This window comes from Streptomyces sp. NPDC050423, assembly GCF_040655445.1.
In the GTDB taxonomy this organism is placed as follows: Bacteria; Actinomycetota; Actinomycetes; order Streptomycetales; family Streptomycetaceae; genus Streptomyces.
In genome coordinates this window covers 1-57671 of the sequence record NZ_JBFAJY010000044.1, presented here as the reverse complement: position 1 = coordinate 57671, position 57671 = coordinate 1, and the positions used below count along the sequence as shown (strand labels likewise).

Sequence of the window (57671 nt, the reverse complement as noted above, 5' to 3'; positions counted from 1 at the left end):
GGGATCACATGGCGGGGGACGTCGGGCCCTTGTCGTCGTTGGTCGTGTCGGTGATGCCCGTCGGGCCCTTGTCGTCGTTCGGGGTGGCGACGATGACGGTGGGGCCCTTGTCGTCGGCGAGTACGCGGGTGCCGATCACCGTCGGGCCCTTGTCGTCATTGGGGGTGACGATGACCGTGGGGCCCTTGTCGTCGGCGAGTACGTGGGTGCCGATCACCGTCGGGCCCTTGTCGTCGGCCACAACCTGCTGAGTGCTCCGGGGGCTGTGCGACTGACCCGCCTCGACCGTGACGCCGAAACCGAAGGCCAGCGTCGCCGCGATGATTCCGAAGAGCCCAGCAAGCTTGTGTCCCATGGTCCCGCCCCTAAGTAGTGTTTGTGGGTTTTGCGGTGTTCCGCTTCCCGACACCACTGATGTTGCTGACCGGCGTTCCCGGTCCGTTCCTGCCCCGGTACCGCCGCTGGGAACTGCCGCGGGAACGGACCGGAATCGCCTGCCCAAAGGGCTTCTGGAACCCGGCTAGTCCACGTGGAGCTGGCAGGCGGTGACGCGGGGGCCGACGGGCGTGAGCACCACGCGGGTACGGGCGGTTCCCGACTCGTGGCCGGCCAGGTCGAGGAGCGATCTCACGAGGGAGCGGAGTACGGCACGCTCCGTCTCGTCCAGGACGGCCGCCCCGGCGTCGTCCCCGGGCGGCCACTCCACGATCCCGGCCACCGTGTGCATGCCGTCCTGGGTTCTGGTCTCGACGCTGAGCTGGGGGCCCTCCAAGGACTCCGGTGCGGCGTACGGGCGGGAGTGAACGCCGGACGCGACATGCTCGGCCCACCGCTCCACGGTGGACAGGTCCTCGAAGGCCTGGCGCAGCTCCGTCCCGTCGGGAGAACGATCCCTGGGGTCCTTCACTTGAGTACTCCTTACTGCAGACAACTACGCAACGACCCTTGCCGTCCCGGCTCCCGGTTCCCTCCCGATCCGTTCCCGCTTCGTTCCCGTTCCCTCATTCGCTAAGGGAACGCAGCGGTAATCGGTGGCCGCATGATGACCCCGTTCGATTCAGACAGGGATCCGTGGTGATCCGCAGGTGATGCGACATCCGGGAGATTGAGGCGTGGTAACCAAACCATTCGACGGCGGCGGCACGATGTGCCGGAAGCCGGTACACAACGGACCCGAATCCTGATGGGCGCCCGGACATCAAACGATATTCCCGGCCGTTTCTCGGGAATGGGCCCCTTTCTCCTTGTCTGGTCGGGTCAGGCGGTATCCCTGGCAGGCAGCGCGGCGGTCCGGTTCGCCTTCATCGTCGAGGTGTGGTCGTCCGGTCAGCGAGCAACTGCCGTCACCATCCTCTCGCTGTGCGCCATGCTGCCGCAGGCCGTATTCAGCCCCATTGCGGGCGCAATCGTCGACCGGATATCCAAGCGCGCCGCGCTTCAGATAGCCGATGCCGGCGGGCTCCTCGTCGTGGGTTCGCTGGCCCTGTCCCACTACCTCGGCGCGTTCCAGGCCTGGCAGGTCTATCCGGCCGCCGTGCTGCTCGGTGTCTGTGCCGCCTTCCAGTTCCCGGCCCTGTCGTCGGCCGTTCCCCTGCTGGTCCGCAAGGACCAACTCGACCGTACCAACGGCCTGTTGGCGGGCGCGAAGAGCGCCGCCGGAATCGGCGGCCCGGCGCTGGGCGGTCTCCTGCTCGCGCTCTTCGGGATCGGCCCGACCCTCCTGGTCGACGTGGCGAGTTACGCGTTCGCCCTCGTCGGCGTTCGGATCGTGCGCTTCACCGGCGACCGGGTGACGCGGAAGCCCGGCGCACCTCGGCGGCGGATCATGGCCGACTCCGTCGAGGGGCTGCGCTATCTGTTCCGGGTGCCCAGCCTGCGCGACCTGATCATCAACTTCTGCGTCGTCAACCTGGTCATGGTCTTCGGCTTCGCCCTCATCTCGCCGATGGTGCTGCTCCGGGCCGGGAACGGCGCACTCGCCGCCGTCAACACCTCGGTCGGGGTCGGCGGGGTGGCCGGCGCCCTGCTGATGGCGGCCTGGGGCGGTCCCGCGAACCGGGGCCGGGGCATGATGCTCGGCGTGGTCGGCATGTGTCTCTCCGGCCTGGTGGTGATGGGTCTGATGGGCGGTGTGACCGGCTGGTGCCTGGCCATCCTGGTCGGCGCGCTGCTCATGACCCTGGTCAACGCCTCGATGCAGACGATCGTGCAGACCAAGGTCCCCCATGAATGGCAGGGCCGGGTCTTCGGCGCGGTGATGTTCCTGTCGCAGATCTCCGTGCCCGTGGCCATGGCGGTCTCCGGACCGCTCGCCGACCACGTCTTCGAACCGCAGGCCGCTCAGGGCTCCGGCCTCTTCACCGTGCTCGGGCCCCTCGTCGGCGACTCTCCGGGCAGCGGTATGGCGGCCATGTTGTTCCTGGCCGGCATCGGCGGGACCGCGGTGGCCGTCTGGGGGCTCGCCAGTCGTTCGATCAGGGACATCGACACGCTGCTGCCCGATCTCGACGCGCCGCGGGAGCCGGTCGGACAGAGCGACCACCAGGGAGGTGACCGCGATGAGGTGCACGCATGAGCTGTTCGAGGAGCAGGTGGCACTGGCGCCGGGCGCGACCGCGCTGATCGACGGCGACGAACGGATCGACTACGCCGAACTCGACGTACGGGCGGACCGGCTGGCCGCTCTGCTGGTCGCGCGGGGCATCCGGGCCGGTGACACGGTCGGGGTGTACCTGGAGCGATCCGCCGCGCTCGTCGTGTCGGTGCTCGGCATCCTCAAGGCGGGGGCCGGCTATGTGCTGCTCGACCCCGGCTTCCCCGCCGGACGGCTGCGCGCGATGGCCGAGGACGCGGGAACGGCCGTGGTCGTGTCGGCCCGGGGCACGGCGCCCGAGGGGCTCGGCACGGCGCAGGTGCACATCGAGGACGCCCCGGGGGCGCGGCCGCTGCCGCGCGGCACCGTCCCGGTCCGGCCGGACGACATCGCGTGCGTGATGTTCACCTCCGGATCGACCGGGCGGCCGAAGGGCATCGCCGCGTCGCACCACGCGCTCACCTCCACCCTCACCGGACAGGACTTCGCGTCCTTCGGCCCCGGCTCGGTCTGGCTCCAGTGCGCGCCGCTGTCCTGGGACGCGTTCGCCCTGGAACTGTGGGGGCCGCTCATGAACGGCGGGACCTGCGTCCTGCACCCGGGGCGGCGGCCCGAACCCTTCCTGATGGCACGGCTCGTCGCCGAGCACGGCGTCACCTCCATGTACCTGTCCGCCTCGCTCTTCAACGTCGTCGTCGACGAGTACCCGCAGGTACTGGACGGGCTGCGGGAACTCGTGGTGGGCGGCGAGGCGCTGTCCGCGCCGCATGCGGCCCGTGCCCTGGAACACCGCCCGGACCTGCGGCTGAGCAACGGGTACGGCCCCGTCGAGTGCATGGTCTTCCTGACCGTCCACCCGGTGGCCCTCGCCGGACTCGGCGACGGCCCGGTGCCGATCGGCAGGCCGCTGGCGGGCAAGCGGCTTTTCGTGCTCGACGAGGAGCTGCGTCCGGTCCCGGACGGCGGGACCGGTGAGATCTACGCCGCCGGGGCGGGCCTCGCCCGTGAGTACCGGGGGCGGCCAGCGCTGACCGCCGAACGCTTCGTCGCCGCCCCGTCCGGCGAGCGCGTCTACCGCACCGGTGATCTGGGGCGGCGACGCGCGGACGGAGTCCTCGAATACCTGGGGCGGGCCGACAGCCAGGTGAAGATCCGGGGCTTCAGGGTGGAGCCGGGTGAGGTCGAGAGCGTACTGGCCAGGCATCCCGGCATCGACCGGGCGGCGGTCCTCGCCCATGAACACCCGGCGGGCGACCGCCAGCTGACCGCGTACGTCGTGCCGCGCGGTGGCCGACAGGGCTTCCGGGAAGCGGAGTTGCGCGCGTACGCCGCCGGCGTGCTGGCCGACTACCTGGTGCCGGCGGTCTTCGTACCGCTGGACGCGCTGCCGCTGACCCCCAGCGGGAAGCTGGACCGGGCCGCCCTGCCGGAGCCCGGAGCCGCGGCGGCCCCGGCCGGCCGGGCGGCGGCGAGCGGGACCGTGGCCGCGCTGTGCGGCCTCTTCGCCCGGGTGCTCCGCGCGGAGGCGGTCGGCCCGGACGACGACTTCTTCTCGCTCGGCGGCCACTCCCTGCTCGCCGCACGGCTGCTGGGCCGGATCCGTACCGTGCTCGGCGCCGAGATCGACATCCGCGGGCTGTTCGAGGCGCCCACCCCGGCGCTGCTCGCCCCGTTCGTCGACACCGCTCCCCCGGCGCCGCCCGTCGCCGCTTCCGCGCCCGGCACCGCCTCCGGTGTGCTTCCGGTCTCGCACGCGCAGCACCGGCTGTGGTTCCTGGACCGGACGGGGGCGGGCGCCGCGTACAACCTGCCGATGCTGGTACGCCTGCGGGGCGCGGTCGACGCGGCCGCGCTGGGTGACGCCCTGGCCGAGGTCGCCGACCGGCACGAAGTGCTCCGGACCGTCTTCGAGGAGGCGGACGGCGCCCCCGTGCGGCGGGTGCTGAGCGGGGCGGCCGCCCGGCCGCCCCTGCGTCACCTGCGCGTCGCCGGGGACTCGGTGGACCGGGAGATCGCGCGGGAGGCCCGCCACCGCTTCGACCTGCGGACCGAACTCCCTCTGCGCGCCACCCTGTTCACCACCCGGGAGCGGCCGGAGGAGCACGCACTCCTGGTGCTGGTCCATCACATCGCCGGTGACGGGTGGTCCCTGCGGCCGCTCTTCCGCGACCTGTCCCGCGCCTACGCGGCACGGGCCGGGGGCGCGGACACCGGACTCCCGCCGCTCGCCGTCCCGTACGCCGAGCACGCCCGTCAGCAGCTCGACCGGCTCGGCTCGCCGTCCGATCCGCACGCGCTCGCCGCCCGTCAGCTCACGTACTGGCGCAAGGAGCTGGACGGGCTGCCGGCCGGTGGTCCGCTGCTGCCCCGTCGCACCGGGCGGCCCGCCGTACCCGGACCGGCCGCCGGGACCGTGGTGTGCCGGCTGGACGCGGCAGCCCACGCCCGGGTCGTCGGGTCGGCTCGCGCCCGGGGCGCCACCCTCTTCATGGCGCTGCACGCCGCGCTGGCCACGGTGCTGGTGCGGGCCGGTGCGGACGAGGACCTGGCGGTCGGCGCACCGGTGGCGGGCCGGGCCGGGGACGGCAGCGTCGAGGACGTCGTCGGGTTCTTCGTCAACATGCTGGTGCTGCGCACCGATCTGTCCGGCGACCCCACGGCGGCGGAGCTGCTCGCCCGGGTGCGGGAGACGGACCTGGCCGCGTTCGGCCACCAGGACGTGCCGTTCGAGGACGTGGTCGGGGCCCTCAACCCACCGCGCTCCCTGGGCCGTCAGCCGTTCACCGACGTGGTGCTGGCGCTCCAGAACAACGCACGGGCCGAGGTCACCCTGCCCGGTGCCGAACACGGCGTCGAGGTCGTGCGCACCGGCGCGGCCCGGTTCGAACTCCTGGTGGACGTCACGGACTCCACCACGGCGGACGGTGCACCGGACGGGCTGGCCATGACCTTCGAGTACCGCGCCGACGCACTGGAGGCGGACTTCGTCCAGTGGCTCGCACGCGCCCTCCCCGAGGCCCTGGAGGCGGCCGCGGCCGCTCCCGACGCGCCACTGTCGCGGCTGGGGCTCGGCGCGCCGCCCCGGCGGGCCGGCCGGGGCGACCTGATCACCGCGCCGACCCGGCGACGGGACACCGCCGAACGCCCGATGACCGCGCTGGAGCGGGAGACCGCCGCCGTGTGGTGCGAGGTCCTCGGCGTGCCGAGCGCCGGCCCGCACGACGACTTCTTCGCCCTCGGCGGCAACTCCCTGCGCGCGGTACGTGTCGTCGCCCGGCTCGGCGCCGGCCGGCCGGTGACCGTGGCCCAGCTGTTCGCCGCACCCACGGTCGCCGCCTTCGCGGCCGAGCTGGAACGGGCGTCCGCCCTGCCCGGACCGGTCGCCCCCGCCCCGATCCCGCGCCGCCCCCGGGTGCCCCGGCGCCCCGAGACACAGAACCAGACCCAGACCCAGCCCAGCAGGAAGCAGGAGGAGCGGCAGTGGACCTCAGTGTGATGTTCTTCGGTGCGGACAGCACCACCGCCGGCGAGGCCCGGCACACCGAGACGTACGAGGACATCCTCGCCGTGGCCCGTACGGCCGACCGGCTCGGGTTCCACGCCGTCTGGACCCCCGAGCGCCACTTCCAGCAGGTGGGGCAGGTCTTCCCCAGCCCTCCGGTGCTCAGCGCGGCACTCGCCGTCGCCACCGAACGGATCGGGATCCGTGCGGGCAGCGTCGTCCTGCCGCTCCACCACCCGCTGCGGGTGGCGGAGGACTGGGCCGTCGTGGACAACCTCTCGCACGGGCGGGTCGGCCTCTCCGTCGCCACCGGCTGGCACTCCAAGGACTTCACGCTGGCCCCCGAGCAGTACGCGGACCGGCGGCGGACCGCCCTGGAGACCATCCCGCGGCTGCGTGCGCTGTGGGCGGGCGAGGCCGCCGAGTACCCCGACGGCACCGGCACCCCGGTCTCCGTGACACCCCAGCCCCGGCCCGTGCAGGACACCCTGCCGCTGTGGGTCACCACGTCCGGCAACCCGGAGACCTGGGAGGCGGCCGGCGGGCTGCGCGCCGGAGTGCTCGGCGCGACGGTCGGGCAGAGCCGGGAGGAGCTGGCCGAGAAGATCGCCCGCTACCGCGCCGCCTGCGCCGCGGCCCCCGACCAGCGGGGCACCGACGCACACGGCCGGGTCACGCTCATGGCCCACACCTACGTCGGCGCCGACGACGCGGAGGTCCGCCGGATGGCGGGCGCCCCGCTCAAGACCTATCTGGCCTCGTACGTCCGCCAGACGGCGGCCAACCGGTCCGCGGACCCCACGACCGCACAGCTCACCGAGGAACAGACCGCGATGATGGCCGACTTCGCCTTCGAACGCTATCTGAGCTGGGGCAGTCTGCTCGGCTCTCCCGGCCACTGCGCCAAGATGCTCGCCGATCTGGCCGAGCTGGGCGTCGACGAGGTCGCCTGTTTCATCGACTTCGGTATCGGACGGGACGACGTACTGGCCGGGCTGCACCGGCTGGCCGAACTGAAAGAGAACCTGTGATGAGCGCCCCCACCGTCTCGCGCCCCGTTCCGGGCGCGGCGTCCCCGTCCATGGCCGACCGGTTCGGCGCGCTCGGCCGCGAGCAGCGGGTCCGGCTGATGCGCCGTCTCCTGGAGGCGGGGCGGGCCCGCGAGATACCCGCCGTCATACCGCCGCGCGACCCGGCCCGCCGGGTGCCGCTCAGCCCCGCGCAGCACGACCTGTGGGTGTACGACTCGCTGTATCCCGGCACCCCGGCGCTCAATCTGTGCGCCGCCTACCACTTCGAACGGCCCGTCGACCCGGCGCATCTGGAGGCGGCGCTGACGCTGATCCAGCGTCACCACGACATCCTGCGGACCCGGATCGTGACGGATCCGTCGGGCGAGCTGCATGTCGAGTTCCCCGACGACGGGGCCTTCGGCCTGGAGCACGAGGACCTGCGGGGCACCGGCGGGACGATCGGCGAGGCCTTCGAGGCCTTCCGCAACCGCCCCTTCGACCTGGGCCGGGACAAGCTGATCCGGGCCCGGTTCGTCCGGGTCGACGAACGGTGTTCCACCCTGATGCTGAGCCTGCACCACACCATCAGCGACTGGTGGTCGTTCGATGTGCTGCAGAACGAGTTCGCCCAGGCGTACGGCGCCCTGCGCGACGGCCTGGAACCGCCCCTCACCCGGCCCGAGGTCCAGTACGCCGACTTCTCGTCCTGGCAGAGCGAACTGGTGGAGGCCGGGGTCTTCGGGAGCCGGCTGGACTTCTGGCGCCGCTATCTCGCCGACCCGCCCGGTCCGCTGACCGTGCCGGGCGCCGGCACCGGCACCACCACCGGGGGCGACGGCATCGCGAACGTCCCCTTCCACATCGACGCGGCGACCACCGCCGCCGTCCGGGCCCTGGCCCGGGAGCGCGGCGCCTCCGTCTACGTCGTCCTCATGGCCGCCTTCGCCGTCCTGGCGCACCGGGTCAGCGGCGCCGACGACCTGGTGATCGGTACCCCGATCGCCAACCGTGCGGCCAAGGGCCTCGACCAGGTCATCGGGTACGTCATGAACGCCGTGCCGACCCGCTGGCAGGTGCGCCCGGACCGGTCGTTCGCGGATGTGCTCGCCGGGTTCGCCGTCGACTTCCCGGATCTGATGGCCAACGCGGACGTGCCCGTCGGCCGGATCGTGTCGGCGGCCGCGCCCGAGCGCAGCGCGGGCCGGGCCCCGCTCTACCAGTGGGTGTTCATGCACCTGACGCAGCAGCCCAGCGTCACGGTGATGAAGGAGTTCGCTGAGCCCGAGCGCATCCACACCGGCGGCGAGCACGACCTCGTCGGTGTGGTGAAGGACAGCGGCGACGGCATGGAGGGCAGCTTCGGTCTGCGTACCGACGTCTTCAGCCCGGCGACGGTGGCCCGCTGGACGCAGTGCTACGTCGAGCTGCTGCGGCAGATCACCGCCGATCCCACAGCGCTCGTCGGGGACATAGACCTGGTGCCCGCGGCCATGCGCGGTGAACTGCTGGCTCATTCCGCCGGGGCCGCCGCCCCCGCTCCCGTCTCACTGCCCGCTCTGGTGACCCGGCAGGCGGCCCGCACGCCGGACGCCCCGGCCGTCGAGTCCGCGGGGCGCACCCTGAGCTATGCCCAGCTGGACGAGCGGGTCGCCCGGCTGGCCGGCCGGCTGGTGCGCCTCGGTGCCGGCCCAGGGCGGATCGTGGCGCTCGCCCTCGCCCGCGGCAGCGACTGGCCGGTGGCGGCGCTGGCCGTCCAGCGCGCCGGCGCCGCGTATCTGCCGCTCGACCCCGCCCACCCGGCCGGGCGCATCCGCCGGGTCATCGCCGAGGCCGCGCCCGTGCTCCTGATCACCGAACCGGGCGCCGCGCCCCTGGGGACGGACCTGCCGACGCTGGTCCTCGACGAGGACGCCTGGGCCGGAGCGCCGCTGCCGCCCGGTGGCCCGGAGCCCCACGACGTCGCCCACGTCATCCACACGTCCGGCACCACCGGCACTCCCAAGGGCGTGCTGGTCACCCATGCCGGGGTGGCCGGGCTCACCAGGAGCCTGGTGGACGGCGTCGCGCTGGACGCCGGCAGCCGGGTGCTCCAGCTCGGGCCGCCCTCCTTCGACATCTCCGTCGGCGAACTGTGCCTGGCCTTCGGCTCGGGCGGGACCCTGGTGCTGCCGCCCCCCGGGCCGCTCGTGGGCGCGGACCTCGGGAGGGTGCTGGAGGAGCGGCGGATCTCCTGCGCGTTCGTCCCGCCGTCCGTGCTCGCGACGGTGCCGGCCGGTCCGCACCCGCGGCTGCGCGCGCTCGTCGTCGGCGCGGAGGCCTGCCCGCCGGACCTGGTGGCCCGCTGGGCCGTCGGGGGACGGCGGTTCCACAACGTCTACGGGCCCACCGAATCCACCGTCGTCTCGACCGGCTCCGGGCCGCTGTCCGCCGACGGAACGGTGCCGCCCATCGGTACACCGGTGGCGGGCACCACGGCCTACGTCCTGGACGAGCGGCTGCGGCCGGTTCCGGCCGGGACGGGCGGCGAGCTCTATCTGGCGGGCGACGCGCTCGCCCGCGGCTACCTGGGGCGGGCCGCGCTCACCGCCGAACGGTTCGTCGCCGACCCCTGCGGTCCGCCCGGCAGCCGCATGTACCGCACCGGCGACCTCGTCCACCGGGACGACAGCGGCATCACGTACTACCTCGGGCGCGGCGACGAGCAGGTGAAGCTGCGCGGGCTGCGGATCGAGCCGGGCGAGATCGCCGCCGCCCTGGTGGAACACCCCGCCGTGGAGCGGGCGGTGGCCGTCGTACGGCACGACCGGGGCACCGCGCAGCTCGTCGCGTACGTGGTGCCCGCGCCGGGCGCGGAGAGCGACGAGGACGCGCTGCTCCTGCACGCCGCCGAGCGCCTGCCCGCGGCGATGGTCCCGGCGGCCGTGGTCACTCTGGACGCGCTGCCGCTCTCGTCCCACGGAAAGCTCGACCGGGACGCCCTGCCGGCGCCGGCGAGACGGACCGGGGACACCGTCCGGCTCCCGGGGTCGGCGCGCGAGGAGGTCCTGTGCGGGCTCTTCGCCGAGCTGCTGGATCTCGAACAGGCCGGTGCCGACGACGACTTCTTCCGTCTCGGCGGTGACAGCATCATGGCGATCCAGTTCGCCGCGCGGGCGCGGGCCGCCGGCCTGGTGCTCTCGCCGCACGACGTGTTCACCGTGCGCACCCCCGCCCGGCTGGCCGTGCTGGCGCGGACGCCCGACGCCGACGCCCCGGCGGAGGCGGACACCGGAACCGGGCGGCTGCCCCTCACCCCGGTGATGCACTGGTGGCGCGAACAGGCCGTGGACACCTCGGCGTTCACCCAGTCCATGCTGTTCCCGCTGGCGCCCGGCACCGGGCTCGACGCGATCGAGGAGGCCGTCGCCGCCCTGACCGAGCGGCACGCCGCGCTGCGGATGCGGCTGGTGTGCGACGGCGCTGCCGGCTGGGAGCTGGAGGTGCCCGCCGAGAGCGCTCCGGCCGGGGCGCGAGCCGTCCGGCTGGCCGTCGCGGCGGACACCGATCTGCACTCCCGGGCGACGGAGCTGGCACGCACCGCCACCCTGCGGCCCGAGGACGGCGAGATGGTCCGGGCGGTGTGGCTGGACCCCGGGTCCGGCCGGCCCGGCGCCGTGGTCCTGACCGTGCACCACCTGGCCGTCGACGGGTTCTCCTGGCGGGTGCTCGGCCAGGAACTCGCCGCGGCGCTCGACCGGCGCCCCGGGGACGGGGCGGCCCCCGCGAGGACCGCGTCGTTCACCCGGTGGTCCCGGCTGCTGTCCCGGGAGGCCGCCCTGCGCACCGGTGAACTCCCGTGGTGGGAGAGGCAGCTGGCGGACAGCGCGGCACGGCTCACCGGCGACCGGGAGCCGGGCGGACGCCGCGAGACGTTCACCTTCGAGCTGGGCCCCGAGCTCTCCCGGAGTGTGCTCCTCACCCTGCCGGCCGACTTCAACTGCCGTCCCGACGCGGTGATGCTGACCGCGCTGACCGCGGCGGCCGTCCAGCGGCGGGGAACCGGATCCGCCCTGCTGGTCCATCTGGAGGGCCATGGGCGGGAGGCAATATCCACCCAGGTCGACGTGTCGGGCACCGTCGGCTGGTTCACCACGCAGTACCCGGTCCGGCTGGACATCGGTGCCGCCTCGATGGAGCCCGGCGGCCGGCCGGGAGAGGCCCTGAAATGCGTCAAGGAGCAGTTGCGGGCGGTGCCTTCCGGCGGGCTCGGCTGGGGACTGCTCCGCCATCTCCACCCGGAGACCGGCCCGGCACTCGCCGCACTGCCCGCACCCGATGTCCGCTTCAACTATCTGGGCCGGTTCACCGCGACCGACGCGGCGGGCGGCCGGCTGCTCGACCTCGGGCCGGACGCCGTGCCGCTCGCGCACACCCTGGAGGTGGACGTGCTGGCCCGCGAGGAGAACGGCGAGCTCCTGGTGGAGGCGAGCTTCTCGTACCCGTCCGGAGTGTTCACGCACGACGAGGCACGCGCACTGGCCGGGGCCTGGTCCGAGGCGCTCGGCGTCCTCGCGGACCACTGCGGGCCGGACCGCGGAGCCGTCCACACCCCGTCCGACTTCCCGCTCGTCGACCTCACCGGGGACCAGCTCGAACTGCTCGCGCAGGACATGGACTTCGGTGACCTCGACGGCCTCGACACCGCGCACGACGAAGAAGAAGGGGAACGACGATGAACGCGCGCATCGCGGACGTACTGCCGCTCTCCCCGCTCCAGGAGGGCCTGCTCTTCCACGCCGCCCGGGAGACCGCGGGACCCGACCCCTATCTGGTGCAGGCCCGGTTCCGGGTCGGCCCGGGAACCGCCGAGGAGACGGTACGGGCCTCGTTCACCGCACTCCTGGACCGCCATCCCAACCTGCGCTCCTGCTTCCGGCACGAGCGCCTGGACCGGCCGGTCCAGGTCGTACCCAAAGCGGTCACGGTGCCGTGGGCCGGCGTGGACCTGACGGGCCTCGCCCCGGACGAGGTGCGCGTACGGACCGAGGAGGCGCTGCGCGCGGACGCGGCACTCCGCTTCGACCTGGCCCGCCCGCCGTTGGTGCGTGCCACGTTCCTGCGCAGCGACACCGGCGCCGAACTGGTCGTGTCCTTCCACCACATCCTCCTGGACGGCTGGTCGATGCCCGTCGTCGAACGGGACCTCGCGGCCCTCGTGGCTGGGCGGCCGCTGCCGCCCGCCGCGCCCTACCGGGACTATCTGGTGTGGCTGGGCGGCCAGGACCGGAACAAGGCCGAGGCCGCGTGGTGCGAGGCGCTGGAGGGCCTGGAACGGCCCGCGCTGCTGGCCCCCACCGGGCCGGACACGGCACCCGACCGCTCCCGGGTGTGGCTGACCACGGACCTCACCGCAATGCTGGTGCGGCGGGCCGCCGCCGCGGGCGTCACCCTCAACACCCTGGTGCAGGTCTCCTGGGCCCTGGTGCTGGCGAGACTGACCGGCTCCCGCGACCTGGTCTTCGGCGCGGTCGTCTCGGGGCGCCCGCACGACCTGCCCGGCGTCGAGTCGATGGTGGGCCTGTTCATCAACACCCTGCCGGTACGGGTCCGGCTGCGGGACGGCGAGCGGGTGGACGAGCTGCTGCGCAGGATCCAGGACGAGCAGTCCCGGCTGCTGGCCCACCACCACGCCCGCGCCGCCGAGGTGCAGCGCGCCGTGGGGGTCGGTGACCTCTTCGATTCGATCATCGCCTTCGAGAACTTCCCGCGGACCGACGGGAGCGAGGCCGCCCCCGGCGCGGTACACCTGGCGAAGGTGACGGACGCGACGCACTACCCGGTCACGATCGCGGCGGTCGCCGAGGACCGGCTGCTGCTGTCGGTGAGCTGCCGCCGGGGCATCTCGGCGGCAGCGGTCACCGGGCGCCTGGCCCATGTGCTGGAGCAGCTGGCCCGTTCGCCTCGGACACCCGTGGACGACATCGACGCGCTGCCCCTCGCGGAGCGGCACGAGCTGCTGGCCCTGGCCGACGGCCCGTCCAGGGCGCCCGCCGCGCCCGCCACCGTGACCGGGCGGTTCGCCGCCCAGGCGGCCCGTACCCCGGACGCACCGGCCGTCGACGCGGACGGCGAGATCCTCAGCTACGCCCGGCTCGACGCCGCGTCCGACCGGCTGGCGGGCCGGCTCGTCCGGGCCGGTGTGGCGCCGGGGCGGACCGTGGGCCTCCTGCTGCCCCGCTCCGCGTCCATGGTCGTCGCCCAGCTCGCCGTCCTCAAGGCCGGCGCCTGCTGGCTCCCCCTCGACCCGGCGCATCCGCCGGAGCGGCTGGCCCGGCTGCTGGCCGCGGCGGCTCCCGCCCTCGTTCTCACCGCGCGGGCCGACTCCACCGGGACCCGGCTGCCCGCCGGTACCGCGGTACTGGACGTCACCGAGGAGTCCGGCCCGGAGCCCTTCGACGGGGTCGCCGCCCATCCCGGGGCCGCCGCCTGCGTGATCTACACCTCGGGCTCCACCGGAGAGCCCAAGGGAGTGGTCGTCCCGCAGCGGGCGATCACCGAACTCGCCGCCGACGGCCGCTTCGCGGGCGGCGCCCACCACCGGGTGCTGCTGCACAACCCGTACACGTTCGACGCCTCGACGTACGAGGTGTGGGTCCCGCTCCTGAACGGCGGGACCGTGGTCGTCGCCCCCGCCGAGGCGATCACGCCCGACCTGCTCAAGCGGGTGGTCCCCGACCGGGGGGTCACCGCGCTCATGCTCACCCCCGAACTGCTGCGCACCGTCGCGGAGATCGCGCCCGACGCGCTCCGCGGACTCCGCGAGGTGTGGTCCGGCGGCGACGTCCTCGCACCCGGCACCGTGCGCCGCCTCCATGAGCACTGCCCGGGAACCGTGGTCGTCAACGGGTACGGGCCCACCGAGACGACGGTGTTCGCCACCGCGCACACCGCCACCGAGGAGTCGGCGGGTCACCCGGGCGGCGTCCCCATCGGGCGCCCCCTGGACAACACCCGCGCCCATGTCCTGGACGACCGGCTGCGCCCCGTGCCGGCGGGCGCCACCGGTGAGCTGTACATCGGCGGCGCCGGGCTGGCCCAGGGCTACCTCGGGCGGCCGGTGTCCACCTCGGAGCGGTTCGTCGCCGATCCCTACGGGCCGCCGGGCAGCCGTATGTACCGCACCGGGGACCTGGTCCGCCGACTGCCCGACGGGGCCCTGGAGTTCGCGGGCCGGGCCGACGACCAGGTGAAGGTGCGCGGCTTCCGCGTGGAGCCCGCCGAGGTCGAGACCGTGCTGACCGGCTGCCCCGGCGTCGCGCGGGCCGTGGCCGGCGCCCGGCCGGACGCGGCGGGCGGCAAGCTGCTGGCCGCCTGGCTGGTGCCGGTGAAGGGCGCGCACGACGGTTCCGGTGCGCGCCCGGACGAGGCGGAGCGGTGGCAGCGCACCCTCGACCGGGCGCGGGCGCACGCCGCGGAGCAGCTGCCCGCGCACCTGGTGCCGTCCCTGTGGGCCCGTATCGAGGAGGTGCCGCTCACCCGCCACGGGAAGGTCGACCGGGCCGCGCTCCCCGACCCCGGGCCCACCGGGGAACCTGCGGCCCACCGCACTGCGCGCACCCCGCGCGAGCGCGAACTGTGCGCCCTGTTCGGCACGGTGCTGGGCGTCCCGGCGGTCGGGCCCGACACCGACTTCTTCCTGGCGGGCGGGCATTCGCTGACCGCGCTGCGCCTGAAGTCGAAGATCGAGACGGTGCTCGGCGTCCGGATCCCGCTCTCGGCCCTGTTCGACGCGCCCACCCCGGCCGCTCTCGCCGCCCGGCTCGACGCGCCGGTGTCCGGGAAGGGCCCGGCTCCGCGGATCGCGCTGCGCCCCGGCCGTAACCAACCCGCCTCCGCGTCCACGACAGCGACAGCCCGTCCGCAGCACAACAGCCTGGCGCCCGTGCTCACTCTGCGGGCCGGCGAGGGCCTCACTCCCCTCATCTGCGTCCACCCGGGGCTCGGCCTCGGCTGGTCGTACGTGAACCTGCTGCCGCACCTCGATCCGGCCCGCCCCGTACACACCCTCCAGAGTCCGGCGCTGCTCACCGGCGTGGACCGGCTCCCGCCGTCCATGGGCGAGATGGCGGAGCTGTATCTGCCGCGCATCCGTGAACTCCAGCCGCGGGGCCCCTATCTGCTCCTCGGCCGGTCCTTCGGCGGGGCCCTCGCCCACGAGCTGGCGGTGCGGCTGCGCCGGGCCGGCGATGAGGTGCGGATGCTCGCCGTGGTGGACGCCATGCCGATGCCGGACGAGATCCTCGGCACTCCGCTGGACCCCGCCGCCGTCGAGGACGAGATGCTGCGCATCCTGCTCCACTCCCACGCGCCCGGCGCATCGGTACCGGACGGGCCGCTGGACCGCGCCACGGTGTTCTCCACCAGCCACGAGGGCGCCTTCGACGGCCTCTCCGAGGCCCGTCTGCACGCCCTGGTCGACATCGGCGCGCACCACAGCGCGCTCGTGCGGACGTGGCGGCCGTCCGACTACGGCGGCGGGATCACGCTCTTCTCCGCGACCCACGACAGCTGGCCGACCACGGCCGAGAAGACCGGTGCCTGGCGTCGCGTGGCCGCCTCGCTCGACGTCCACGAACTGGACTGCGGCCACAGCGACGTACTGAATCCGGGCCCGGCGGCCGAGATCGCCGCGGTCCTCGAATCCGCCCTCCGAAGGGACTGAATCCCATGACCGTCGACACCGTCGATCTCATCGACCTCTACGCCGGGGAGGGCGGCGGGAACGAGGAGTACGAGTTCCCCGCCTCCGACGCCCAGAGCCGCCTGCTGGTCCTCGACCAGCTGAATCCGGGCACCGCCCAGTACAACGTGCCGGTCGCCTTCGCCGTGCACGGCCCCTTCGACACCATCGCGTTCGGCCGGGCGCTGGACACGCTCGTCGCCCGCCACGAGGCGCTGCGGACGGTCTTCAGGACCGCCGACGACGGCACCCCGGCGCAGCGCGTCTCGGCCGTCGGGCGGGTGCGGCCCGCGATCCACCGGGACGTGCCCGCGGACCGCGCGGACGCCCTGATCCGCGCCGAGGCCGCCCGCCCCTTCGACACCGCCCGGGGGCCGCTGCTGCGCTGCGCCGTGTACGCGGTGGACGACGGCAGCCACCGGGTGCTCCTCGTCGCCCATCACCTGGTCTGTGACGGCTGGTCGCTCGGCCTGATGCTGGAGGAGCTGTCCGAGGGATACCGGCACGAGACCCGGGGCTCGGCGTACCGGCCGGCCGAACTCCCGCTCCAGTTCCCCGACTACGCGGCCTGGCAGCGGGAGCGCACCGCCGACGGCGCGTTCGAGGCGTCCGTCGCGCACTGGGTGGAGCGGCTGCGCGGCGCGCCCGCCGCCGTGGAACTGCCGCTGGACCGCCCGCGCCCGCCGGTCCGCACGGCCTCGGGAGGCACTGAGCGCTTCCTGCTCGGCGCCGATGTCAGGGCACGGCTCGCCGAAGTGGCCGCGGTCCAGGGCGCCACCCCGTTCATGACGATGTTCGCGGCGTACACCGCGTTCCTCTCCCGTCTCTCGGGCGGCGAGGACCTGGTCGTCGGCTACCCGGCTTCGGGGCGCGAGCGGCCCGAACTCCAGGAGATGGTCGGGATGCTGACCAACACCCTGGCGCTGCGCGTGGACGTGTCCGGCGATCCGTCGCTCGACGAGCTCACCCGCCGCGTCCGGGCCTCCCTGCTGGCGGCCCAGCCGTATCAGGACGCACCGTTCGAGGCGGTGGTCGATACCCTCGCCCCGGTCCGTGAGACCAGCCACGACCCGGTGGTGCAGGTGGCGCTCAGCTACGAGGACGAGGCCGCGCCCGGTCTGCGGCTGACCGGTGCCGCGACCGAGCGGCTCGCCCTGACACTGGACACCGCCAAGTTCGACTTCCACCTGTTCGTGGAGCGGTGGGACGAGCTGCTGGCCGCCCAGTTCATCTACCGCAGCGACCTGTTCGACGCCGCGACGGTCCGCCGCTGGACGGAGAACTTCCGCACCCTGCTGGCCGGGCTCCTCGCGGACCCGTCCGCCCCGCTGTCCGCCGTGGAGTGGGTGGGGGCCGACGAGCGCCGCCGGACCCTCGACGGCGCCGACCGCCTCGCCGAGGCCGCGCCGCTGGACCGCCTGGTGCCGGACCTGATCGCCGACCGGGCGGCCGAACACCCCGACGCCACGGCCCTGGTCTGCGGCGAACTCCGCCTGAGCTACGCCGAACTGCTCGGCCGGGCGGACGCACTGGCCGCCCGGCTGCGCGCGGCCGGGGTGCGGCCCGGCTTCCGGGTCGGCCTGCTCCTGCCCCGCTCGGCCGACCAGGGCATCGCAGCCCTCGCCGTCCTGCGCGCGGGCGGCGCCTACGTACCGCTGGACCACGCACACCCGGAGGCCAGGCTCCGCCACATGCTGGAGAGTTCGGGCACGGGCCTCCTGCTGACCGCCCGGGACACCTCGGAGAAGGGGGCGTGCCTGGAGGTGCCGTGCATCCGGGTCGACCGCCCGGCCGTCACGGACCCCGTCCTGCCCGCGCCCGCCCCGGCCGCCGCGCCGATGCCCGGGGATCTCGCCTACGTCCTGTTCACCTCGGGCTCCACCGGCGTCCCCAAGGGCGTCGCCGTCGAGCACCGGGCGCTGGTCAACCTCACCCGGGCGGTCCGGCACTCCTTTCCGGTGAACGCCGACGACCGGGTGCTGCAGTTCGTCTCGTTCGGCTTCGACGTCGCCGTCTCCGACCTGTTCTTCCCCTGGGTGGCCGGAGCCGAGCTGCACATCCCGCGCGAGGACGAGCGGATCGGCGAAGCGCTGCTGGAGCGGCTGCGGGACTCCCGCATCACCTATGTGTTCCTGCCGCCGTCCGCCGCGATGCTGCTGCCCGACCTCGCCGGAAAGCTGCCGGACCTGCGGACCGTCGCGGTCGGCGGCGAGGCGTGCCCCGCCGAGCTGGTAGGACGGCTCAGCGCGCCCGGCCGCCGGATCGTGAACGCGTACGGACCCAGCGAGGTGACCGTCTACGCGACCACCGGGGACCTCACCCCCGGTGAGCCCGTGGCGCTCGGCGGCACCGTGCCCGGGGCCCGGGTCTACGTACTCGACGAGCGCCTCCGGCCGGTCCCCGCGGGGGTCGCCGGTGAGATCTACGTGGCCGGTGCCTCACTGGGGCGGGGCTACATCGGCCGGCCGGGCCTGACCGCAGAACGGTTCGTCGCCGACCCGCACGGCGCGCCCGGCGCCCGGATGTACCGCACCGGCGACCTCGGCCGGATCGACGCGCACGGCCTCATCCACTACCTCGGGCGCACCGACCTCCAGGTCAAGCTGCGCGGCGTGCGCATCGAACTGGGTGAGATCGAGACCCTGCTGGCCGGTGCGCCGGGGGTCGCGCTGGCGGCGGCCACCGTACGCGGCACGGGCACCGAGCAGCGGCTCGTGGCGTACGTGGTCGGCCGGGACGGGGAAGCGGCCCCGGACGCGGAGCTGCGCGCCCATCTCGCCCGGCGGCTGCCCGGGTCGATGGTGCCCGAGGTGTTCGTGCGGCTGGACGAGATGCCGGTCAGCAGCAACGGCAAGCTCGACCGGGCCCGGCTCCCGGAACCCGTCACCGTGCGGTGCCGGCCGGACGGCTCGGCCACCGTCGCGGGCACCGCGACCGAGCAGCTGGTGGCCGGTCTGTGGGCCCGTGTCCTCAACCTCGAACTGGTCGCCGTCACCGATCACTTCTTCGATCTGGGCGGCAATTCGATCCGGCTGCTCAGCGTCCTGTCCGCCCTGCGCGAGCTGGGGACGTACGGAGATCTCAGCCTCGTCGACCTGTTCCGTCACCCCACCGTCACCGCCCTCGCCGCCCACCTCGACCGGTCGGCCCCCGGGCCCGCCGCCGGGGCCCCCGCCACCGGCCCCACCGCCGGGACGGCCGCCGCCCGCGGCGGTGACCGGCACGCACGACGCACCGCCGCCGCCCGACGCCTCAGCTACCGGAAAGGCTCCACACGATGACCGAGAACGCAAGCGCCGCCGAGCCCCTCGCAGCCGACTCCGCGATCGCGGTCGTCGGAATGAGCGGCCGCTTCCCCGGCGCCCCCGACCTGGACACCTACTGGCGCAACCTGCTCGGCGGGCTCTGCTCGGTGACCGATTTCACCGAGGAGGAGCTGATCGCCGACGGCGCCGACCCGCGGGAGGTCCGGGGCCGCGACTACATACCGGCCAAGGGCCATCTCGCGGACGCGGACCGCTTCGACGCGGAGCTGTTCGGCTTCAACCGCACCGAGGCGGCGGCCCTCGACCCCCAGCACCGGCTGCTCCTGGAGACGGCCTGGTCCGCGCTGGAGGACGCGGGCCGCAACCCGCTGGGCGGGTCCGCGCGCACCGGCGTGTACGTCGGCGGCGGCTCCACCGAGCACATGCTCGCGGCGCAGACCGACCCGAAGCTCGCCGCGTCCATCGGGGCACTCCAGGTGCGCATCCTCACCGACCGCGAGTTCCTGGCCCCGTGGGTCTCCTACCGGCTGGGCCTGGAGGGGCCGAGCCTGACGGTGCAGACGGCCTGCTCGACCTCGCTGACGGCGGTTCACCTCGCGGTGCAGTCGCTGCTGCTCGGCGAGTGCGACACCGCGCTGGCCGGCGGTGTCGCCGTGGACACGGTGCACAAGCGGGGCTACGTCCACCACCAGGGCGGCATCTTCTCCCCGGACGGGCGCTGCCGGCCCTTCGACGAGCGGGCCGGCGGCACCGTGCCCGGCAACGGGGTGGGTGTGGTCGTGCTGCGCCGGCTGTCCGACGCGCTCGCCGACAACGACCCGGTCAGGGCGGTCATCCGGGGCAGTGCCGTCACCAACGACGGCGCCACCAAGGTCGGGTTCACCGCGCCCGGCGTCGACCAGCAGACCGCCGCGATCGTGGAGGCCTGGGCAGCGGGCGGTCTCGACCCGGCCGACGCCCAGTATCTGGAGGCGCACGGCACGGCCACCGCGCTCGGTGACCGCATCGAGGCGGCTGCGGCGACCGCCGCGTTCAAGGGCGCGCTCGGCACCGGGCGGATCGGGATCGGCTCGGTGAAGTCGAACATCGGTCACCTGGACGCGGCGGCGGGCGTGGCCGCGCTGATCAAGTCGGTGCTCATGCTGGAGCACGCCACGCTGGTGCCGAACGCCGACGCCGGCCGCCCGCACCCCGAACTCGGCTTCGACGACTCGCCGTTCCACCTGATCGAGCGGGCGGCGTCCTGGCCGGAGCCCGAACTCGGTCCCCGGCGGGCCGGGGTGAGTTCGGTCGGCATCGGCGGCACGAACGTGCACGTGGCCCTGGAGCAGGCTCCCCCGCGCGACGGTGCCGGGGCGCCGGACGGCCCGGAGGTGCTGCTGCTGTCCGCCCGCACCCGGGAGGATCTCGACGCGCTGGCCGGCCGGCTGGCCGCGGCGCTGCGGGCGCCGGACACCCCGTCCCTCGCCGACGCCGCGTACACCCTGCGCGTGGGCCGTGCCCCGATGGCCGTGCGCGGCTACGTGCGGGCCGGGGACCGTGCGGAGGCGGCGGAACTGCTGGCCGGACTGGGGTCCGGCGGTGCGGTGAGCCCCGGTGGGCCCGACCCGCTGGGCGAGGCCTGGCTGGCGGGCGAGTCCGTGCCGCCGGCGGACGGTGGCCGGCGGACCGCTCTGCCGTCCTATCCCTTCGCCGGGACGGGCCACGGCGCGTACCGCCTCTTCCCGGTCGCGCCGGGCGGGGAGCAGCCGGAGCAGGAGGGCCGCTCGGCGGACCTGGAGCAGGACATCCGCGCGCTGCTCGCCGAGGCCCTGGGGCTGACGGACGCCGACGACCCGGAGATGACGTACTTCGCGGCCGGCGGCGACTCCCTGACCGCCGTCCACCTGGTCGGCTGCCTGCGGGACGACTTCGACCTCGACGTCCCCATCACGCTGTTCCTGGAACAGCTGACGCTGCACGAGATGGCCCGGCAGATCATCGCGGTCCGGGACGGTGACGATTGCCTCGACGCCCTGCTCGCGGAGTTCGAGGCGGAGTGAGTGACCGCGTACTGCACAACAGGGCTTGGGCCCCGACCCGGAAGGGGTCGGGGCCCAAGCCCTGTTGTGCAGTACGCGGTGTGCGGTGTCAGCCGGTGGCACGGACCGCCCGGCCGGGCACGTTCGCGGCGACGAGTTCCGCCACCCGGCCCAGGTGGTCACCGAGGAAGAAGTGACCGCCGGACAGCACGTACCGCTCGAAGGGGCCCTCGGTCTCCTGCTCCCAGGCCTGCACGGCTTCGACGGAGACCCGGGGGTCCCTGTCACCGGTCAGCGCGACGACCGGGCAGCGCAGCGGCGGCCCGGGGACATGGGTGCGGGCGAAGAGCATGGCGTAGTCGGCGCGCAGCGGTGGCAGTGCGAGCTGGAGGATGTCGGGATCGGTCAGCAGCTCCTCGTCCGTACCGGACAGCAGCCGCATCTCCCCGATCAGGTCCTCGTCGCTCGCGGGGGCGGGCAGCCTCGCCCGTCGCGGCAGTGACGGGGCTTCGCTCCCCGAGACGAACAGCGCCGCGGGCGCCCGCCCTTCGGCCGCGAGCCGCCGCGCGGTCTCGAACGCCAGGAGAGCGCCCATGCTGTGGCCGAACAGCATGAGCGGCCGGCCTCCGCCCGCGGGGAGCGAGGCCAGCACCGCGTCCACGACATCGCCGAACCGTTCGGCGAACGGTTCGGCGATGCGGTCGTGCCTCCCGGGGTACTGCACGACCAGTGTCTCCGCCGTCCCCGCGACCGCGGTCGACAGCGGATAGTAGCCACTGGCCGAACCACCCGCGTGCGGGAAGCACAGCAGTTGGGCTCCGGCGTCGGGGGCCGGGCGGAAACACCGTATCCAGTTGTTCACGACATCCCTTCTCTCGTGCTCGGTCCGGTCGGTGACCGGCCCCGTGAACGATCCCCGCTCATGGAGCGGCGGCGATCCAGTCCTCCAATTGTTCACGGGTGGTGGCCGGGTCCGCGACAAGAACGGCGAGTTCGTTGTCGCGGGGTTCCAGCGTCGTGAGGGCGGGGCAGCGGTGGCAGGCCTCGACGCCGGCCTGGTTCCACCACTTGCAGTGCGGGCGGAGGTGGCACCGCGGCACGGCGACCGGTCCGGTCTCGGCCGGTACGGTCTTGATGCGTTCGATCAGCCCGCAGGCCTCACCGACCCGGTTCGCGCAGTCCGACACGCAGTGCGAGGCGAACCGGAGCACCCGGTTGGGGGAGATCCCCTCCGGGATCGCGCCGAGAACATCGGCGGCGGGTACGGGTTCGGCCAGGTAGACGACCTGGTCGCGATCCCCGGACCGAACGCCGAGGACAACGGACTCCGGGCGGCTCGCATCGCCGCTCGGACACCATCTGAGAGGACTCTCCTGCCCGTCCTGGGCAAGGTCCGCAGTGCTGTCCACGGTGCTCACCTCCTATTCGTCAGCAGGAACGCGTGGAAGCCGAGGTGAGCACCAGACCGCCGATGACCCCGCCGTTCACGGCGCCGTTCTCCTGTTCGGCGGCCACCGCCTGAGCGATGCTCTTGGCGAGCTGCTCCTGGCTGGTGATCCGGTCCGGACGCTCGGCGGCGTTGGCGGTACCGCTCACCGTGACGAGACCGGCGACGAGAGCTGCTGCAGCGGCTGCGGTACGAATGCTGTTGTTCATCCCTGTCCTCCAAGAAGTCGGTTATCTCTTACAGGAGTTGACGGTAGGTTCCGTGTCCGGCCGCGATCGGCAGTTACGGCGGCATCTTCGGCGGCCGGAAGGATTTCGACCTGTCAGGGTGTCGCCATGATTCCTCCTTCCGGCACACCGGCCGATGCCCTGGCGACCGCGACCGAGCGGTTCCCTGTCCAGTTCGCCCGTACCCGGCGCTTCTCGCTCGGGGTGCCCCGGCACTTCACCGTCTCGCCGGACGGGGAGCGGGTCCTGTTCGTGCGCGGCACGTCGGGTACCGACCCGGTGAGCAGGCTGTGGCTGTACGAGAACGGCGCGGAGCGGATGCTCGCCGACCCCCTCGCGCCCGGCCTCACGGACGAGGGCGCGGGCGAGATGCCGCCGGCGGAGCGGGCGCGGCGGGAACGGGCCCGGGAGACCTCCTCGGGCGTGGTCTCCTACGCGACGGACGGGGCGGCACGGCTGGTGGCCTTCGCCCTTCGGGGCACGCTCTGGGTGGTGCGCACCGATGGCGGGGCGCCGCGCCGGATCGCCACGGCGGGACCGGTCGTGGACCCGCGCCCCTCGCCCGACGGTTCCCTGATCGCGTACGTGTCCGGCGGCGCGCTGCACACCGTGCGGGCGGACGGGACGGCCGGCCGCGTGCTCGCCGGACCGGACGGCGAGCAGGTGACGTACGGGCTGTCCGACTATGTGTCGCAGGAGTCGATCGGGCGCTCGCGCGGCTACTGGTGGTCGCCGGACGGCGATGCCCTGCTGGTGGCCCGGGTGGACACCGCCGGGGTCCGGCGCCGGTACATCAGTGATCCGGCGGACCCGGAGCGGCCGCCGCGCGTGGTGCCGTACCCGGCCGCCGGTACCCCGAACGCGAAGGTGTCACTGCATCTGGTCCGGGTGTCCGGGGAACGGACCGATGTGCGGCTGCCCGAGGCCGCCGGCGAGGACCACCCGGAAGGCGCCTGGACGGACCGGGCCTTCGAGTACGTCGTGTCGGCGGGCTGGGACGACCGGGGTCCGCTGGTCTCCGTGCAGACGCGTGACCAGCGGTCCGTCCACGTCCTGGAGGTGGACGAGCGCTCGGGCGCGACCCGGACGGTGAGCCGGGCCCACGACCCCGCCTGGGTGGCGCTGCGGCCGGGCACCCCGCTGCGTCTCGCCTCGGGCGCGCTCACCGTCACCGCCCGTCCGGGCGGCGACACCCAGGGACTGGCCATCGGCGGCACCCCGACTCCGCCGGGCCTGGAGGTCCGCGAGGTGGTCGGTGCGGCGGGCGGACGGGTGTACTTCACCGCGGGCGAGGAGCCGACCGAGACGCACGTCTGGTCGTGCGCGACCGACACGCCCGACGAGGGATTCGTACGGGTCAGCGGCGCACCCGGGGTGCACACGGCGTCGGTCGGCGGGCCGACGGTTGTGCTCGAGAGCCGGACTCCGGACGGCCACGGCGTGACGGTGCTGCGGGCCGGCGTTCAGGTGGGCCGGATCGCGGTCCTGGCGGAGGAACCGCTCGTCACCCCGCGGCCGCTGGCCCTGAGTCTCGGCGAGCGGGAACTGCGAAGCAGGCTCTACCTGCCGTCGTGGCACCGGCCGGGCGACGGCCGGCTGCCGGTGCTGCTCAGCCCCTACGCGGGTCACGGCATGCAGGTCGTCCTGAAGGTGCGTACCTGGTGGGTCGCGGTCGCCCAGTGGTTCGCCGAGCAGGGCTTCGCGGTCCTGGTGACCGACGGGCGGGGCACGCCGGGGCGCGGCGAGGCCTGGGAGAAGTCGGTGCGCGGCGACCGTCTCACCGTGGTGCTGGAGGACCAGATCGACGCGTTGCGCGCGGCGGCCGCGCGCCACCCGGAGCTGGACCTGACGCGGGTGGCGATGCGTGGCTGGTCGTTCAGCGGCTATCTGGCGGCGGCCGCCGTGCTGCGTCATCCGGAGGTCTTCCACGCCGCGGTCGCGGGTGCGGCGTCGGTCGACCGGCGGCTCTACGACACCCATTGGGAGGAACGGTTCCTGGGCCACCCGGATGTGTTCGCGCGGGACTACACCCGCAATTCCCTCCTGGACGAGGCCGGGGCCCTGACCCGGCCGCTCATGCTGGTGCACGGTCTTGCCGATGACAATGTGGCCGTGGGTCACACGCTGCGGTTCTCCGCAGCGCTGCTGGCCGCCGGCCGGCCGCATACGGTGCTGCCGCTGTCGGGCGCCGGCCATCTGGTCAGCCGGGAGGAGACGGCGAGCAACCTGTTGCTGCTGGAGCGGGATTTCCTGAGGAAGTCCCTGGGGCTTTGAACACGGGGTGCAGGCTGCGCGTGCCCCTGGACGAAGCCTCGGAGCCGAGTACACCGTGGAAGGGAAAGCCAGCATGAGCACATCGCAGGACCACGAGGGCCGTCCCGGACGCCGGACCGTCGTCACAGCGGCCGGCGCCGTCTCCGTGGCTGCCGTACTCACCGCGTGCGGCGGCTCGAAGGAGGCTGCCGGTTCCGGTGCCGTCGAGCCGTCCGGTGAGAGCGGGGCCGGCGGCGGAGGTGCCGTCCTCGCGAAGACCGCGGACATCCCGGAGGGCGGCGGCAAGATCTTCAAGGAGCAGGGGGTCGTGGTGACGCAGCCCGCGGCCGGAGAGTTCAAGGCGTTCTCGTCGAAGTGCACCCACATGGGCTGCGCGGTGTCGAGCGTCGCGGGCGGCACCATCAACTGCCCCTGCCACGGCAGCAAGTTCGACGTGGCGACGGGGAGTGTGAAGGCAGGCCCCGCCACCGAGCCGCTGCCGGCCGCCCCGATCGAGGTCCAGGGCGACGAGATCAGCCTCGCGTCGTAGGGCCGCGGCCCAGCCAGCAGCCGAGCACGTCGTCCGTGGTGGCGACGGTGGCGACCAGGGCGAGGGTGTTGCGGATCATCGCGGGGGTGTAGTCGGCGGGCACCCCCGCGATGGCGTCGGACGGCACCACCGCCGTGTAGCCGAGGTTCACGGCGTCGAACACCGCGTTGGGGATGGCCACGTTGGCCGACACCCCGGTGACGACGAGCGTGCGGCAGCCGAGGTTGCGGAGCAGCGCGTCCACGTCCGTGCCTGCGATGGGCGAGAGCCCGTGGAGTCTGCGGACGACGAGGTCCTCGTCCGCCACCTCGATCGGTTCGGCGATCCGTACCGCCGTGGTGCCGGAGTGCTGCTGCACGGGCAGCCGGCCGGCGGCGCGGAAGAGCCGGGCGTTGTGGTTGGCACCGCGGCCGTCGGGGCGGCGTTCGGCCACGGCGTGCAGTACCTGGACACCGCTCTCGTGTGCGGCGGCGACCAGCCGGGCCACGTTGTGCAGCGCCCCCGAGGAGCTGGCCTCCTTGGCGAGTTCGGGCAGTGCGCTGTCCGGCCCCACCACACCCTGTTGGCACTCCACGGTCAGCAGGACGGTGGAGGCCGGATCGATCTGCTCGGCGAGCTTTTCCCTGGACGGCACGGCTGCCCCTCTCGGCGACGGAACGGGCGCGCGAGGCTAACCTCCATTGCGCGATGAGGGAAGAGGCTCCATGATTCCTGACACATAGTCAGCTAACAGGAGGGGGCTTCCCATGGCCGTCATTCAGCGACGGGGCCGCCGGATCATGATGACGGACGAGGAACGCGACACCTACCTCGCCGAACAGCGCACCTGCCGGGTCGCCACCGTCGGCCCGGACGGCCGCCCGCACGTCGGGGCGCTCTGGTTCTGCTGGGACGGCACCTCGCTGTGGCTCTACTCGATCACCCGGAGCCTGCGCTGGTCGCAGCTCGGCCACGACCCGAAGATCGCCGTGGTCATCGACGACGGGGTGGAGTACGGGGAGCTGCGCGGCATCGAGCTCTGCGGCGACGCGGTGTTCGTCGGCGAGGCCCCGCGCACCGGCGAAGCCTGCCCGGAACTCGCCGTGCCCGAACGGTTGTTCGCGGCGAAGTACTTCGGCATGGAGGTGATGCCGCACGACGGCCGGCACGCGTGGCTGCGGCTCACCCCGCAGGCCGTCACGTCCTGGGACTTCGGCAAACTCACCGGTCCGCCCGGCGCCTGACAGCCCACCGGGACCACCGGAGCCGGGTGCGGCGGCAAGCGGCGGGGGCAGCGCACCGTCCCCGCCGTGGCCCTACCTGCCCTCCAGCGGCTCGTCCAGCTCCCGGCCCGCCGCCCGCAGCGCCGCGACCGCCGCCCTGATCGACGGCCGACGGTCCGCGTCCGCCCGCCAGACGGCATGGACGTGGCGCCGCATCCGCTGCCGTACGGGCACCAGCCGCACCCCGTCCGGAACGGGTCCGCGCCCCAGCCTGGGTGCCACACACACCCCCATTCCGGCTGCGATCAGGGCGAGTTGGGTGTGATGCTCGCCTGCGAGGTGGGCGATGCGCGGTTCGATGCCCTTGGATCGGAGGGTGAACATCAGCCACTCGTAACAGAACTCACCCTCGGGCCAGGACACCCAGTCGTCGTCGGCGAAGTCCTCCAGATCCACTTCGGACCGGTCCGCGAGCGGATGCCCGGCCGGCATCGCGATGTCCGGGACGTCGTCGAGCAGCTGCGCCGTGGCCAGACCGCCCGGTACCGGCAGCCGCTTGTTGCTCCAGTCCAGCACCACCGCGAGGTCGATGTCGCCCCTGAACACCGCGCTGATTCCGGCCTCGGGCTCCAGCTCGCTGGTACGCACCCGGAGTTCGGGGTGATCCGCGCGCAGGGCGAGCAGGGCGGACGGGAAGAGACCGCGCGCCGCGGTGGGGAACGCGCCCAGCCGGATCTCGCCCACCACCTCGCCCCGCTGCGCCTCGATGTCGGACTGGGCGAGCTCCACCTGGGAGAGAATCCGGGCCGCGTGATCGGCCAGCAACCGCCCCGCGTCGGTGAGCCGGACCCCCCGGCCGTTCCTGGCGAGCAGCTGCTGCCCCACCTCGCGCTCCAGCTTGGCCAGCTGCTGCGAGACGGCCGACGTCGTGACGTGCAGTCCCTCGGCGGCGCCACTGACCGAACCGAGCCGGGCGAGGGCATCCAGGGTGCGCAGGCGCTCCAGATTCAACATGTAAGCAATGCTACGTCGATGGCCACACAAACTCTCACTTGTGCTACGAGATCGAATTCGTCATCGTGGAGCCCATGAGCGCACCGCCCGCACCGATCCCCTCCCCCGCCGGCCCGGCCCGCCTTCAGGCTCCGGACTGGCGGCTGCGCTTCGCGGCGCTCTCACTCATCTGGGGATTCAGCTTTCTCCTGATCAAGGTCGGCACCGACGGGTACGCACCGTTCCAGGTCACCCTCGGGCGGCTGCTGTCGGGCACGGCGGTGCTGGCCGTGGCCATGGTGGTGAAGCGGGAGCGGCTGCCGCGCACCGCCCGCACCTGGGGCCATCTGGCCGTCGCCGCCTTCTTCCTCAACGCGCTGCCGTTCTCGCTCTTCGCGTACGCCGAACTGACCATCCCCTCGACGCTGGCCGGCATCTGCAACGCGACCTCACCGCTGTGGGGCATGGCGCTGTCGCTGGTCGCGCTCTCGGAGGACCGGCCGACCCGGCGGCGGGTGGCCGGCCTCGGGCTCGGCTTCCTCGGGGTGCTGACCGTGCTGGGTGCCTGGCAGGGCTTCTCCGGCCTGGACCTCACCGGGACGGCGATGGCGCTGCTGGCCTCCCTCAGCTATCCGGTCGGCTGGATCTACGTCCGCCGGACGCTGGCGGGCAGCGGTTCGTCGGCGCTCGCGCTCACGGGCAGTCAGCTCTTCCTGGGCACCGTGCAACTCGCCGTGGTGACTCCGTTGTTCACCTCGGCCCCGGCAGGGTTCCCGCTGCTGCCCACCCTGGCCGTGGTCGCCCTGGGGGCCCTCGGCACGGGACTCGCGGTGCTCCTGCAGTACGGGCTGGTCACCGAGGTCGGCCCGACGACCGCGCAGATGGTCACCTATTTCATCCCGGTGATCGCCACCGTCGCCGGAGTCACCGTGCTCGGCGAACAGCTGAACTGGAACACCCCGGTCGGTGCCCTCGTGGTCCTGGCGGGGGCCGCGCTGACCCAGAGCAGGCCCCGGGCCCCCAGGCCGGCCACCCCGCCGGAACCCACCCCTGCCCGGCGGCGGCTCAGCCGTAGCTCAGGGGCTTGACGGGCCCCGCCGCTGCCGCCACCGCGTCCGCCAGCGGCTCGATGTCCGCGTCGCCGAGCGGCGACACGGTGATCCGGATCCCCTGCGGCGCGGACATCCGGAAGCGGGCTCCGGGCGCCACCGCCCAGCCCGTGTGCAGCAGCCGCGTCACGACCCCGGTCTCGTCGCTCACGGGGACCCACACGTTCATACCGCTGCGGCCGTGCGCCTCGACACCCCTGGCCTCCAGCGCCCGCACCAGGGCGTCGCGGCGACGCGCGTACGACCGGGCCACCGCCCGTGAATCCACGGCGCCCGTGGACCACAGGTGCACCATCGCCCGTTGCAGCAGCCTGCTGACCCAGCCGGGCCCCAGCTGCTGCCGCCCCGACACCCGGTCGGCCGTGACCGCGTCGCCCGTCAGCACGGCGACCCGCAGATCCGGCCCGTACGCCTTGGCCACCGACCGCACGAACGCCCAGCGGTCCGTGGCACCCGCCAGGGGGTGCAGCGGCAGGTCGACGATGGCGTGCCCGTGGTCGTCCTCGATCAGCAGCACGCCCCGGTGGCCGGCGAGAACCGCCCGCAGTTCGGCCGCACGGGCGGCGCCGATCGCGGCTCCGGTCGGATTCTGTGCCCGGCCGGTGACGACGACCGCGCGGGCGCCGGCCCTCAGTGCCGCTTCGAGGGCGTCGGGCAGCGGTCCGTCGTCGTCGAGTGCGACGGGGACGGGACGCATTCCCAGCGCCGGCACGAGGTCCAGCAGGCTGCCCCAGCCCGGGTCCTCGACGGCGACCGCGTCACCGGGTCTGAGGTGGGCGTTCAGCACCCGTTCGATCGCGTCGAGCGATCCCGAGGTGGCGATGACCGGTCCGGCCGGAACACCGTCGGCATCGAACCCGCTTCGCGCGAGCGCGGCGAACTCCGGGTCCACGGGCGGCTGCGCGTACATCCCGGGCGCCCGCGCGTACGCCTCGGTGACCGCGGCGAACGCCTCGCCCAGGGCAGGCAGCAGCGCCGGGTCCGGGTTCCCCTTCCCGAGGTCCCGCACTCCGGGCGGCGCCTCGATCCGCAGCGAGCCGCGTGCGGTGCTCGCGGGGCGCGGCCGGATCCGGCTGCCCTTGCGCCCGGCCGTCTCGATCACTCCGCGCTCGCGCAGGGTGCGGTAGGCGGCCGCCACCGTATTGGGATTCACCTCCAGCCGGGCAGCCAACTCCCGCATGGGTGGCAGCACTTCACCGGGGGCCAGCTCCCCCGAGCCGACCGCCTGCTCCACGCTGGCGGCAATTTCCGATGCACGCCGTCCGGTGATCCGATACTCTCCTAGCACAAACAAGAGTATGCACTAGTGCAAGGGAGGGCGCAATGCCGGACACCCAACCGCCGCGGACCACGGGCCCGGACGCCGCAGCCGCTTTCGAACCGACCGCACGGACGGTCCCGACCCGCTCCCGCGAACGGGCCGGGTACGACCGCGAGCAGATCCATTCGATACTCGACGAGGCCTACGTCTGTCATCTCGGCTTCGTGCGCGACGGAGCCCCCGTCGTCCTGCCGACGCTCTTCGGCCGGGTCGGCGAGCGTCTCTACGTACACGGCTCCACCGGCTCCCGCCCGCTGCGGACGGCGGGCGCGAGCTCCGACGGCCTCGCCGTGTGCCTGACGGTGACGCATGTGGACGGGCTGGTCCTGGCCCGCTCCGCCTTCCACCACTCGCTCAACTACCGCTCCGTGGTGGTCCATGGCGTCGCCCACGCGGTGACCGACCCCGAGGAGCGGCGCACCGCGCTCGACGCGATCGTGGAGCAGGTGGTTCCGGGGCGCTCGCGGGACTCACGGCCGGCCGACGAGAAGGAGCTGGCGGCCACCGCCGTGCTCCGGCTGGATCTGCGGGAGGTGTCCGCCAAGGTCCGCACCGGCGGCCCGAACGACGACCCCGAGGATCTCGGACTGCCTCACTGGACAGGCGTCGTCCCGCTGACACACGGCTTCGCCGCGCCCGTCCCCGCGGCCGACCTCGATCCCGCCATCGGGGTTCCGGACTACCTGAAGGCGCTCTGAACCACCCCGGGGCGGCGGGCCGTCGGCGAAGAAGGGGAGCCGCCCGCCACCCGCCGGTCAGGCGTGGGCGGCCGCCTCGCGCCGGGCGTTCGCGGCGCCGCGGGTCTCGGCCACCGCCAGCCCGGCCACCGCGGTGAGCAGCAGCAGGGTCCCGGCGACGGTGGCCGCGGTGAGTTCCTCGCCGAGCACCACGACGGCGATGACCGCCGCGCTCACCGGTTCGAGGAGCATGATCACCGAGACGGTGGCGGCGCGCACCGTCGCGGCCCCCGCGAAGTAGAGCGCGTAGGCGAGTGCGGTCGGGATCGCGGCCACGTACACGATCAGGGTCACCACCTGTGCCGTGTGCGCGGTCTGCGGCACGATGCCCTCACCGGCCGCCATCGGCAGCAGCAGGACCGCCGCGACGGCGAACGCCCAGGCGCTGGTGGCGAGCGCGTCCGCACCGCCCCCGTCACGGCCGAGCCAACGGGTCAGCAGGGTCATCGCGGCGTAGCCGGCCGCGGCGAGCAGCGCCAGCGCGATTCCGGCGGGCCGCACCGTCCCCGCGTCGCCGCCGAGCACCAGTACGGCGAGCCCGGTCAGCGCGCCCGCCACCGCGGCGATCCCGCCACCGCCCAGCCGCTCGCCCATGGTCAGCCGGGCGCCGACGGCGATGAGGACGGGGCCCGCCCCGAGTGTGACGACGGTCCCGACCGCGAGGCCGGTGACCTGGACCGCGGCGAAGTACGCGGTCTGGAAGACGGCGAGCCCCACGCCGGTGCCGACGATGCGCAGCAGCCGGCGACGACGGGGTTCGGCAGCGGCCGCCGCCCGCGCGGGCCGCAGCGCCAGCGCGGCGAGCAGGAGGACGAGGCCGCCCGCGCAGCGCCAGAACGACAGCGCGAGGGGGCCGAGATCACTGGCCTCGAAGATCAGCGAGGCGGCGGCACCGGCCGTGCCCCAGGCGACTCCGGCGATGATCAGATAGCAGAGACTCCGCCCGGTGGACAGGCCGGAAGCATGAATCGACGACACGTGTACTTCTCCAAGGAAGACGGGAGGTGGCCGCTCGGCTCCGCACGCGGGCAGCGACGAACCGCTCGGGGACCGCCCGAGTCCGGTCTTCGTCGGATGTGGCCGCCCGCGCTAAGCGGCGGGAGGCGGAAGCACGGTCGAATGCATGATCGCGACCCTACGTGGCGGCGCGGCCGGCGGACAACTCCCCCTCGGCCCCGGCCTGCTCACCGCCCGGTCCTGAGGCTATGGGCCCGGAGGGCGCCTTCGGTGTCGAGGACTGCGCGATGAAGGCGCCGAACAGCACCAGCGAACCGCCGATGAGCTGAGGGGCGGCCAGATGCTCCCCGAGGAGCACCCAGGCGAGCACGGTCGCGATGACCGCTTCCAGGCAGGCGACGACACCCGCGACGGCCGGGGACAGCAGCCGTACCGAGATCACGCCGGTGACGTACGCGATCACGGTGGCGAGCAGCACGATCCAGACGAGCAGCAGCCAGGCGGGCACATCCGTGCCGTTCATGGCGGTGCTGCCGCCGAGCAGGGACCAGTCCATGCCCCATGGCCGGGACACCACGGTGAGAACGGCGGCGCCGATCAGCAGCCCGTAGGCGATGACCCCGACCGGGTGCGGAGGTTCGACGCCCGCCGCCGCCTCGCCGCTGCCCTGGGCGGAGAGGACGAAGTAGCCGACCTGGCAGCAGGCGGCGCCGAGTGCGAGCAGCAGCCCGACGAGGTCGAAGCTCAGCCCGGACCACACCTCGACCACACACGCCAGACCCCCCACAGCCAGGACCACGCCGACGGCGGCCGCCCGGGTCACCGGGCGGCGCTGGACGAAGCGCACCCAGCCCAGGACGAGCGCCGGCGCGAGGTATTCGACCAGCAGCGCGACACCGACCGGGATACGGGAGATCGCCGCGAAGTAACAGGCCTGGACGCCCGCGACGGCGAGCAGGCCGAATCCCAGCAGCAGAACGGGCCGGCTGCGCACCAGAGCGCGGTGGCGCCAGGCCACGGGCAACATGACGAGCGCGGCGCCCGCCACCCGGAGCCACACCACGTGGAGTGGGTCGAGTCCCGCCTCGATCAGCGGCTTGGCCGCCACCCCGGAACCGCCGAATGCGAAGGCCGAGGCGAGGGCGAGTCCCAGGCCGGCGCTTCTCCCCTGAGACGCGTGCATCGGCACATCATGACAGCTGCCGTCAGGAGCGTCACCCCAGTGACACCTGACGCGCGTAACACTCCGATGTCACTGTCACCCCTGACAGGTACGGCCCGGTGGCGCACGGCCCCGGCCGGTTCCACCACGACGACGCGCTCGGCCACCTGCTCGGGATCGACGCCCTGCGGGGTGCCCCCGCCGACCGCATCAGCGCCCCACTCCGTCCGTCCGGCCGTCGCCGCTCTCGCTCGGCCGCCGGGCCGAACCCCGCGGTCATCCCTGGTCGGAGGCCTCGACGATCCGGTCCGCGAGAAGCGCCGGGTCGACGCCCGCCCGTGCCAGCACTTCGACAGCCCTGCACTGCCGGTCCGCGGCCAGCGCGGCGAGCAGATCCAGCCCGCCGGCCCGCCCCTGGTCGCGGAGTCCCGCGCGCCGGTGCGCGTCCTCCATCGCGGAGGCCGCGGAGGGCGACCAGCCCTCCACTCCCGTGTCCGGCGCGTCCGGCACCACCTCAATGGCCCCGGAGTCCTCGATCGCGCCCTGCCAGCGCAGCCCGTAGCCGATACTGCGCTGGACGAGGTAGCCGAGCACCCTGGCCAGCTGCGGTCCGCCGTCGAAGGCGGTGCGGACCTCGGGGTCCGACTCGATCAGGGAGTGCAGCAGATGGGCCGTGTCGATCTGCTGGTCGCCGTCGCGGAGGGCGCGGCGGCGCGCACCCGTCACCACGGCGGCCAGTTCCACGGTGAGCTCGGCCTCGGTCTCGGCACGGTGGTTCGATGCGGGTTGCTGAGGAATCCGCGGTGTCCGGTTCTGCACACTCCCACCTCATCAGCCCGGACGGGCCGGAACGTCCCCGGAGAGGCCCATTGACGCATCCCACCCGAGTTGGGCACAGAAGCGCGACCCCTCCTCCTTACGGATGAGATCACGCCGTTCTGGGATCCGATTCCGGGAAACGGCGCGCGCCGCCTTGCCATGCCCTCCCGGAGCAACCGGAAGCCTCCTCGTACACGTCCCACAGCCCGGAGCACTGTTGCGGCGGCGGGAGGGGTGCCGGAGGTGAGCTGGCTGGTCGCCCTGCCCGCACTCGACGGGCGCGATTACGTCTACCGGGTCCACGCGCCCCGGGACGCGCTGCCCGCGGACCTCTTCTGGGCGGCGTTCCACTGCCACGACGACGGGCCGCACCCGCGCGCCTCCGACCGCTTCGACTCGGCACGGATCTGGCGGACCGGAACGGATCCAGCAGACCTGACAGTTCATCAGTATTGAATGTTCGGGCCACTGCGGCTACGTTCCGCGACACCGTAACCCGTCGAGAAGGGGTGGTCGCATGGCCGAAGTCAGTGCAGAGGCGCGCATCGAGGCACCGGCCGAGAAGGTCTGGGCCCAGCTGACCGACTTCAGCACGTACGGGGAGTGGAACGCCACCCACACCAGCTTCCCCAAGGGCGGGCCGGCCGCACTGGAACTCGCGGGCACCTATGAGGAGAACATGAAGCTCATGGGGTTCCCGGCCGAGGTGACCTGGACGGTCGCCGAGCTGGAGGACGGCCGCCTGCTGACGACCACCGGGAAGGGCCCGATGGGCGTCAATCTGAAGATGCGCTACGCGCTGACACCGGACGGGGACGCCACGACGGTCCGCATCGACGGCGAGTTCACGGGGGCGGCGGTCTCCTTGATGGCCGGCAAACTCAAGGATTCGGCCACCGCCGCCCTCATCGAGTCACTGCGCAAGCTGGACGGACTCATCGTCGCCTGACACCCGGCAGACCGCGCACCAACGCCGAAGGGCCCCGCGGGACATCCGCGGGACCCTTCGGCGTACAGCTCCCCAAGTCTTCGCACCGGCCGGCTCAGTGCTCGTCGGCGAGGATCAGGTAGAGCTTCTTGCGGGCGTCGTTGATGACCGCGAGCGCCTTCTCGCGCTGGTCGGCCGATCCGGTCTTCCAGACCTGGCCGAACGCCTCCATCAGGCCGAAGCCGGCCTGCCGGATCTCGTTGACACCCTCCCAGTCGACGCCGCGGCCGGCCTCTTCCCAGGGTGCCTCGGGGCCCGACTCCGCCTCGGTGCGGCCGGTGTCGGTCAGCGTGAACAGTTTCTTGCCGCCCTCGCTGGCACTGACGATCAGGCCCTCGTCCTCCAGGAGCTGGAGGGTCGGGTACACCGAGCCGGGACTGGGCCGCCAGGCCCCGCCGCTGCGCTCGCCGATCTCCTGGATCATCTCGTAGCCGTGCATCGGCCGGTCCTTCAGCAGGGCCAGGATCGAGGCACGTACGTCACCGCGGCGCGCCCTTCCCCGGCCGCCGCCCCGGCCGCGTCCGCCCCCGAAGGGGCCACCGCCGAAGGGTCCGCCGCCGAACGGCGGACCGAACTGCCCGAAGGCCGCCCGGCGCCCCTCGAAGTCGCCCCGTCCGCGCTCTCCCGGCCCACAGGGGCCGTGTCCGTGTCCGTGTCCATGCTCATGTCCGTGTGAACGCATCACTGCACTCCTTCTATCGTCGATCTGTCGCGATGCGTCAACGATATATCGGAACCGATCGCTTAAGGAACCCCTTACGGGAAATATTCGGGACCTGTGCCAGTGGAGGATGACCGCAGACGGCGACGATCACTCGCTCGACGGGTCTGTAGTGTGCGGCAATGACAAGAAGCGAGCGGCTCGCGGAGCAGTTGGACTGGTACTGGCGCAAGAACCTGCGGCCACGGCTGGACGGCCTTACCGACGAGGAGTACTTCTGGGAGCCGGTGCGCGGCTGCTGGAGCATCCGCCCACGTGGCACGTCGGCTGCACCGATGTTGAAAGGCTCGGGGGAATGGACGATGGACTCCGCGTCCCCTGCCCCGGCGCCGGCACCGGTGATGTGACCACGATTGCCTGGCGGCTGGCGCACATCATCGTCTCGTGCCTGGGCTATCGGGTCGGATGGTACTTCGGCGGCCAGGACGTCGACTCCCAGACATTCGCCTACGCGGGGACCGCTGACGAGGCGCTGAAACAGCTCGATGAGATGTATGGGAAATGGAACGCGGGGGTCCGCGAGCTCTCGGACGCCGACCTGGACAATCCGCCCACGGTGGGTCCCGAGCGGTTTCCCGTGGAGAACAGGGTCCTGCACGTCAACAGGGAGCTGATCCATCACGGCGCCGAGATCTCCCTGCTGCGCGACCTCTACCGCTGGCAGGACGGAGCCGGACCGAACCGAATATGACTTTCGGTAACCGGCGATCGAGCTTCGGAAACCTACGTGGAGTCCGTGACGCTCCATGGCTGCCGCCGAGATGCCTCACGATCTTTAACCGCAGTTCTGCGCAGGCAGAAGGCCCTGGCATCCCGGGCGAGCGCCACGCCAGGGCCTTCCAGCTGCATGTTCGAAGTTGACGAAGCTTCCATGAACATCACCAAGGCCGCCTCCACCGCGCTCAACCTTCGGTGAGGCTCCTCAACCTTCCCTACGTTCTTCTTCGGGACAGGACAGCGTCACCTTCCGTCGCCGGCGTCCGGTGCGTCACCGAACTCCTTGCGCTTGCGGACCGAGCGGTGGTCCACGAGCCCGGCCAGTCCGGCCAGTCCGCCAGGGCGGCCTCGCCGAACACACCGACAGGTGCCCCCACCACGTCCCCCGCCCACCTGTACGCCGAAGGTGATCAATCTGCGGTGGCACCCACTAGCGTTGATCATCCTTCAGTGGCAACTGATCAACGATCACCGTCACAGGTCAATTCGGTCCGCCGATCCGGAATTGGCCTTGGCCTGCGGCTTTGCCGGGCACCTACGGTCGGGGCATGAGGATTCGAATCGTCGACGCGTTCACCAACCGCCCCTTCACCGGCAATCCCGCGGGCGTCCTGCTGCTCGGCCCGGAAGGCTTCCCCGGCGACAGCCGGCTCCAGCAGATCGCGGCGGAGCTGAACCTGTCCGAGACCGCGTTCGCACACCCGCTGCCGGCGGGCGGCGCCGCCGACTGGGCGCTGCGCTGGTTCACCCCGGCCACCGAGGTCGACATGTGCGGGCACGCCACGCTCGCCACCGCCCACGTCCTGCACACCACCGGGGCCGCGAGCGGTACGGTCCGCTTCGCGGCGCGGTGCGGGATCCTCACCTCGACCGCCCATCCGGACGGTTCACTCACCCTCGACTTCCCCACCGCGCCGCTGACCCCCGAGGCCACGCCGGAGGGACTGGCCGCCGCGCTGGGCGCGGAGCCCGTGTCCGTGCACGACACGGGCCCGCACACCGGTGACCTGCTCGTGGAACTGGCCGACGAGGCGGCCGTACGAGGGCTGGCCCCTGATTTCGCGGCCCTGACCGCCCACTCGCGGCGCGGCGTCATCGCCACCGCCGCGGCCACCGGCCCGGTCCGCGGCTACGACTTCGTCTCCCGCGGCTTCTTCCCCGCCGTGGGCATCGACGAGGACCCCGTGACGGGGAGCGCCCACACCGCCCTGGCACCGTTCTGGTCGGCCCGGCTCGGCCGGGACGACCTGACCGGCCTCCAGGCGTCCGCCCGGTCCGGGCTGGTCCGCACCTCGCTGCGCGGCGACCGGACACTGCTGACCGGCGACGCGGTGACGGTCCTGGACGGGGAACTGCTCGTCACCCTGTGACGGGCGGGACGGGACGGGAGGAAACGCCGGGAGGGGGCGAGGCGAAACGCCGGGAGGGGGTGTGCGGATCACCCCGCACACCCCCTCCCGGAACCCGGCCCCGCCGCTTCTCACGGGGTGGGCAGCCAGCCCACCTTCCCGGCGAGCAGCGCGTATCCGACGAACGCCCCGATGTCGAGCAGGGCGTGCGCCGCTACCAGCGGCCCCACCCGCTGCCAGCGGCGGTACAGCAGCACGAAGACGACCCCCATCACCATGTTCCCGATGAATCCGCCGATCCCCTGGTACAGGTGGTACGAACCGCGCAGCACCGAACTGGCCACCAGGGCAGCCATGGGCGTCCACCCCAACTGCCCCAGTCGGCGCAGCAGATATCCGACGACGATCACCTCCTCCAGCACGGAGTTCTGGATCGCCGACAGGATCAGGACCGGGAACTTCCACCACACATCGGGCAGCGACTCGGGGACGACCGTGAGATTGAACCCGGCGGCCCGGACCACCAGGTAGAAGGCCAGCCCCGCGCTCCCGATGCCCGCCGCCACCAGCGTGCCGCGCCCCAGGTCCGGCCCCGGCCTGGTCCGGTCGAAACCGATCGCCCGCAGGCCCGTCCCCTCCCTGATCAGCAGATGGGCCACGAGCGCGACGGGCACCAGCGCCGTCGTGATGCCGAAGAGTTGCCAGGCGAGATCCAGCCACGGGCGCCCCGGCACGTACGAGCTGTTCAGCGTCGCCGCCTGCTCCTTCAAACCCCCTGGTTTCGTCAGTGATCCGACAAAACTGATCAGGGCAGACACCCCGCTGGCCCCCAGCGAGAGAGCCAGCACCAACACCGTCTCGGACCGCAAGATCCGTCGTGACACGGCCTCCTGAGGATAAGAATCAGCCACGCGCCCCGCCTCCACCTGTACACCTGCCCTGAGTTGTGCATTCACGTCCCATGCCACTCCCCGCCCCGCTAGGGTCTCGAATACAGGTACGAAGATCATGCGCGACAGGCCGGGGGACGAGCACCATTGCCGATGGTGTGGTCCCCCTTTTTCCTTGTTCATCCTCAAGGAGGGGGCACCACCGACATGGGACGTCACAGCTTGCCCGACGACTACACGGCGGACGGAAGCGGGGACCGTCCGTCGAACCGGCGTCGTACCGTAGCCATCGCCACCACGCTCGTTCTCGCCGTGGCGGCGGGAACCGCGGTAGCGGCCAAAGGCGGCTTGCTGTCGTTCTCGGAGTCCTGCCAGGACTCCGCGGTGCATCTGTCCATGGTGGCCTCCCCCGACATCGCTCCGGCCGTGCGAACCATCGCCGACCAGGCGCGCAAGGACGGCCTCAGATCCGACGGCCACTGCGTCGACGTGGAGGTGGTGGCCCGTGACTCGTACAAGGTCGCCGACGCGCTCGCCGGCGGCACCAGCACGCCGGACTACCAGATGTGGCTGCCGGATTCCGATCTCTGGCTGAGCCGCGCCAAGGGAACCGGCGACGCCGTGCCGGTCACACCGGGCGACTCCGTGGCCTCCTCCCCCGTGGCCCTGGCCACGGTGCCCTCCGCCGCCAAGACCCTCGGCTGGCCGAAGAAGAAATACACCTGGGCCGAGTTGATGGCCTCGGCGACGGAGGCCGACAAGGTACGGCTGGGCTCCGCCGACCCGGCGCGCAGCGCCACCGGCCTGCTGGCGCTCACCAGCATCGGCGCGTCCTCCGACAAGCAGGGCGGGGACAGCGACACCAGGGTCGCGGCCACCGCCAAGCTCCTCGCCCAGCGGATGTCCGACAGCGACACCCAGGTGCTCGGGACACTCGCCGGAGACGGCTCGGGCGCCGAGGAGGGCAATCCGGCCCGCAACCAGGCGGTGCTGCTCTCCGAGCAGGCCGCGTTCGCCCACAACGCCGGGGCGACCGGGGACGGGAAACTGGACCTCTTCTACCCCACGGACGGCACCCCGCTGCTCGACTACCCGTTCACGCTGGTCAACGAGAACAAGCTGGGCACCGACGAGAGCCGGGCGGCACTGCGGTTCATGACCCTGCTGACCGAGGAGGGCGCGCAGCGCACGCTGGAGGAGCACGGCTTCCGGACCACCGACGGTACGGCGGGCGCGCAGCTGGTCGCGTCGGCCGGCGGCAAGTCGCCCCAGCCGTACGCCGCCTCACCCGCCTCCGCACCGTCCGACGACACGCTTCAGGAGACGCTCGGCATGTGGACGATCACCGTGCAGAGCGCGCGGCTCACCACGGTCGTCGACGCCTCGGGTTCGATGGCCACGATCGTGCCGGGCCGCAACCAGTCCCGGATGGACGTCACCAAGGCGTCCCTGATCGAGGCCCTCAACCAGTTCACGCCGAATGACGAGATCGGCCTCTGGGAGTTCGCCACCAGGCTCGACGGCGACAAGGACTACCGCCGGCTGGTGGCGACCAGCCGGCTCGGGGAGCAGGCGAAGGGCGGCGGCACCCACCGGCAGAAGCTATCCGCCGCGTTCTCGGCCCTGCAGCCCGTGCCGGACGGTGCGACCGGGCTGTACGACACCACGCTGGCAGCCTACAAGGAGGCGCAGCGCACGTACGTGAAGGGCAAGTTCAACGCCGTGGTGATCCTCACCGACGGCTCGAACCAGGACGACCGTTCCATCTCGCGCAGTGCCCTGATCGCGGAACTCAGACGGATCGCCGACCCGGAGCGCCCGGTTCCGCTGCTCGCCATCGCGGTCGGCCCCGAGGCCGACCGCGAAGAGGTGAACGAGATAGCCAAGGTGACCGGTGGCGGCGGCTACCAGGTCAATGACCCGGCCGAGATCCAGGCGGTGATTCTGCAGGCCGTCATGACCGCCGGGCAGAGCGGCCGCGCCGCCAAGGAATAGCGACCGCGAGGCGGGCGGGGTCGTCCCGGACCGGCCCTGCCCGCCCGCTCAGGTTTCCGGGACGCCCACCGGCCAGCTGTGCACGGGCTCGCCGTCCTGCATCAGTTCGCCGTAGCGGCGGGTCATGGCCGCGAGCGCGGCACTCCGCCCCATTCCGGCGTCCCGCGCCCGGTGATAGGTGTCCGCCTGCCAGGACGCCCCGTTCGTCCGCCGCTTGCAGCGCTCCTCGATGATCCCGAGGTAGCGGTCGCGGTCCGCGGGCTCGATGTTCCACGCGTCGAGCCCGGCGGCCGCCAGCGGCAGCAGTTCGTCCCGTACGAGTTTGACGACCGGCACCCGGGTCAGCCCGGCGGAGCGGCCGGGCCGGGGCCAGAGCAGCTCGGCGTCGATGCCCCGGCGGCAGGCGGTGTCGAAGTTCTCGGCCGCGGCGGCGAACGGCATTCTGGTCCACACCGGGCGGGACTCCTCGGCCAGGGCCCGCACGAGCCCGTAGTAGAGCGCGGCGTTGGCCATCACGTCGGCGACGGTCGGCCCCGCGGGCAGCACCCGGTTCTCCACCCGGAGGTGGGGGACACCGTCCGACAGCCCGTACACCGGCCGGTTCCAGCGGTAGACCGTGCCGTTGTGCAGGACGAGTTCCTGGAGCCGGGGCACCCCGCCCTCGTCGAGGACCCGCAGCGGGTCCTCCTCCTCACAGATGGGCAGGAGCGGGGGAAAGTAGCGCACGTTCTCCTCGAAGAGTTCGTACGCCGAACCGATCCAGCGCTCCCCGAACCAGGTCCTGGGACGCACCCCCTGGTTCTGCAGTTCGGGCGGCCTGGTGTCCGTGGCCTGCTGGAAGAGCGGCGGGCGCGACTCCCGCCACAGCTCCCGGCCGAACAGGAAGGGCGAATTGGCTCCCAGGGCCACCTGGACCGCGGCAACGGCCTGCGCGGCGTTCCACACATCCGCGAACCGTTCCGGGGTCACCTGCAGGTGCAGTTGGACCGAGGTGCAGGCCGCCTCCGGCGCGATCGACCCGGAGGTGCAGACCAAGCGCTCCACACCTTCGATATCAAGGGAGAAATCCTCGCCGCGCGCCGCCACCATTTGGTCGTTCAGCAGCGCGTAGCGGTCCACGTCGGAGAGGTTCGCGCGGACCATGTCCCCGCTGCCGAGCGTGGGCAGTATTCCGATCATCACGATCCCTGCGTCGACCTCCCCGGCCTTGCGGTCGGCATATCCGAGGCCGGTCCGCAACTCTTCGGCCAGCTGGTCGAGAACACGCCCGGCCAGGTGGTGGGGAACAATGTTCACTTCCAGATTGAACATCCCGAGTTCTGTCTGGAAATCCCGGCTCGCGATGCGCTCCAGTACCTGTCCATTCAGCATCCTCGGCATACCGTCGGAGCCCGCGAGATTCAGCTCGATCTCCATGCCCATGAGGTTGCGCGGCCGGTCGAATCTCCGCTCCGCCAGGAGCCTCCCCAGCCCCTCCAGGCACTGGTGGAGCTTCCGCCGGTACCTCTGCCGATCGGACAGGTCAAAGGCGCCCGCCACGACCTTCTCCCCCATCGAAGTGTCCCTCCTCGAGTGGGCAGCCCGCGGCCCAGGCCGCTCGCGTCACGATCGATAATGCCCAGACGGGGTGATCCATAACGCCCCGCGCAGGGTGCACAGCCGCTAATCTGATGACCGCAGCCGGGGGCACATTCACTCGGCATGACGCAGTGCGCAGTTTCCGCCGTTCGGCCCTGGCTGAATGCACCGACGCGTTTCGGCCTACCGCGTCACAGGAAAAACCCGAGGCGGCAGCTGTGCCGCTCGCACCGAATCAGCATAATCTCCGCATAATAAAGTCCGGATACCGTCTTGCCGGCAATAGTCGTGGCGGCTAGTGGAATCACCGCGTGAACACGTGTCGTATAAACTCCGCGGACGAGGCAGAGAGTTGACGCACCGGCTCAGTCACCGGCCTCCTCTGGCCCCGCACGCCGACAGCGCCGTCTGCACCCACCCACGCTCCACCGTGTCTCCGAAGTGAGAGGCGACCCACTATGCCGCTGCATGTTCCTCCGGCTCCCGCGCCCGCGCTGAGAAGCGTACTCGCGGCGCTCGGTTCACCCACCGCGGTCCGCGAGGCCCGTACCCCCGCCCTGCGGTCCGCCCAGGGGCCTCTGAGCCCCGAACACCCACTCCCCGTCCATGTGCTGGACCGCATCGGAGCGGGCGGGCTCACACCCACCACCCGGCTCGCCGCCTGGCGCTTCCAGATCCGCGGCGCGGAGCGGGCGGTCGCCGCGGCGGACACCATGCTCACCCCCGACGGCTGGACCTTCTCGCACTTCTTCGAGGGCCCCTACATCGCCTCGACCGAACTCGCCCTGCGCCAGGCGGAGGCGGCGAGCACCCACTACCAGCCGAGGCTGCTGTCCATTCCCGAGCTCTACATGCTGGCACTGTGGCTGCACGAGGACACCGAGGCCGACGCGTCCGGCGGGTCCCCCGCCGCGGCCGATCTGCTGGTACCGCTGGCTCCCGCCCCACCGGGCATCGCGGCACACCGTCCGCACCGGGTCGCCGATCTGCTTCCTGTGATCACCACCCGCATCACACCCGGCCCCGGCCCCCTGCTCGGCTCCCCCGCCTGAGCCCCGGCCGCCCCCCACTTCACCGTGCCCCGCCACCGATTCCGGTGGCGGGGCACGGTGCTGCGGGGGGGCACATCCGGTCCCCGTCCGGACTAGCCCCATCCGGCCACCCCGAACCACCCGAAGTGACAGGGAAGTTGCGTTGAACCGTCCGGCTGGGTGATGCGTCATGAGAGGAGAAGAAGCGCTGCCGCGAAATCCCTGCGGATTGACGCCCGTGGGGCAACACTGGGACCGGACCGATCGATACGGGGGGCGGCCATGAACACCTCTTCAAGCCGCAGGACACTCAACTCAACGCAGCGAAAGAACCCAGCCATGTGTCAGCACCAGCCACCCTGCCCCACAGCCGACTCAGCCGACCGGGAAGCCGCCCGCCTGGTGGCGCACCATCCGGAACAGGGCTGGAGCCTGCTGTGCAACGGCGTCCTGCTCTTCGAGGACACCGGTGAGCTGCTCCCGGACGGGCAGATCATCGCACCGCACCGGCCGCTGGGAACGGGCCGGGTGATGAAGGCCGCCTGACCGCGGCAGGTACGGACAGGGGCCGGCCCGGAGAGATCTCCGAACCGGCCCCGGCGCAGTTCCGCCTCGCACGAAGGCGTCGGTGTCGTCAGTTGTCGTACTCGTCCAGCGGCGGGCAGGAGCAGACGAGGTTGCGGTCACCGAACGCACCGTCGATCCGGCGCACCGGCGGCCAGTACTTGTCGGCGGCGGTGACCCCGGCCGGGAAGACCGCCACCTCACGGCTGTAGCCGTGCGCCCAGTCGCCGCCCAGCGCGGCCGCCGTGTGCGGGGCGTTGCCCAGCGGGTTGTCGTCCGCGCCCCACTCGCCGGAGGCCACCTTCTCGATCTCGCCGCGAATGGCGATCATCGTGTCGCAGAAGCGGTCCAGCTCCGCGAGGTCCTCGCTCTCGGTCGGTTCGATCATCAGCGTGCCCGCGACCGGGAACGACATGGTCGGTGAGTGGAAGCCGTAGTCGATGAGCCGCTTGGCCACGTCGTCGATGCTGACGCCGGTCGCCTTGGAGATCGGCCGCAGATCCACGATGCACTCGTGCGCGACCAGACCGGCCGGGCCGTTGTACAGGATCGGGTAGTGCGGCTCCAGCCGCTTGGCGACGTAGTTGGCCGCGAGTACGGCGACCTGCGTCGCACGCTTCAGGCCCTCCCCGCCCATCAGGCGTACGTACGCCCAGGAGATCGGCAGGATGCCCGCCGAGCCCCACGGAGCGGCCGAGATCGGGCCGACCCCGGTCTCCGGACCGGCGGCGGGCTGCAGCGGGTGGTTGGGCAGGTACGGCGCCAGGTGCGCGCGCACACCGACCGGGCCGACGCCGGGGCCGCCGCCGCCGTGCGGGATGCAGAAGGTCTTGTGCAGGTTCAGGTGCGAGACGTCGCCGCCGAAATGGCCCGGCTTGGCGAGACCGACCAGCGCGTTGAGGTTGGCGCCGTCGACGTACACCTGGCCGCCCGCGTCGTGCACCTCGGCGCAGATGTCGGCGACGTGCTCCTCGAAGACACCGTGCGTCGACGGGTAGGTGATCATGAGCACGGCGAGCTCGTCGCGGTACTGCTCGATCTTGGCGCGGAGGTCCTGGATGTCGACCTCGCCGTCGTCGGCGGTCCTCACCACGACGACCTTCATGCCTGCCATCACGGCACTGGCCGCGTTGGTGCCGTGTGCGGAGGACGGGATCAGACAGACGGTCCGCCCCTCGTCGCCGTTGGCACGGTGGTACGCCCGGACGGCCAGCAGCCCCGCGAACTCCCCCTGCGAGCCGGCGTTCGGCTGGATGGAGACCGCGTCGTAACCGGTGACCTCGGCGAGACGCTCCTCCAGCTCATGGATGAGCGTCAGGAAGCCCTGGGCCTGCTCGGCCGGCGCGAAGGGGTGCAGCGCGCCGAACTCGGGCCAGGTGATCGACTCCATCTCGGCGGTCGCGTTCAGCTTCATGGTGCAGGAGCCGAGCGGGATCATGCCGCGGTCCAGCGCGTAGTCACGGTCGGCGAGCCTGCGCAGGTAGCGCAGCATCGCGGTCTCGGAACGGTGCTGGTGGAAGACGGGGTGGGTCAGCACGGAGTCGGTCCGCAGCAGCTGCTCGGGCAGCGCATCGGCGGTCGTGGCGTCCAGTGCGTCGATGTCACCCGTGACGCCGAAGGCCGCCCAGACGGACGCGATCTCCGTACGGGTGGTGGTCTCGTCGCAGGCGAGCGAGACGAGGTCGGCATCGACGAGCCGCAGGTTCACGCCGCGCTCGCGGGCGTCGGCGACGACCTCCGCGGCCCTGCCGGGTACCCGGACGGTGAGCGTGTCGAAGTGGGAGCCCGTCACGACGTCGGCACCGGCGGCGCGCAGGCCCTCGGCGAGGATCGCGGCGTAGCGGTGGGTACGCCGGGCGATCGTCCGCAGCCCGTCCGGGCCGTGGTAGACGGCGTACATGCCGGCCATCACGGCAAGCAGCACCTGCGCGGTGCAGATGTTGCTGGTGGCCTTCTCGCGGCGGATGTGCTGCTCGCGGGTCTGGAGGGCCAGCCGGTAGGCCTTGTTGCCGTCCGCGTCCACGGAGACGCCGACGAGGCGGCCCGGCAGGCTGCGCGCGAACTTCTCGCGCACGGCCATGAAGCCGGCGTGCGGTCCGCCGAAGCCCATCGGCACACCGAAGCGCTGCGTGGTGCCCACCGCGATGTCCGCGCCGAGCTCGCCGGGCGAGGTGAGCAGGGTGAGCGCCAGCAGATCGGCGGCCACGGTCACGATCGCGCCGAGCTCGTGGGCCTGCTCGATGACGGGCCTGAGGTCGCGCACGGCTCCGGAGGCGCCCGGGTACTGCAGCAGCACGCCGAAGACGCCGCCCTCGGCGATCTCGGCCGGGATGCCGTCGGTGAGGTCGGCGACGACGACCTCGACACCGGTCGGCTCGGCACGGGTCCGGATCACGGCGACGGTCTGCGGGAGGGCGTCCTGGTCGACCAGGAAGACGCCCTTCTTGACCTTGCCGACGCGCCGCGCCAGCGCCATCGCCTCGGCGGCGGCGGTGCCCTCGTCGAGCAGCGAGGCGCCGGAGGTGGGCAGCCCGGTCAGGTCGGCGACCATCGTCTGGAAGTTCAGGAGAGCTTCGAGGCGGCCCTGGGAGATCTCCGGCTGGTACGGCGTGTAGGCCGTGTACCAGGCGGGGTTCTCCATCACGTTGCGCAGGATCACCGGCGGGGTGAACGTGCCGTAGTAGCCGAGCCCGATCATCGGGGCCAGCACCTGGTTGCGGTCGGCGAGCGCGCGAAGTTCGGCCAGCACCTCGGCCTCGGTACGGGCCGTCGGCAGCTGAAGCGCCTCGGTGCTCCGGATGACATCGGGCACCGCGGCCGCGGTGAGCTCGTCGAGCGAGCCGTAACCGACCTGGGCGAGCATCTTCGCCTGCGCCGCGGCGTCGGGACCGATATGACGCTGCTCGAACGGAATGCCCTGTTCCAGCTGGGAGAGCGAAGTGCGACGGGGGGTCATGGTGGAGGCCTCCTGGTCTGTCACGACCTGCGAGGGGCACCACGGCGCGGGGTGCCCGAACGGCCTCCCCCTCTGTCATCTCAACCTGAGAGCTTCACCGGTGCCCACTGCACGCACCGGTTTTCACCGTCGGTGAGGGAGAGATCCGCCTCGGCCCACGGCCGTGCGGAACCCGCCCTGCTTTCCAGAGTGACCTCGTCCGTGCGGTACGGGGGCCTGAGAGATTCCGGGGAGGATTTGCTCCTTCGGCGCCTCCGGATTCGCTCCGGAGGACTCTCCCGCACGGGGTAAGCAGCCACTCTCCAGCCTACCAGCGGGGTTCCCGGCGGAAATCTCGAGTGGCCAACCCCACGGTTGTGCACTTCTGTGGTTCCTGTGGAGTAGCCGCGACCAGTGGGAGGGTCCGTGCAGACCGACATCGATCCGCGCAACCTGATCGGCCGCAAGGCGTTCGACCGCGAGGGCACCAAGATCGGAACCGTGGACGAGGTGTACCTCGACGACGCGACCGGCGTGCCGGAGTGGGCGGCCGTACGCACCGGCCTGTTCAGCCGGGACGCCTTCGTCCCGCTGGAACCCAGCGAGTTCGAAGGGGACGCGCTGCGCGTCCCCTTCGACCGCGCACTGATCAAGAACGCTCCCGACTTCGGGGTCGGCCGGCATCTCTCGCCGGAACAGGAGCTCCAGCTCTACCGGCACTACGGTCTGGACTCCCCGCCCGAGGAGATCGGCCCGGACCGGGACTTCGGCAGGCTGGCCGGCCAGGACGAGTAGTCGGCCGGATCCCGCACGAGCGGCAGCGGATCGGCCGGCTGGAGTTCCGGATCGTCGATCCGGAACGTACGCACCCGGCCGGGAGCCGATTCCGGCTCCTCGAAGCGCACCGTCACCCGGCCGACGCCGCTGCCCTGCACCCAGCCGTGGCCGTGGACGTCGTGCCGCACGTCGTGCCCGGCCGGCCAGCGGCGGGCGGCGAGCTGTTCGGCGCTCTCCTGCTCCGGCTCCTCGGGCTCCGGCCCGCCGTCGACCGTACCGCCCCCCGCGCTGTCGGTGGTCCCGGCGGCGGTGCGCTCGGCCGCGGTGCGCTCGTCGGCCGCCTGCGCGAACAGGTCCTCCTGGGTGTAGTCGGCGAGCCCGGTGACGCCCACTCCGAGCAGCCGCACTCCCCCGGTGGTGTCCACGGACTCCAGGAGCCGCGCGGCGGCCTCCCGGACCACCGTGGGGTCGTCGGTGGGGCCACGCAGCGTCTCGGACCGGGTCAGGGTGGAGAAGTCGTACCGCCGTACCTTCAGCACCACGGTCCTGCCCGAGCGCTCCGCCGCCCGCAGCCGCTGGACGCACCGGTCCGCGAGCCGCTCCACCTCGCTCCTGACCCGGACCCGGTCGTGCAGGTCCGTGTCGAACGTGTCCTCGACCGAGACCGATTTCGCGTCGCGCTCGGCGACGACCGGCCGGTCGTCATGGCCGGACGCCATCCGGTGCAGTGAGCCGCCGTGCGCCTTGCCCAGCAGCCGTACGAGCTCCGCCTCGCCCGCCTCGGCCAGGTCGTTCACCGTGGTCATCCCGGCGCGCCGCAGATGGTCCGCGGTGGCCGGGCCGACCCCGGGCAGCGTGCGGACCGGCATGGGCGCGAGCAGATCCCGCTCGGTGCCCGGCGCTATCAGCAGGATCCCGTCGGGCTTCGCCTCCTCCGAGGCGATCTTGGCCAGCATCTTGGAGCCGGCGAGGCCGACGGACCCGCTCAGTCCGGTGACCGCCTCGATCGCCTCCCTCAGCTGCTCACCGATCGCCAGCGCGGAAGCCGTGTCGTCCGCGGTGCCGCCGGCCTCCAGGTCGACGAAGGCCTCGTCCAGGCTCAGCGGCTCCACCAGCGGTGACAGCCGGCCCAGCAGCTCCATGACCTGGTCGCTCACGGTCCGGTACAGCGCGAAGCGCGGCACCAGATAGGCGGCGTTCGGCGCCAGCCGCCTGGCCTGCGCCATCGGCATGGCCGAGTGGACCCCGAAACGCCGCGCCTCGTACGAGGCGGTGGCGACGACCCCGCGCGGCCCCAGCCCGCCCACCACCACGGGCTTGCCGCGCAGACTCGGCTTCGCCGCCTGCTCCGCGGAGGCGTAGAAGGCGTCCATGTCCAGATGCAGGATGGTCGGCGCGGCTCTCACATCAATCGATGCTGCCCTACGGCACTGACAATCGCCGGATGGCAACCGCTCGCGGGCCCGGGAAACCCCGGGCCCGGCCGGGCTCGCACCGGCTCAGCCGGCCCGGTTGCGCCGTCGGGCGAGCTCGTCGGCGGGGTTGTTCCCGATCAGCGTCTCGCCGGTGTCCACCCGCTCCCCGTGCAGCTGCGACAGCGCGGCGTCGACGTCCCGCCAGACCACCCCCACGGCGATGCCGAAGACGCCCTGACCCCCTTGGAGCAGCTCCACGACCTCGGCGGGCGAGGAGCACTCGTAGACGGTCGCCCCGTCGCTCATCAGCGTCATGCGTTCGAGGTCCTGGAAACCGCGGGCCCGTAGGTGCTGGACCGTGGTGCGGATGTTCTGGAGGGCCACCCCGGTGTCGAGGAAGCGCTTCACGATCTTCAGCAGGACGACGTCCCGGAAGCTGTAGAGCCGCTGTGTGCCCGATCCGTACGCGGGACGGACGCTCGGTTCGACGAGGCCCGTGCGAGCCCAGTAGTCGAGCTGGCGATAGGTGATCCCCGCCGCCGCGCATGCCGTCGGCCCGCGATAGCCGATGTCCTTGGCCGATGCCGCGCCGTCCCCCGCCACCGCAGCCGGCACAGCCGGTTGCCTGATGGTCTGGTCGGCTGTACTCCCCTGCTGCGGATACGGCCCACCCACTGCCGCACCGTCGCCGCTGCTTCTCACGCCGACCTCCGTCCTTGACCTGCCCACTCGAAGGTAGGCAGTCACCCGGGGTGCGTCAACGATCGCCACACTCGGCACGCCGAGTGATAATCACCCTGAGGGTGGTTTCCCGTGACTCTCGACCGGGAAAGGCTTGTCGGATGCGCTGACGGCGCCCCCTTGGGACGTCACTGACTGTTCGTACCGAAGTCCTCCGGCGAGATCTGATCGAGGAACTCCCGGAACTTCTCCACCTCGTCCTCCTGCTCGTCGGGAATCGCGATTCCCGCGTCGTCGAGCACCCCGTCACTGCCGTAGATCGGCGTTCCGGTGCGCAGGGCGAGCGCTATGGCGTCGGACGGCCGCGCACTCACCTCGACTCCGCTCGCGAAGACCAGCTCCGCGTAGAAGACCCCTTCCCGGAGGTCCGTGATCCGGACCTCGGTGAGCTCCTGGCCCACGGCCTCAAGCACATCCTTGAAGAGGTCATGGGTCAGCGGCCTGGCCGGAGCCATGCCCTGCTGAGCGAAGGCGATCGCGGTCGCCTCACCAGGACCGATCCAAATGGGGAGGTACCGGTCGCCTCCCACTTCACGCAGGAGCACGATCGGTTGGTTGGAGGGCATTTCCACCCGGACACCCACAACGTCGAGCTCGTTCACACAGCAACCCTAGGACGTGCTCGGCAGGTTTGGGTAGTCGGGGCCCACTGCGATCAGTGGAGCCTGATCTGGAGCGCGGTCTGCACGAGGGCCGAGTGCAGCCGTACAGAAAGCTCCGCGAGCTCCTTCGCAGTGGCCTCGGCATGGGCTCTGGTCTGCGGATTCCGGTGCCGTCGCAGTGGTGCGACCACCTGTTCGATGAGTCCGGCCTCCCGGTCGGCGGCCGCTCGCATGGCGCGCAGATGCCGCGGTTCCAGACCGAATCGGCCCAGATCCGCCACAAGCCTGGCGACGGCGACCGTCCCGGCGTCGTATCCGCCGTCGGCCGTCGGAACGACCAGACCGTAGGACTCCCACGCGTCGAGGTCGCTCTCGGTGACCTCCGCGGCAGCGAGAAGCTCGGCGCGGCCGATGCGGGCGGCCGTGGCCCGGCCCGTCCCACCGGTCCAACTGCCGTCGGCGAGGTCCCGCTCGCCGTCCGGGGCCGGCAGGGCCACCCGCTCGCCCCTGGCGACGGCGTCCAGGTGCTCGCGGATGACCTTCAGCGGAAGATAGTGGTCCCGCTGCATCCGCAGCACCTGAGCGAGCCGCTCGACGTCGTCGGACCGGAACTTGCGGTAGCCGGAGGGCGTCCGCTGCGGTTCGACGAGTCCCTCCGCCTCCAGGAAGCGGATCTTGGAGATGGTGACTTCGGGAAACTCGTCCCGCAGCTGCAGGAGCACCGTGCCGATGCTCATCGGGCGGTCGTCGGCGGTGGCGGTGCCGTTTCCGGCACCGCCCGTCGGTGTTCTCAGCATGGACCTTCCTGGGGGTCCCCCCGACGGAGTCAGGGGCGGGTCAGATGGCCCGCTGGCTCGCGTAGAAGACCAGCCGGTACTTGCCGATCTGCACTTCGTCGCCGTTGGACAGCGCGACGGAGTCGATGCGCTCACGATTGACGTACGTGCCGTTGAGGCTGCCCACGTCCCCGACCGTGAAGCTGCCGTCGGGGCTCCGGCGGAACTCCACGTGACGGCGCGAGACCGTCACGTCGTCGAGGAAGATATCGCTCTGCGGGTGGCGGCCGGCCGTGGTCAGCTCGCCGTCCAGCAGGAAGCGGCTGCCCGAATTCGGACCGCGCCGCACCACCAGGAGCGCCGAGCCGAGCGGCAGGGCGTCCACAGCGGCCTGTGCCTCGGGCGAGAGCGACGGCGCGGACGACTGACCGGTCACCTCCGCCTCGTAGGCCTCAAGGCCCGAGATGGAGATGGTCGACGTCGTCTCCGAGGCCCGCTCGGGTACCCCGCCCCTCAGCGGCGCGCCGCAGTTGGAGCAGAAACGACTGGCTTCGGCATTGCGGTGGCCGCACCTCGTACAGACCGGCATGGACGAACCCTCCTGCCTCGGGGTGAACCCTCCACCCGTACTTGAGGTTGACGGTTCTCCGAAACCTATGCGGCCGGGACCGGCGGGGTCAACAGACGACGCGCCCGAATTGTCACCCCCCGAACCTGCCACCTCGTCGCGGAAGAGCGGGCGCTCGGAGCCCTGCTCGTCGGCTTGACCATGGCGCGGCGCGCGATGGCGGGCAGCCTCATCGCGTGCACTCTTGCCGAACAACTTCCCAAACAACTTCACGGGCGATTCCCCTTGACCGAAACAGACCCGCCCGTGGGGCAGGACGAACCCTGAATGAACACACCTGCCGACCCGGACATCTTCACAACGTCCGTATCCACTCGACAGTTTCCACCACGCGCCACGATTACGATGCGGCGACCCCCCGCAACCTTCTGCCCGTGTCCCCCGACGCTCACGCGTCCCGGGTTCACGGGGCCGACGACCGAGCGTAGTCAGGCCGCTCCGCCGGTCGCAAGGCGTCCACGACAATGTCGTCGGCCTGCGACACATGCACAGTGGCCTGCTCCTTCTCCAGCGTCTGCACCACGCCGCCCGGGATGTTCAGCGCCGGCTCCAGATCCTGCGGCTTGCCGATGACCTTGAACACGTACGGAGCCGAGATCTTCCGCCCGTCGACCTTGATGGCGCCACCGTCGCCGGAGAAGTATGTATTGGCCACCACCCGCACGCCATTGACCTCGATCGCCTCGGCGCCGGCTGCCCGAAGCTCCTGAAGCGCGTCGAGGAGCTTGTCGGCCTCCACCGCGCCACCCGGGTCGTTGATCGTGAGGGTGATCCCGGGGCCGTGCGCGGCCACGGTGCCCGCGAGGATGCCGAGTTGACGCTCCTTCTCGACCGTCTGCTTGCGTGCCTCCTCCGCCTGGTCGGAACTGTTCTCCAGCTCCGTGCGCTGGTCCTCAAGGCGCTGCTTCTCGTCCTCCAGCCGCTGTGAACGGTCGTCCACCTCGTCGAGGATGCGGACCAGGTCCTCCTGGCGCGCGCCGCGCAGGGCGCTGTTGTCGCTGTTGGACCGCACCTGGATGGCAAGCCCCAGACCGAGGACGAACAGCAGCACCGCGACAATGAGTTGGGCGCGGGTGACCCGTGGCGGCCAGAGCCCGGCGATCAGCCGCTGGCGTCCGGTGAGCTCCTTGGGGGCGTCCACGGGCCGCTCGCCGGGCTGTTCCCGGCCGCCGGTGAATTCTTCGTCGTCGCTCATCGGCCTCAGGCCCGGAAGACGTGACGGCGGATGGCGGCGGCGTTGGAGAAGATCCGGATGCCGAGGACAACCACCACACCGGTGGAGAGCTGGGCGCCGACGCCCAGCTTGTCGCCCAGGAAGACGATCAGGGCGGCCACGACCACGTTCGAGAGGAACGAGACCACGAAGACCTTGTCGACGAAGATGCCGTCGAGCATGGCCCGCAGGCCACCGAAGACGGCATCGAGGGCGGCCACGACGGCGATCGGGAGATAGGGCTCGACCACCGCCGGCACTTCGGGCCGGACCAACAGTCCGACCACGACTCCCACGACGAGGCCCAGTACGGCGATCACGATGTGCCCTTCCCTGTGTCTGCCGCACCACTGCCGGTGTCGGCGGCCTTATAAGGCTCTGCTGTCCGTACGATCAGGCTCGGGGCCGCCGGGAGATTCACCTTCTCCTGGACGGAGATGCCGGTCCTGATGTCGAAGGTGTCCTTCAGTGCCTGCAGGTACTGTCCGTCGGCACTGCCGCGGAAGGCGGCGCTGAGCTTCTTCCCGTCCCCCACCGCGAGCACCGAGTACGGCGGCACCAGCGGTTTGTTGTCGACCAGTATGGCGTCGCCCGCGGCGCGGATCGCCGACAGGGCGGTCAGACGCTGCCCGTTGATGGCGATCGCTTCCGCACCGGACTGCCACAGGCCGTTGACGACCCGTTGCAGGTCCCGGTCCCTGACCCGTCCGGTGTCGGAGAAGCCGCTGGTCTCACGCGGTCCGCCGCCGCCCTGGTCGGTGTTCTTCGCGTCGTCGACGACCAGTTTCAGGCCGGGCCCGTGCACGGGCGTCGCGCCGGAGAGCAGGGCCACCAGTTCCGCCTGGTCCCCACCGTGCTTCTCCAGAGCCTTGCGCTGACGCCTGCCGACATCGTCACGGACCTTTTCGACCTGTGCCTCAAGAGTGTCTGTCGCAGCGGTCTCCGAGTCGATCCGGTCGATCAGTTCCTCGCGTTCCTTGGCGAGGACCGGTGCCGCCACCCGTGCCTGCGCGGCACCCAGGGTGACAACGAGCGCGGCCAGCACCAGGCACGCCGCGAAGCCCAGCTTCGCCTTGAGGGTGCGGGGCATGCCGGCCCGGCCGTCGGCCTCGCGACGAGCCGCTGCCTCGGCGTACCCGTCGTCCAGGCTGTGGTCCATCACATTGGTCAGCAGCGACATGGACGCGTCGGGGCGTGCGGGCGGCGAGGCCGTACTCCGATCGGGGGGCTGCTGCGACATGCCGCACATCGTCGCACGTCGCGGCAGCTACCGCCGAATGGCCCCACCGATGTGCCGGAGCCGTCGGCCGGCGCGGTCCTGCACACCGCGGGAAGCCCGGACCGTCCGGCCACCGCGGGCGGCGTCTCTCCGCCACCGCGGTGGCCGGACGGCTCAGTTGCCCGCGCTGTCGACGATCGCCGACCACTCGTCCAGGAGGGCCTGCGCCGAGGCGTCGTCCGGCCCTTCCGCCCACAGATGGGTGACCGCTTCCGCCCGGTCCGGCAGGACCATCACCCAGCGTCCGTCCGCCTCGACGACCCGCACACCGTCCGTCGTATCGACGTCGCGGTCTCCGGCGGCCTCGACGACACGGCGCATCACCAGCCCCTTCACGGCCCACGGGGTCGCGAGATCGTGGCGCAGGACATGAGCACGCGGGATGCGTGCGTCGATCTGGCTGAGTGTGAGCTGCGTCCTGGCAACCAGCCCGATCAGCCGTACGAACGCGGCCGAGCCGTCGAAGACGCTGCTGAATTCCGGAACGATGAAGCCGCCCCGCCCGTCTCCACCGAAGATGGTGCCTTCCTCGCGTCCGACCCGGGTCAGATCGTCGGGCGATGTCGTCGTCCACTCGACCTGGGTGCCGTGGTACGCGGCCACCTGTTCGGCGACGCGGGTGGTGGTCACCGGCAGCGCCACCCGTCCGCTGCGCCGCTCGGCGGCGACGAGGTCGAGCATGACCAGCAGGGCCCGGTCGTCCTCGATGATCCGCCCCCGCTCGTCGACCAGGGAGAGCCGTTCGCCGACCGGGTCGAACCGGACTCCGAAGGCCGCCCGCGCCGAGGAGACGATCTCACCGAGTCGCACCAGTCCGGACCGCCGGGTCTCGGCGGACTCGGTCGGACGCGATTCGTCCAGGCCGGGGTTGATGGTCAGCGCGTCCACGCCGAGCCGTCCCAGCAGGCTGGGCAGGACAAGTCCCGCGCTGCCGTTGGAGGCGTCAACGACGACCTTCAGCCCGGCGTCCGCGATTCCGCCGGTGTCCACGTTCCGCAGCAGTGATCCGGTGTACGAGTCGAAGACACTGGACGGGAAGTGCAGGTCCCCGATCTCTCCGGGGAAGGCCCGGCGGTATTCCTGCCGCGCGTAGACGCGGTCCAGCTTCCGCTGCTGCGCCTGGGAGAGGTCCGCGCCGCTCGCGTCGAAGAACATGATGTCGACGGAGTCGGGGACGCCCGGCGACGTCCGGATCATGATGCCGCCCGCGCTGCCGCGTGCGGTCTGCTGGCGGGCCACGGGCAGCGGTACGTTCTCGAGGTCGCGGACATCGATGGCGCTGGCCTGGAGCGCCGAGATCACCGCACGCTTCAGCGCTCGGGCACCACGGGAGTGGTCACGTGCGGTGGTGACCGTCGAGCCCTTCTTCAGGGTCGTGGCGTACGCACCGGCCAGCCTGACGGCCAGCTCCGGCGTGATCTCGACGTTCAGGATCCCGGAGACACCGCGCGCCCCGAAGAGGTGGGCCTGTCCGCGCGACTCCCAGATCACCGAGGTGTTGACGAAGGCGCCGGCCTCGATGGTCTTGAAGGGGTAGACGCGGACGTTGCCCTGGATGATCGATTCCTCGCCGACGAGGCATTCGTCGCCGATGACGGCGCCGTCCTCGATGCGGGCGGCGCGCATGATGTCGGTGTTCTTGCCGATCACGCAGCCGCGCAGATTACTGTGATCGCCGATGTACACGTTGTCGTGCACCACGGCCTTGTGCAGGAACGCCCCGCTCTTCACGACGACGTTCGACCCGATGACCGTGTGTTCACGGATCTCGACACCGGCTTCGACCTTGGCGTAGTCGCCGATGTACAGGGGCCCCCGGAGTACCGCGTCGGGATGCACCTCCGCGCCTTCGGCCACCCATACTCCGGGCGAGATCTCGAAGCCATCGATCTCCACGTCGACCTTGCGCTCAAGGACGTCGGCCTGCGCCTTGACGTAGCTCTCGTGCGTACCCACGTCCTCCCAGTAGCCCTCGGCGACATAGCCGTAGATGGGCTTGCCTTCCTTCATGAGCTGCGGGAAGACGTCTCCGGACCAGTCCACGGAGACATCGGCCTCGACGTAGTTGAAGACCTCGGGCTCCATCACGTAGATGCCCGTGTTGACGGTGTCCGAGAAGACCTGCCCCCAGGTGGGCTTCTCAAGGAACCGCTCGACCTGGCCCGCTTCGTCCACGATCGTGATCCCGAATTCCAGAGGATTCGGTACACGGGTGAGGCAGACCGTGACCAGGCCGCCCTTTTCCTTGTGGAAGGCGATGAGTTCGGTGAGGTCGAAGTCGGTGAGCGCGTCACCGGAAATGACGAGGAAAGTGTCGTCCTTCAATGCCTCTTCGGCATTCTTCACGCTGCCCGCGGTGCCGAGCGGTTTCTCCTCGTTGGCATAGCTGAGCTCCATTCCGAGCTCTTCGCCGTCTCCGAAGTAGTTCTTCACCAGAGACGCGAGGAACTGGACGGTCACAACCGTCTCATTGAGCCCGTGCCTCTTCAGCAGCCGAAGCACATGCTCCATGATCGGCCGATTGGCTACGGGCAGGAGCGGCTTGGGCATGCTTGAGGTCATGGGGCGAAGGCGAGTGCCTTCACCACCTGCCATCACGACGGCCTTCATGTCGGAAACGTCCTCCTCGAAGAGACGACGGTCTAGCCGACTTCGCCCATCAGGGCAGCATCTGTGTCATCAGCCGCGGGCCGGCCACGCTGCGCGGCACCGCATCAACAGGCTCAATCGGCTACTGCATCCGCCTTGACAAGCCGGCGGACCTGAACCACGTAGAGGATCCCTGCCCACCAGTAGAGCGTTGTACCCCATACTGCGAACGCCCAGCCGAAAACCGTGGCCAGTGATGCCAGCCAACCACCTCCGTCGCTGAGCAGCAACAAGGGAAACGCGTACATCAGATTGAACGTGGCCGCCTTGCCCAGGAAGTTCACCTGGGGCGGTGGATAGCCGTGACGGCGCAGGATTCCCACCATCACGAGAAGCATGAGCTCGCGAGCGAGAAGAGCTGCGGTGAGCCAGAGCGGGAGGATCTCCCGCCAGGTCAGTCCGACAAGGGTCGAAAGAATGTAGAGCCGGTCGGCGGCCGGGTCGAGCAGTCGTCCGAGGCTGCTGATCTGGTTCCAACGACGCGCGAGCTTTCCATCAAGGTAGTCGCTGACACCGCTGAACATCAGTACCAGCAACGCCCAGCCGTCGCTCTTGGGCCCACCGAACTCAGGGCGGAGAATCAGCCACAGGAAGACAGGCACGCCTACAAGGCGAGCCATGCTGAGGATGTTGGGGATGGTGAGTACCCGGTTCGTCTGAACGCGAGTCTCCTGGACCTCCACCCGGGGGCCTCCTGTGAAGAACGTGCCAATGATGCCCCCTGACCCTACCCTCAGCGCTGGCCGGCAGGTACACAGGGGTACCGAGAACAACCGGAACGCAGAAAAGCCCCGTGCCACAAGGGCACGGGGCTTAACTATAAAAGGAGTTCGGCGACGTCCTACTCTCCCACAGGGTCCCCCCTGCAGTACCATCGGCGCTGAAAGGCTTAGCTTCCGGGTTCGGAATGTAACCGGGCGTTTCCCTAACGC

The 57671-nt window shown here is 71.9% G+C and carries 44 protein-coding genes, 1 rRNA gene, 1 pseudogene and 1 riboswitch; of the genes and pseudogenes, 20 read left to right on the top strand and 26 right to left on the bottom strand.

The features are described from left to right. Positions 1-4: 4 nt before the first annotated feature. Both AB0I52_RS27595 and AB0I52_RS27590 read right to left on the bottom strand, forming a co-directional pair. On the bottom strand, positions 5-355 hold the full coding sequence (locus tag AB0I52_RS27595) for a hypothetical protein (RefSeq protein WP_363077031.1): 351 nt from the start codon (positions 353-355) through the stop codon (positions 5-7). A gap of 165 nt (positions 356-520) precedes the next feature. Further along, positions 521-907, bottom strand: a complete 387-nt coding sequence (locus AB0I52_RS27590) for a hypothetical protein (RefSeq protein ID WP_363077029.1) — start codon at positions 905-907, stop codon at positions 521-523. Between the two features lie 321 nt (positions 908-1228). Here AB0I52_RS27590 and AB0I52_RS27585 point away from each other — a divergent pair, with 321 nt between their 5' ends. Genes AB0I52_RS27585 through AB0I52_RS27555 form a run of 7 tightly spaced genes read left to right on the top strand, consistent with a single transcriptional unit; the run spans position 1229 to position 21135 of the window. Further along, positions 1229-2575 carry an MFS transporter gene (locus AB0I52_RS27585; RefSeq protein WP_363077027.1) on the top strand — a complete coding sequence of 449 codons (1347 nt, stop codon included), beginning with the start codon at positions 1229-1231 and terminating at the stop codon, positions 2573-2575. Then, positions 2559-6089, top strand: a complete 3531-nt coding sequence (locus AB0I52_RS27580; RefSeq protein ID WP_363077025.1) for an amino acid adenylation domain-containing protein — start codon at positions 2559-2561, stop codon at positions 6087-6089. The genes AB0I52_RS27585 and AB0I52_RS27580 overlap by 17 nt, the downstream gene beginning before the upstream one ends. After that, a complete protein-coding gene (locus tag AB0I52_RS27575) occupies positions 6074-7126 on the top strand; it encodes a MupA/Atu3671 family FMN-dependent luciferase-like monooxygenase (protein ID WP_362961850.1) in 1053 nt (350 codons plus the stop codon). Before AB0I52_RS27580 ends, AB0I52_RS27575 begins: the two co-directional genes overlap by 16 nt. Beyond that, positions 7126-11823, top strand: coding sequence for an amino acid adenylation domain-containing protein (locus AB0I52_RS27570; protein WP_363077023.1), 4698 nt, complete (start codon positions 7126-7128; stop codon positions 11821-11823). The genes AB0I52_RS27575 and AB0I52_RS27570 overlap by 1 nt, the downstream gene beginning before the upstream one ends. After that, positions 11820-15809, top strand: a complete 3990-nt coding sequence (locus tag AB0I52_RS27565; RefSeq protein WP_363077021.1) for an amino acid adenylation domain-containing protein — start codon at positions 11820-11822, stop codon at positions 15807-15809. Before AB0I52_RS27570 ends, AB0I52_RS27565 begins: the two co-directional genes overlap by 4 nt. 5 nt (positions 15810-15814) lie before the next feature. After that, positions 15815-19108: an amino acid adenylation domain-containing protein gene (locus AB0I52_RS27560; RefSeq protein ID WP_363077019.1), complete on the top strand. Its 3294-nt coding sequence runs from the start codon at positions 15815-15817 to the stop codon at positions 19106-19108. Further along, on the top strand, positions 19105-21135 hold the full coding sequence (locus AB0I52_RS27555) for a beta-ketoacyl synthase N-terminal-like domain-containing protein (protein ID WP_363077017.1): 2031 nt from the start codon (positions 19105-19107) through the stop codon (positions 21133-21135). Before AB0I52_RS27560 ends, AB0I52_RS27555 begins: the two co-directional genes overlap by 4 nt. A gap of 88 nt (positions 21136-21223) precedes the next feature. Here AB0I52_RS27555 and AB0I52_RS27550 read toward each other — a convergent pair whose 3' ends face one another. Genes AB0I52_RS27550 through AB0I52_RS27540 form a run of 3 tightly spaced genes read right to left on the bottom strand, consistent with a single transcriptional unit; the run spans position 21224 to position 22770 of the window. Further along, positions 21224-21976 (bottom strand): alpha/beta fold hydrolase, encoded by a 753-nt coding sequence (locus tag AB0I52_RS27550; RefSeq protein ID WP_363077015.1) that lies wholly within the window; start codon positions 21974-21976, stop codon positions 21224-21226. 58 nt (positions 21977-22034) lie between these two features. After that, on the bottom strand, positions 22035-22523 hold the full coding sequence (locus AB0I52_RS27545; protein WP_363077013.1) for a hypothetical protein: 489 nt from the start codon (positions 22521-22523) through the stop codon (positions 22035-22037). Between the two features lie 19 nt (positions 22524-22542). Further along, positions 22543-22770, bottom strand: coding sequence for a hypothetical protein (locus AB0I52_RS27540; RefSeq protein ID WP_363077011.1), 228 nt, complete (start codon positions 22768-22770; stop codon positions 22543-22545). Between the two features lie 126 nt (positions 22771-22896). On the opposite strand from AB0I52_RS27540, the gene AB0I52_RS27535 reads away from it, so the two are divergent. Both AB0I52_RS27535 and AB0I52_RS27530 read left to right on the top strand, forming a co-directional pair. Next, the gene (locus tag AB0I52_RS27535; protein WP_363077009.1) at positions 22897-25062 is read left to right on the top strand and encodes a prolyl oligopeptidase family serine peptidase; all 2166 of its coding nucleotides are present in this window, start codon (positions 22897-22899) and stop codon (positions 25060-25062) included. 73 nt (positions 25063-25135) lie between these two features. Continuing rightward, positions 25136-25591 carry a Rieske (2Fe-2S) protein gene (locus AB0I52_RS27530; protein ID WP_363077007.1) on the top strand — a complete coding sequence of 152 codons (456 nt, stop codon included), beginning with the start codon at positions 25136-25138 and terminating at the stop codon, positions 25589-25591. Here AB0I52_RS27530 and AB0I52_RS27525 read toward each other — a convergent pair. Next, a complete protein-coding gene (locus AB0I52_RS27525) occupies positions 25575-26225 on the bottom strand; it encodes a cysteine hydrolase (protein ID WP_363077005.1) in 651 nt (216 codons plus the stop codon). The two genes, AB0I52_RS27530 and AB0I52_RS27525, sit on opposite strands and share 17 nt — an antisense overlap. A gap of 112 nt (positions 26226-26337) precedes the next feature. Between AB0I52_RS27525 and AB0I52_RS27520 the strand changes: the two genes are divergently transcribed. After that, the gene (locus AB0I52_RS27520) at positions 26338-26814 is read left to right on the top strand and encodes a pyridoxamine 5'-phosphate oxidase family protein (protein WP_363077003.1); all 477 of its coding nucleotides are present in this window, start codon (positions 26338-26340) and stop codon (positions 26812-26814) included. 72 nt (positions 26815-26886) lie between these two features. Here AB0I52_RS27520 and AB0I52_RS27515 read toward each other — a convergent pair whose 3' ends face one another. Next, the gene (locus tag AB0I52_RS27515) at positions 26887-27807 is read right to left on the bottom strand and encodes a LysR family transcriptional regulator (protein ID WP_363077001.1); all 921 of its coding nucleotides are present in this window, start codon (positions 27805-27807) and stop codon (positions 26887-26889) included. A 74-nt stretch (positions 27808-27881) separates the two neighbouring features. Between AB0I52_RS27515 and AB0I52_RS27510 the strand changes: the two genes are divergently transcribed. After that, complete coding sequence (locus AB0I52_RS27510) at positions 27882-28874, top strand: DMT family transporter (RefSeq protein ID WP_363076999.1); 993 nt, start codon at positions 27882-27884, stop codon at positions 28872-28874. On the opposite strand, the gene AB0I52_RS27505 is transcribed toward AB0I52_RS27510, so the two are convergent. Then, complete coding sequence (locus AB0I52_RS27505; RefSeq protein ID WP_363076997.1) at positions 28852-30183, bottom strand: aminotransferase class I/II-fold pyridoxal phosphate-dependent enzyme; 1332 nt, start codon at positions 30181-30183, stop codon at positions 28852-28854. The two genes, AB0I52_RS27510 and AB0I52_RS27505, sit on opposite strands and share 23 nt — an antisense overlap. 35 nt (positions 30184-30218) lie before the next feature. Here AB0I52_RS27505 and AB0I52_RS27500 point away from each other — a divergent pair, with 35 nt between their 5' ends. Then, entirely contained in the window at positions 30219-30914 is a 696-nt protein-coding gene (locus tag AB0I52_RS27500; protein WP_363076995.1) for a pyridoxamine 5'-phosphate oxidase family protein, read from the top strand. A gap of 57 nt (positions 30915-30971) precedes the next feature. Here the strand turns inward: AB0I52_RS27500 and AB0I52_RS27495 are convergent, their stop codons facing one another. The 3 genes from AB0I52_RS27495 to AB0I52_RS27485 form a co-directional block, all read right to left on the bottom strand. Further along, entirely contained in the window at positions 30972-31931 is a 960-nt protein-coding gene (locus tag AB0I52_RS27495) for an EamA family transporter (RefSeq protein WP_363076993.1), read from the bottom strand. A gap of 157 nt (positions 31932-32088) precedes the next feature. Then, entirely contained in the window at positions 32089-33093 is a 1005-nt protein-coding gene (locus AB0I52_RS27490; RefSeq protein WP_363076991.1) for an EamA family transporter, read from the bottom strand. A gap of 255 nt (positions 33094-33348) precedes the next feature. Further along, positions 33349-33891, bottom strand: a complete 543-nt coding sequence (locus AB0I52_RS27485) for a Clp protease N-terminal domain-containing protein (protein ID WP_363076989.1) — start codon at positions 33889-33891, stop codon at positions 33349-33351. Positions 33892-34134: 243 nt separating this feature from the next. On the opposite strand from AB0I52_RS27485, the gene AB0I52_RS27480 reads away from it, so the two are divergent. Continuing rightward, positions 34135-34347 (top strand): hypothetical protein, encoded by a 213-nt coding sequence (locus AB0I52_RS27480; protein ID WP_363076987.1) that lies wholly within the window; start codon positions 34135-34137, stop codon positions 34345-34347. 61 nt (positions 34348-34408) lie between these two features. Further along, entirely contained in the window at positions 34409-34840 is a 432-nt protein-coding gene (locus tag AB0I52_RS27475; protein ID WP_362961890.1) for an SRPBCC family protein, read from the top strand. 94 nt (positions 34841-34934) lie between these two features. Here the strand turns inward: AB0I52_RS27475 and AB0I52_RS27470 are convergent, their stop codons facing one another. Further along, positions 34935-35561, bottom strand: a complete 627-nt coding sequence (locus tag AB0I52_RS27470) for a PadR family transcriptional regulator (RefSeq protein ID WP_363076985.1) — start codon at positions 35559-35561, stop codon at positions 34935-34937. 161 nt (positions 35562-35722) lie between these two features. Here AB0I52_RS27470 and AB0I52_RS27465 point away from each other — a divergent pair. Together AB0I52_RS27465 and AB0I52_RS27460 are read left to right on the top strand one after the other, a co-directional pair. Beyond that, a pseudogene (locus tag AB0I52_RS27465) lies at positions 35723-36291 on the top strand (DinB family protein). 574 nt (positions 36292-36865) lie between these two features. Beyond that, complete coding sequence (locus AB0I52_RS27460) at positions 36866-37687, top strand: PhzF family phenazine biosynthesis protein (RefSeq protein WP_363076983.1); 822 nt, start codon at positions 36866-36868, stop codon at positions 37685-37687. A 110-nt stretch (positions 37688-37797) separates the two neighbouring features. Here AB0I52_RS27460 and AB0I52_RS27455 read toward each other — a convergent pair whose 3' ends face one another. Continuing rightward, positions 37798-38577, bottom strand: coding sequence for a CPBP family intramembrane glutamic endopeptidase (locus AB0I52_RS27455; protein WP_363076981.1), 780 nt, complete (start codon positions 38575-38577; stop codon positions 37798-37800). A gap of 186 nt (positions 38578-38763) precedes the next feature. Between AB0I52_RS27455 and AB0I52_RS27450 the strand changes: the two genes are divergently transcribed. Next, the gene (locus AB0I52_RS27450) at positions 38764-40551 is read left to right on the top strand and encodes a substrate-binding and VWA domain-containing protein (protein ID WP_363076979.1); all 1788 of its coding nucleotides are present in this window, start codon (positions 38764-38766) and stop codon (positions 40549-40551) included. 48 nt (positions 40552-40599) lie between these two features. On the opposite strand, the gene AB0I52_RS27445 is transcribed toward AB0I52_RS27450, so the two are convergent. Beyond that, positions 40600-42105 carry a glutamate-cysteine ligase family protein gene (locus tag AB0I52_RS27445; protein ID WP_363076977.1) on the bottom strand — a complete coding sequence of 502 codons (1506 nt, stop codon included), beginning with the start codon at positions 42103-42105 and terminating at the stop codon, positions 40600-40602. 482 nt (positions 42106-42587) lie between these two features. Here AB0I52_RS27445 and AB0I52_RS27440 point away from each other — a divergent pair, with 482 nt between their 5' ends. Together AB0I52_RS27440 and AB0I52_RS27435 are read left to right on the top strand one after the other, a co-directional pair. Beyond that, positions 42588-43181: a hypothetical protein gene (locus AB0I52_RS27440; protein ID WP_363076975.1), complete on the top strand. Its 594-nt coding sequence runs from the start codon at positions 42588-42590 to the stop codon at positions 43179-43181. A 318-nt stretch (positions 43182-43499) separates the two neighbouring features. Next, a complete protein-coding gene (locus AB0I52_RS27435) occupies positions 43500-43706 on the top strand; it encodes a DUF5999 family protein (protein WP_123528417.1) in 207 nt (68 codons plus the stop codon). An 88-nt stretch (positions 43707-43794) separates the two neighbouring features. On the opposite strand, the gene gcvP is transcribed toward AB0I52_RS27435, so the two are convergent. After that, on the bottom strand, positions 43795-46680 hold the full coding sequence (gene gcvP / locus AB0I52_RS27430; protein ID WP_363076973.1) for an aminomethyl-transferring glycine dehydrogenase: 2886 nt from the start codon (positions 46678-46680) through the stop codon (positions 43795-43797). Between the two features lie 194 nt (positions 46681-46874). Further along, positions 46875-46971: riboswitch (glycine riboswitch) on the bottom strand. Positions 46972-47085: 114 nt separating this feature from the next. Between gcvP and AB0I52_RS27425 the strand changes: the two genes are divergently transcribed. After that, positions 47086-47454, top strand: coding sequence for a PRC-barrel domain-containing protein (locus AB0I52_RS27425; RefSeq protein ID WP_363076972.1), 369 nt, complete (start codon positions 47086-47088; stop codon positions 47452-47454). Here the strand turns inward: AB0I52_RS27425 and AB0I52_RS27420 are convergent. From AB0I52_RS27420 to rrf, 11 genes are all read right to left on the bottom strand, one after another. Then, entirely contained in the window at positions 47379-48842 is a 1464-nt protein-coding gene (locus AB0I52_RS27420) for a DNA polymerase IV (protein ID WP_363076970.1), read from the bottom strand. The genes AB0I52_RS27425 and AB0I52_RS27420 overlap by 76 nt on opposite strands. Before the next feature lie 93 nt (positions 48843-48935). Then, the gene (locus AB0I52_RS27415; protein ID WP_363076968.1) at positions 48936-49553 is read right to left on the bottom strand and encodes a MerR family transcriptional regulator; all 618 of its coding nucleotides are present in this window, start codon (positions 49551-49553) and stop codon (positions 48936-48938) included. A 167-nt stretch (positions 49554-49720) separates the two neighbouring features. Then, on the bottom strand, positions 49721-50194 hold the full coding sequence (locus AB0I52_RS27410; RefSeq protein WP_006123076.1) for a bifunctional nuclease family protein: 474 nt from the start codon (positions 50192-50194) through the stop codon (positions 49721-49723). A gap of 53 nt (positions 50195-50247) precedes the next feature. Then, complete coding sequence (locus tag AB0I52_RS27405; protein ID WP_363076966.1) at positions 50248-50991, bottom strand: MerR family transcriptional regulator; 744 nt, start codon at positions 50989-50991, stop codon at positions 50248-50250. A gap of 40 nt (positions 50992-51031) precedes the next feature. Further along, positions 51032-51811 (bottom strand): FHA domain-containing protein, encoded by a 780-nt coding sequence (locus AB0I52_RS27400; protein WP_363076964.1) that lies wholly within the window; start codon positions 51809-51811, stop codon positions 51032-51034. Between the two features lie 190 nt (positions 51812-52001). Next, positions 52002-52793 carry a DUF881 domain-containing protein gene (locus AB0I52_RS27395; RefSeq protein WP_363076962.1) on the bottom strand — a complete coding sequence of 264 codons (792 nt, stop codon included), beginning with the start codon at positions 52791-52793 and terminating at the stop codon, positions 52002-52004. 5 nt (positions 52794-52798) lie between these two features. Further along, positions 52799-53131, bottom strand: a complete 333-nt coding sequence (locus tag AB0I52_RS27390; protein ID WP_003970459.1) for a small basic family protein — start codon at positions 53129-53131, stop codon at positions 52799-52801. Next, the gene (locus AB0I52_RS27385; protein ID WP_363076960.1) at positions 53128-54051 is read right to left on the bottom strand and encodes a DUF881 domain-containing protein; all 924 of its coding nucleotides are present in this window, start codon (positions 54049-54051) and stop codon (positions 53128-53130) included. Before AB0I52_RS27385 ends, AB0I52_RS27390 begins: the two co-directional genes overlap by 4 nt. 153 nt (positions 54052-54204) lie before the next feature. Beyond that, a complete protein-coding gene (locus AB0I52_RS27380) occupies positions 54205-56700 on the bottom strand; it encodes a mannose-1-phosphate guanyltransferase (RefSeq protein ID WP_363076958.1) in 2496 nt (831 codons plus the stop codon). Positions 56701-56813: 113 nt separating this feature from the next. Beyond that, positions 56814-57422 carry a CDP-alcohol phosphatidyltransferase family protein gene (locus AB0I52_RS27375; protein WP_362961926.1) on the bottom strand — a complete coding sequence of 203 codons (609 nt, stop codon included), beginning with the start codon at positions 57420-57422 and terminating at the stop codon, positions 56814-56816. Between the two features lie 145 nt (positions 57423-57567). Then, positions 57568-57671, bottom strand: a 5S ribosomal RNA gene (gene rrf, locus AB0I52_RS27370); the annotation flags it as partial.

Excerpts from the sequence above, each read along its gene's own strand:
- AB0I52_RS27595 (WP_363077031.1), bottom strand. The coding sequence starts at position 355 with ATGGGACACAAGCTTGCTGGGCTCTTCGGAATCATCGCGGCGACGCTG.
- AB0I52_RS27585 (WP_363077027.1), top strand. The coding sequence starts at position 1,229 with ATGGGCCCCTTTCTCCTTGTCTGGTCGGGTCAGGCGGTATCCCTGGCA.
- AB0I52_RS27580 (WP_363077025.1), top strand. The coding sequence starts at position 2,559 with ATGAGGTGCACGCATGAGCTGTTCGAGGAGCAGGTGGCACTGGCGCCG.
- AB0I52_RS27570 (WP_363077023.1), top strand. The coding sequence starts at position 7,126 with ATGAGCGCCCCCACCGTCTCGCGCCCCGTTCCGGGCGCGGCGTCCCCG.
- AB0I52_RS27565 (WP_363077021.1), top strand. The coding sequence starts at position 11,820 with ATGAACGCGCGCATCGCGGACGTACTGCCGCTCTCCCCGCTCCAGGAG.
- AB0I52_RS27560 (WP_363077019.1), top strand. The coding sequence starts at position 15,815 with ATGACCGTCGACACCGTCGATCTCATCGACCTCTACGCCGGGGAGGGC.
- AB0I52_RS27555 (WP_363077017.1), top strand. The coding sequence starts at position 19,105 with ATGACCGAGAACGCAAGCGCCGCCGAGCCCCTCGCAGCCGACTCCGCG.
- AB0I52_RS27540 (WP_363077011.1), bottom strand. The coding sequence starts at position 22,770 with ATGAACAACAGCATTCGTACCGCAGCCGCTGCAGCAGCTCTCGTCGCC.
- AB0I52_RS27535 (WP_363077009.1), top strand. The coding sequence starts at position 22,897 with ATGATTCCTCCTTCCGGCACACCGGCCGATGCCCTGGCGACCGCGACC.
- AB0I52_RS27530 (WP_363077007.1), top strand. The coding sequence starts at position 25,136 with ATGAGCACATCGCAGGACCACGAGGGCCGTCCCGGACGCCGGACCGTC.
- AB0I52_RS27520 (WP_363077003.1), top strand. The coding sequence starts at position 26,338 with ATGGCCGTCATTCAGCGACGGGGCCGCCGGATCATGATGACGGACGAG.
- AB0I52_RS27515 (WP_363077001.1), bottom strand. The coding sequence starts at position 27,807 with ATGTTGAATCTGGAGCGCCTGCGCACCCTGGATGCCCTCGCCCGGCTC.
- AB0I52_RS27510 (WP_363076999.1), top strand. The coding sequence starts at position 27,882 with ATGAGCGCACCGCCCGCACCGATCCCCTCCCCCGCCGGCCCGGCCCGC.
- AB0I52_RS27500 (WP_363076995.1), top strand. The coding sequence starts at position 30,219 with ATGCCGGACACCCAACCGCCGCGGACCACGGGCCCGGACGCCGCAGCC.
- AB0I52_RS27490 (WP_363076991.1), bottom strand. The coding sequence starts at position 33,093 with ATGCACGCGTCTCAGGGGAGAAGCGCCGGCCTGGGACTCGCCCTCGCC.
- AB0I52_RS27475 (WP_362961890.1), top strand. The coding sequence starts at position 34,409 with ATGGCCGAAGTCAGTGCAGAGGCGCGCATCGAGGCACCGGCCGAGAAG.
- AB0I52_RS27470 (WP_363076985.1), bottom strand. The coding sequence starts at position 35,561 with ATGCGTTCACACGGACATGAGCATGGACACGGACACGGACACGGCCCC.
- AB0I52_RS27460 (WP_363076983.1), top strand. The coding sequence starts at position 36,866 with ATGAGGATTCGAATCGTCGACGCGTTCACCAACCGCCCCTTCACCGGC.
- AB0I52_RS27450 (WP_363076979.1), top strand. The coding sequence starts at position 38,764 with ATGGGACGTCACAGCTTGCCCGACGACTACACGGCGGACGGAAGCGGG.
- AB0I52_RS27445 (WP_363076977.1), bottom strand. The coding sequence starts at position 42,105 with ATGGGGGAGAAGGTCGTGGCGGGCGCCTTTGACCTGTCCGATCGGCAG.
- AB0I52_RS27440 (WP_363076975.1), top strand. The coding sequence starts at position 42,588 with ATGCCGCTGCATGTTCCTCCGGCTCCCGCGCCCGCGCTGAGAAGCGTA.
- AB0I52_RS27435 (WP_123528417.1), top strand. The coding sequence starts at position 43,500 with ATGTGTCAGCACCAGCCACCCTGCCCCACAGCCGACTCAGCCGACCGG.
- gcvP (WP_363076973.1), bottom strand. The coding sequence starts at position 46,680 with ATGACCCCCCGTCGCACTTCGCTCTCCCAGCTGGAACAGGGCATTCCG.
- AB0I52_RS27405 (WP_363076966.1), bottom strand. The coding sequence starts at position 50,991 with ATGCTGAGAACACCGACGGGCGGTGCCGGAAACGGCACCGCCACCGCC.
- AB0I52_RS27395 (WP_363076962.1), bottom strand. The coding sequence starts at position 52,793 with ATGAGCGACGACGAAGAATTCACCGGCGGCCGGGAACAGCCCGGCGAG.
- AB0I52_RS27385 (WP_363076960.1), bottom strand. The coding sequence starts at position 54,051 with ATGTCGCAGCAGCCCCCCGATCGGAGTACGGCCTCGCCGCCCGCACGC.
- AB0I52_RS27380 (WP_363076958.1), bottom strand. The coding sequence starts at position 56,700 with ATGAAGGCCGTCGTGATGGCAGGTGGTGAAGGCACTCGCCTTCGCCCC.